Here is a 57671-nt window from a genome sequence, read left to right as displayed (position 1 = left end):
GGGGCCTTCTGGGAGGTCTTCCGGGAATGTGACTTACGCCCCCCTCGCCGTCCCTCGTGCCGTGGCGCTCCGGAACTGTCCTAGACTCGGTGGCGTGCCACGTGGTGACGGACGACTCAGCCACGACCTGCTCCCCGGAGAGAAGGGCCCCCAGGACGCGTGTGGCGTCTTCGGTGTCTGGGCTCCGGGCGAAGAGGTCGCCAAACTCACCTATTTCGGGCTGTACGCACTGCAGCACCGTGGACAGGAGTCCGCGGGCATCGCGGTGAGCAACGGCTCCCAGATTCTGGTCTTCAAGGACATGGGCCTGGTTTCCCAGGTCTTCGACGAGACATCCCTCGGCTCCCTGCGGGGCCATATCGCGGTCGGTCACGCCCGTTACTCCACCACCGGAGCCTCGGTGTGGGAGAACGCGCAGCCGACCTTCCGCGCGACCGCGCACGGCTCGATCGCGCTGGGCCACAACGGAAACCTGGTCAACACGGCCCAGCTCGCCGAGATGGTCGCGGCGCTGCCGCGGGACAACGGCCGGGCCACCCAGGTCGCCGCGACCAATGACACCGACCTGGTCACCGCCCTGCTCGCGGGGCAGGTCGACGAGGACGGCAAGGCGCTGACCGTCGAGCAGGCGGCCCCGATCGTGCTGCCCGAGGTCAAGGGCGCTTTCAGCCTCGTCTTCATGGACGAGCAGACGCTGTACGCGGCCCGTGACCCGCAGGGCATCCGCCCGCTGGTCCTCGGCCGTCTGGAGCGCGGCTGGGTGGTGGCCTCCGAGACCGCCGCCCTGGACATCGTGGGCGCCTCGTTCATCCGGGAGATCGAGCCCGGCGAGATGGTCGCGATCGACGAGAACGGGCTGCGCTCGACGACCTTCGCGGAGGCGCGCCCCAAGGGCTGTGTCTTCGAGTACGTCTATCTGGCCCGCCCGGACACCGACATCGCCGGCCGGAGCGTGTATCTGTCCCGGGTGGAGATGGGCCGCCGGCTGGCCGCCGAGGCCCCGGCCGAGGCCGACCTGGTGATAGCCACGCCGGAGTCCGGCACCCCGGCCGCCGTCGGTTACGCGGAGGCCAGCGGGATCCCTTACGGCTCGGGGCTGGTCAAGAACTCGTATGTGGGCCGGACATTCATCCAGCCCTCGCAGACCATCCGCCAGCTGGGCATCCGGCTCAAGCTGAACCCGCTGAAGGAGGTCATCCGGGGCAAGCGCCTGGTGGTCGTCGACGACTCGATCGTCCGCGGCAACACCCAGCGCGCGCTTGTCCGGATGCTGCGCGAGGCCGGGGCGGCGGAGGTGCACATCCGCATCAGCAGCCCGCCCATCAAGTGGCCGTGCTTCTTCGGTATCGACTTCGCCACCCGGGCCGAGCTGATCGCCAACGGTCTGTCGGTCGAGGAGATCGGCAAGTCGCTGGGCGCCGACTCGCTGGCGTACATCTCGATCGACGGCATGATCGAGGCGACCACGATCGCCAAGCCGAACCTGTGCCGGGCCTGCTTCGACGGTGAGTACCCGATGGAGCTCCCGGACCCCGAGCTGCTCGGCAAGCACCTCCTGGAGGCCGAGACGCAGGCGCCGATCCGCAGCGACGCGGACGGTGTGGCGACGCTGACGGCCGGCGTCGGCGGCGGGGACGCGCTGCGGCGCCCGTAGCGGACCGAAGGGCTCTACGGGCCACAGCGCCCGTGGAGCCCCGTCGGGACCGGGCCCGGTACGGCCCCGGCCCCCACGGCTCGGTCCTCGGCCATCCCCCTCACGAATCCCGACGCCTTTTCATCACGACACGAAAGATCTCAACGTCATGTCTGAGCCTTCCCCGGGCGCGGCCGGGTCCACGTACGCGAGCGCGGGCGTCGACATCGAGGCGGGCGACCGCGCGGTCGAGCTGATGAAGGAGTGGGTGAAGAAGGCGACGCGGCCCGAGGTCGTGGGCGGCCTCGGCGGCTTCGCCGGGCTCTTCGACGCCTCCGCCCTCAAGCGCTACGAGCGGCCGCTGCTGGCCTCGGCCACCGACGGGGTCGGCACCAAGGTGGACCTCGCGCGCCGGATGGGGGTCTACGACACCATCGGCCGCGACCTGGTCGGCATGGTCGTGGACGACCTGGTGGTGTGCGGCGCCGAGCCGCTGTTCATGACCGACTACATCTGCGTCGGCAAGGTGTATCCGGAGCGGGTCGCCGCCATCGTCAAGGGCATCGCCGAGGGCTGTGCGCTGGCGGGCTGTGCGCTGGTGGGCGGCGAGACCGCCGAACACCCGGGGCTGCTGGGCGCCGACGACTTCGATGTGGCCGGGGCCGGCACGGGCGTGGTCGAGGCCGACCGGGTGCTGGGCGCGGATCGTATCCGGACGGGGGACGCCGTGATCTCCTTGGCGTCGTCCGGACTTCACTCGAACGGGTACTCACTCGTCCGCCATGTGCTCTTCGAGCGGGCCGGCTGGTCCCTGGACCGGGAGGTCCCGGAGCTGGGCCGGACGCTGGGGGAGGAGCTGCTGGAGCCCACCCGGATCTACTCGCTGGACTGCCTGGCCCTCACCCGGACCACCGAGGTGCACGCCTTCTCGCACATCACCGGCGGTGGGCTGGCGAACAACCTCGCGCGGGTCATCCCGGACGGGCTGCACGCGGTGGTCGACCGCTCCACCTGGACCCCGGGCCCGGTCTTCGGCCTGGTCGGGGAGGCCGGCTCGGTCGAGCGGGAGGAGCTGGAGAAGACCCTGAACATGGGCGTCGGCATGATCGCCGTCGTGCCCGGGGAGTCGGTCGATGTGGCGCTGGCCACTCTCGCGGACCGCGGCGTGGACGCCTGGGTCAGCGGCGAGATCGTCGAGCGGACCGCCGGGCACGCCGCGGGAGTGTCCGTGATCGGCGACTACGCGAGCTGATCGAGCGGACGACCGTGACGACCCCAACCGAGGCGCCGCGTACGGCCGCGTGGCGCCCTGTCGGCCCCCTGGGCCATCCGGCGGGGTGCCGGGTGGCCTCCAGGGGCGCGAGGACAGCACAGAAGCCGGTCCGAGGCGGTTGCCCCGGACCGGCGGAGGTGCGGCTCGCAGCCGAGCGCCTGAAACGACCTGAAGTTAACGGTCAGGCGCGACGACGTTGCGCGGACGGACCCGACTGCTCGTCGGCGTCGTCATCGTCTTCGTCGTCGTTGTACAAATCCGCGTACTGTGCGTACGGGTCGTTGTCCAGCTCATCGTCCTCGAACCGCTCGCCGTTCGGCGGCGGGTTCGCTGTCGATGCGCCCAGCTCCTCAGCCAGGCGTGAGAGGTCAGTCCCACCGCTGTTGTACTTCAGCTGGCGGGCGACCTTCGTCTGCTTGGCCTTGGCCCGGCCGCGCCCCATGGCTCGACCCCCTCAACGACGGGGCTCGACGGCCCCAGAGTCTTGACACGCGTTCACGTTCATAATTCGGAGCGGACTCTCGAAAGAGAACCCGGCCCGTAGGGCTTCAACGGTACCTGCTTCTGTGGCCATACGGTACGTCGCCCGCATGACGTGCCACGCCGCATAACCGGCGGGCAGCCCTGTACCCGCTGGTCAGCTGCGATTTTAACGCGTCTGCGACGCCGACCCGCCGAGAGGCCGTGAGGGATCTCTCCCCGATGGCTCCCTACGGCCCCGTACGGGACCCGGTACGGCACTTGTCCGGCACTTGTCCAGATGACGTCCATAGGGTCCCGCACGGCCTGCCGAAGCGCTTCTCGGGCGTTTTCCCAGGGGTTCCCCGGGTGTTTTCTCCGGCGACTTCGAACGCCTTTAGGAGTGGCGGTCGAAGGCCGCGGCCAGAGGCTGCGGTCTGGCGGTCAGGAGTGGCGGCCCTCCGCCATGCGCTGCTCGGCCAGCCGGTCGGCGGCCGCGGCCGGCGGGATGCCATCGGTCTGTGCCCGATCGAATATGGCCAACGTGGTGTCGAAAATCTTTGCCGCCTTGGCCTTGGCCCGGTCGAAGTCGAAACCGTGCAGTTCGTCCGCGACCTGGATGACCCCGCCGGCGTTCACGACGTAGTCCGGCGCGTAGAGGATGCCGCGGTCGGCGAGGTCCTTCTCGATCCCGGGGTGGGCCAGCTGGTTGTTGGCGGCTCCGCACACCACGCGCGCGGTGAGCGCGGCGACCGTGGTGTCGTCGAGCGCGCCGCCCAGGGCGCACGGGGCGTAGACGTCGAGCTCGGTGCGGATCAGCGCGTCGGTGTCGGCGACGGCCGCCACCTCGGGGTGGCGGGCGCGGACCCGCTCGACGGACTCGGCCCGCACATCCGTGACCACGACCTCGGCGCCGTCCTCCAGCAGGTGCTCGACGAGGTGGTGGCCGACCTTGCCGACGCCCGCGATGCCGACCCGGCGGCCGCGCAGCGTGGGCTCCCCCCAGGACGCCTGGGCGCTGGCCCGCATGCCCTGGAAGACGCCGTAGGCGGTGAGGACCGAGGAGTCGCCCGCGCCGCCCGCGGAGGGGGAGCGGCCAGTGGTCCAGGGGCACTCGCGGGCGACGACGTCCATGTCGGCGACATAGGTGCCGACGTCGCAGGCGGTGACGTAGCGGCCGCCGAGGGAGGCCACGAAGCGGCCGTAGGCCAGCAGCAGCTCCTCGGTCTTGATCTGCTCGGGGTCCCCGATGATGACGGCCTTGCCGCCGCCGTGGTCGAGCCCGGCCAGCGCGTTCTTGTAGGACATGCCGCGGGCGAGGTTGAGCGCGTCCATGACGGCCGCTTCTTCGGGGCGCGTCTCGGAGGTGTAGGCGTGGAAGCGGGTGCCGCCGAGGGCCGGGCCCAGGGCGGTGGAGTGGATGGCGATGACGGCCTTCAGGCCGCTCGCCCGGTCCTGGCAGAGCAGGACCTGCTCATGGCCGCCCTGGTCGGAGGCGAAGAGCGTGGTGAGCGGGGACGAGGACCCGGATACTGCGCTGCCCGTCGGACCGTCGACGCTGACGGTATGACGTACGTCGGTCACTGTGGTGACTCCCATATGCCGCGTTGTGGCGCCCTCCTTGCTGGTGGGGAGGGCCGGTGGGCAAGAGCGTAAGCCCTGAGGGGCGGCTCGGAACGGCACCGTCCGTACTGAGTCCGGACAGTGGGCGGCGAGTGGCCGTGCGGGCCGTGGGACGATGCGGTCAGCCCGGGACGAGCAGCGCCCCGGCGACCGTTTCGGACCTTTGTCTCGGACCTTGGTCTCGGACCCAGAGGGAGCGCGCGTGACCGTGGCGTCTTCGGTGGTTGTCCCCTACGCGGCGTACCTCCGGGTCTACGAGCCGCTGGCGGCCTTTCCCGAGCCCGAGCGCTCCCACTGGGCGCGTTACGCCAAGCGCGACGACCTGCCGGGCGCCCAGGACGAGCTGCGGCGCTCGCTGGCCGATCTGCTGCCGGTGCCCCCGGTGGCGGTGCCCGTGCACGAGAGCAGCGACGCGTTCGTGGCGGTCGTGGACGGGGTCACCTGCGTCTGTCCGTGGCGTACCCGGCTGCGCGGCTGGCTGGCCCTGGAGGAGGTCGCCGAGCGGCTCCCGGCGCCGCTGCTGGACGCCGCGCTGCCCCCGGTGGTGCGCCGGCAGGCGGCCGCGGACTACGAGCGGTGGCTGGAGCGCAACCCGGACGCCCGGCCGTGGATCAGGTCGGCGACCTGGCATGTGCCGGTGCGCTGGTTCGTGCTCTTCGCGGACGACGAGCGCGAGTACACCAAGGGGGAGGACGGGCCGCTGCTGCGCTACCGGACCCCCATGGTTCAGGCCAGGCGCCGAGTGGCGCGTGGCCTTAAGGTGCTCAAAGATGGTCTCGGCGAGGGTCCGCTGATCGACGGGCTGGTAGATGTTGGTCGGTGGCTCGAGGAATTCCACCCGCGTTCGCTGGTCGAGCTCGACTATGGCGGCCTGGTGCATGCGGTGCCCTCAGGGCAGCTGGACGACGACCGCTCCGCCGCCGATGTGGCGGAGGGGCTCGCGGCGCTGCGTGACGGGGACGGAGAGCGGGCGGGAAGCGCGTACCAGCGGCTGACGGAGCGCTGGACCGCGGTTCGCGGCCGCCAGAACGCGAGCTGAGACCACTGACACGGGGATGACACGGGGATGACACGGGGATGTACGGGGACATGCGGGGATGTAGAGAGACGGTGCGGGACGTAGGTCCCGATCCGGGCCATTGCCTCAATCGTGATCTAAAGCACTGACTTCGGGCCTTGCGGCAATCCCCCACCCTCGTGTCAAAATAGGACAAGGAGTCCGGGAAGGCCTCCTTCCGCCCAAGTATGGGCGGATTCATTGGTATTGCACTCCTTGACGGGGTCTGGTGACTCTGATCCTGTTGTGACTGATCGTCACGGCCGTGTGACTGTCCGCTATGGCATGGTCCATCGGCTTCCGTCGAGGTTGAACACCTGAGAGGGCAATTCCATCGGTTTGGCCGACGGGGCTGGACAGATGGTGTAGTTGTAGTGCCGAGGACAAGCCGTTCGTCCTATAACCGACTCGGCCCGCGTCCGCCATTTCGGGCAACGTGGGTCAAGGTGCAGAATTTAGAGGAAAGAACCGTGATGGTTCGGTTCTCCCGAGGAGGCCGCTCATGACCGCTCGCACCCCTGATGCCGAGCCGCTGCTGACCCCGGCTGAGGTTGCCACGATGTTCCGCGTGGACCCGAAGACGGTCACGCGGTGGGCCAAGGCCGGCAAGCTCACGTCCATCCGCACGCTCGGAGGGCATCGGCGCTACCGCGAAGCGGAGGTCCGTGCGCTTCTCGCGGGCATCCCGCAGCAGCGCAGCGAGGCCTGAACAACCGCATAACCGGGCATTTTCCGGCCCCCCAGCCTTGGAAAGAGCCCGCTCAGCTCCACTAGCTCCACAACGACTGGTGCCTGCCCCAACAGGCCCACGCCCGCTCGACATGGGTGCGTCGTCGATCGCGCTGGACTCCGCCGGGTCCAGCGCGATCTTTTTGTGTCCGCGCGCGTTCGCGGGGCCCTGGTGACTCACCGGTAGCAAGCCGTGGCGCGATGTCGCGGGAGGGTTGGAGCGGGTGGTCGGGTCGGTCTGGAATGACCCCTTCCGGAGCCCTTCCCGAGGTCTTCCAGGGGCTTGGATGGGCGGTGCAATTGCACATATTAAATTGACTTGTTGGAGGAGAGGCGTAAGTTCCCCCACTCCGCAAGCCCATTCGGTGACTCCCGTCACACCGCACAATGCTTGTCGTTCGCTCGGCAACTGCGGTAAGGGCTTACCGAGTTGCCGCCGTTGTCGCCGAACCGCCCTCTGGTTCGCTGGACCGCGATTCCGCCGCCGCGTCCCTCATCGGCTCCATGGCGAGCCGCAGCAGCCGATGGCAGATGGGACAGTGTCGGGTGAAGTGGCGATAGCCCGTGGCGGCCGCCAGATGCGCGCGGAGCAGCGCCCTGGTCTCATGCCTCGCGGATGTCGTCATAAGCCGTACCTCCCGCGCGCGCCCCCTTAGCGCCTTCTAGCTTGGGTACCTCTGGTACGTGCCGCCGTCAAGACACCGAAAGGCCCGGACCTCTGTACGGGTCCGGGCCTTTCGCGCTGCGGTCCTGACGGGATTTGAACCCGCGGCCTCCACCTTGACAGGGTGGCGAGCACTCCAAACTGCTCCACAGGACCATACGGCTCTCGCCGTTTGGCTGCCGCGCTCTTTCGTGCGCTGCGGAGACAGACTCTACAGCAGGTCAGGGGGTGCGGTCGAACTCGCGCCCGGCGGCCGTCCGGCGGCCATGTGCGGGCCCTCCGACGGCGGTACGCCGGCCCGCACACCCGACCGCGGCCTGCCTCCCGGGCGGCCCCGGGAGGCCCGTGAGGGCGCCTCAGGGCCCGTCTCGGGGCCTCAGGGCCCGGCCGGGGCTCCCGGGGGCCACACCCGCCCGGAGCCCCGCCTGAGCGCGGCCGTCAGGGCGCCGCCGCGTCGATGGCCTTCACGATGCGCTTGTCGGACACCGGATAGGCCGTGCCGAGGGCGTGCGCGAAGTAGCTCACCCGCAGCTCCTCGATCATCCAGCGGATCTCGAGCGCCTCTTGGGGCACCGGCCGGCCCTTGGGGAACTGCTCCAGCAGCCAGGCGTACTCGTCCCGCATCTCCTTGACCTTCGCCATCCGCGCCCGGTCCCGCTCGGCGTTGGCCGGGAGCTGCTGGAGCCGCCGGTCGACGGCCACCAGATAGCGCATGAGGTCCGGGAGGCGGCGCACCCCGTGCTCGGTCACGAAACCGGGCCTGATGAGCTCCGCCAGCTGCTCCTTGATGTCCGCGAGGGACGCCAGCAGCACGGGGCTCGTGGTGGCCTTCAGCCGCCGCTCGCAGGACTGCCAGGCGGCCAGCACCTCCTGGACCTTCCGCACGGTGTCGAGCGTGGCGTCCATGATGTCGGCCCGGACGCCGTCGAAGAGCTTGTGGAAGCTCTCCTCGTCCCACGCCGGGCCGCCGCGCGCCGCGATCAGCCGGTCGGCGGAGGCGGCGACACAGTCCTCGAACAGCGCCTGGACGTTGCCGTGCGGGCTGCGCGACAGCGCCAGCTTGGCCTGGTTGGACAGCTGGCCCTGGGCGAACTTGGCCGGGCTGGCGGGCAGTCCCAGCAGGACCAGCCGGCGGGTGCCGCGCCACATCGCCTGGCGCTGCTCGGCCTCGGTGTCGAAGAGGCGTAGGGCCACGGAGGCGCCCTCGTCCACGAGCGCCGGGTACGCCTTGACGGGCTGGCCCGCGCGGCGCGTCTCGAAGGTGCGCGGCAGCGTGCCGACCGCCCACCGGGTCAGCCCGGTGCGCTGCTCGATGCCCCCGCCCTCCTTGGAGGTCTCGAAGGCCTTGGAGATGGCGGCCCGGGTCTTCGGCTTCAGCTGTTGCTTCAGCGCCTCCAGGTCCTTGTCCTCGGCGAGTTTGCGGCGCCGCTCGTCGACCACCCGGAAGGTGATCTTGAGATGGCCCGGCACCTTGTCCGGGTCCCAGTCCTCGGGGTCGATCCGCACCCCGCCCATCCGCTGGAGCTCGCGGGAGAGCGCGGCCGTCAGCGGCTCCTGGAGCGGGACCACGCCGTCCAGAAAGCGCTTGGCGTAGTTCGGCGCCGGGACGTAGTTGCGGCGGACGGGCTTGGGCAGCGACCGGATCAGCTCGGTCACCAGGTCCTCGCGCAGCCCGGGGATCTGCCAGTCGAAGCCGTCCGGGGTGACCTGGTTGAGCACCTGGAGCGGGATGTGGACGGTGACGCCGTCCGCGTCCGCGCCGGGCTCGAACTGGTACGTCACCCTGAACTTGAGCTTCCCCTGGCGCCAGGAGTCCGGATAGGCGTCCTTGGTGACGCCCGCCGCCTGCTCGTTGATGAGCATCGACTTCTCGAAGTTGAGAAGCTCCGGCTCCTCCCGGCGCTTGTGCTTCCACCAGGAGTCGAAATGCGCCCCGGACACGATGTGTTCGGGCAGCCGCTGGTCGTAGAAGTCGAACAGCGTCTCGTCGTCGACGAGGATGTCGCGCCGCCGGGCGCGGTGTTCCAGCTCCTCCACCTCGCCGAGCAGTTTGCGGTTGTCCTGGAAGAACTGGTGGTGGGTGCGCCAGTCGCCCTCCACCAGGGCATTGCGGATGAACAGATCCCGACAGGTCTCCGGGTCGATCCGGCCGTAGTTCACCTTCCGCTGGGCGACGATCGGCACGCCGTACAGCGTGACCCTCTCGTACGCCATCACGGCCGCCTGCTTCTGCTCCCAGTGCGGCTCGCTGTAGGTGCGCTTGACCAGGTGCTCGGCGAGCGGCTCGATCCACTCCGGCTCGATCTTCGCGTTGACCCGCGCCCACAGCCGCGAGGTCTCCACGAGCTCGGCCGACATGACCCAGCGCGGCGGCTTCTTGAAGAGCGCGGAACCGGGGAAGACGGCGAACTTGGCGCTGCGCGCGCCCAGATACTCGTTCTTCTCGGTGTCTTTCAGACCGAGGTGGGACAAGAGCCCCGCGAGCAGCGACGTGTGGATGTGGTCCGGCGCCGCGTCCTGGTCGGACATCTCGATGGCGATGTCCATGGTTTTGGCGACCGTGCGCAGCTGGCTGTAGATGTCCTGCCATTCGCGTATACGCAGATAGTTCAGGAACTCCTGGCGGCACATCCGGCGGAACGCGGACGAGGACAGCTCTTTCTGCCGCTCCCGGATGTACTTCCACAGGTTGAGGAAGGCCAGGAAGTCGCTCGTCTCGTCCTTGAAGCGCGCGTGCTGCTGGTCGGCCTGCTGCTGCTTGTCGGAGGGCCGCTCGCGCGGGTCCTGGATGGACAGCCCGGCCGCGATCACCATGACCTCGCGGACACAGCCGTTGCGGTCGGCCTCCAGGACCATCCGGGCCAGCCGGGGGTCCACGGGCAGCTGGGCGAGCTTGCGCCCGACCGGGGTGAGCCGCTTGCGCGGGTCCTTCTGGGCGCCGTCCAGCGCGTGCAGCTCCTCCAGCAGCTGCACGCCGTCCTTGATGTTGCGCCGGTCCGGCGGGTCGATGAACGGGAACTTCTCGATGTCCCCGAGCCCGGCCGCGGTCATCTGGAGGATGACGGAGGCCAGGTTGGTCCGCAGGATCTCCGCGTCGGTGAACTCCGGGCGGGTCAGGAAGTCGTCCTCGGAGTACAGCCGGACGCAGATGCCGTCGCTGGTGCGGCCGCAGCGGCCCTTGCGCTGGTTGGCGCTGGCCTGGGAGACGGGCTCGATGGGCAGCCGCTGCACCTTGGTGCGATGGCTGTAGCGGGAGATCCGGGCGGTGCCCGGGTCGATCACGTACCGGATGCCGGGGACGGTCAGTGAGGTCTCCGCCACATTGGTCGCGAGAACGATCCGGCGGCCGGTGTGGCGCTGGAAGACCCGGTGCTGCTCGGCGTGCGACAGGCGCGCGTACAGCGGCAGCACCTCGGTGGCGCGCAGCTGCTTCTTGGTGAGCGCGTCGGCGGTGTCCCGGATCTCCCGCTCGCCGGAGAGGAAGACCAGGATGTCGCCCGGGCCCTCGGCCTGGAGCTCGTCCACCGCGTCGCAGATCGCGGTGATCTGGTCCCGGTCGCTGTCCTCCCCGCCCTCCTCCAGCAGCGGGCGATAGCGCACCTCGACCGGGTACGTACGCCCGCTGACCTCGACGATCGGCGCGTCGCCGAAATGGCGGGAGAAGCGCTCGGGGTCGATGGTGGCGGAGGTGATCACGATCTTGAGGTCGGGGCGGCGGGGCAGCAGCTGGGCCAGATAGCCGAGCAGGAAGTCGATGTTGAGGCTGCGCTCATGGGCCTCGTCGATGATGATCGTGTCGTACTGGCGCAGCTCGCGGTCGGTCTGGATCTCGGCCAGCAGGATGCCGTCCGTCATCAGCTTGACGTGGGTGTCCTGGCTCACCTGGTCGGTGAAGCGGACCTTCCAGCCGACCGACTCGCCCAGCGGCGACCGCAGCTCCTCGGCGATGCGCTCGGCGACCGTACGGGCCGCGATGCGGCGCGGCTGGGTATGGCCGATCAGGCCCTTGACGCCGCGCCCCAGCTCCAGGCAGATCTTGGGGATCTGGGTCGTCTTGCCGGAGCCGGTCTCGCCCGCGACGATCACGACCTGGTGGTCCCGGACCGCGGCGAGGATGTCGTCCTTCTTCTGGCTGACCGGCAGCTCTTCGGGGTAGGTGACGGCGGGCACGGCGGCGCGGCGGTCGGCGACCCGCAGCTCGGCCCGTTCGATGTCATCGGCGATCTCGCCCAGCACGGCCGCGCGGGCCTCGGGCTTACGGATCCGGCGCGCGCCGTCGAGCCGGCGCCCCAGCCGCTGCTGGTCGCGCAGCATCAGCTCGGGCAGCCGCTCCAGCAGGGCGGGCAGGGCGGGGGCAGGCGTGGTGGACATACGGGCTCCAGGATCTCACCTCCCGAAAACGCCTGGCGAACCTATTTCCGTCCTGGTTGTCCAGACCGCGCCGAGAGGTATGTCCGTGATGTCCGTTCTAGCGTGACCTCATGGGCAACGAGGCGAGCGACGGTACGGCCGATGGCGGTAATCCCCGAGCGGAGCACGCGCGGCGCGGCCCCGGCCGGCGATCGGCATGGTCGATCTTCAGACACTCTCCGTACTACCCCGCGACGGTCGTGGTGCTGATCATCTCGGCGGGCGCGGGGCTCTTCGCCGGCTCCTACACCTACGCCTTCGCGAACCCCACCCCGCACCGCATCCCCACCGCCGTCGTGGTCCGCGACCACGGCACCCCCAAGCAGCAGGCCTTCGTCGCCGGCATGGAGAAGGCCCTGGGCGCCTCGCTCAGGCTGCACCACTACCCCACGTACCCGCGGGCCCTGCGGGCCGTCGACGAGCAGTCGGTCTTCGCGATCCTGCGGCCCCACGGCCGCGCGGTGGAGCTGGACGTCTCCGGCGCCTCCGGGGCCTCGGTGGCCCAGCTGCTCAGCGAGGCCGGGCCGAAGGTGGGGCGGGCGATCGGGGTGCCGGTCCTGGTCAGGGACGTGAACCCGCTACAGCGCGGCGATCCGCGCGGACTCGCGATCTTCTACATCTCGCTCGCCGCCGTGATCATCGGCTTCATCGGCGCCATCCAGCTGAGCGTGAACGCGCGGGCCCTGGTGCCCGCCGAGCGGATCGCCTTCACCCTCGCGTACGCGCTGCTCGGCGGCTTCGCGATCGCCGCGATCGTGGACTGGGGGCTCGGCGCCCTCGACCTGCCCTTCGCCGAGTCCTGGGCGATCCTGGCCCTGACGATGTTCACCTCGGGGATGGTCTTCTCCATGTTCAACGTCCTCTTCGGACGGTGGGCGCTCATCCCGACCTGGGGCCTGATGGTGCTCCTCGGCAACCCCTCCTCGGGCGGCGCGGTCTCCTGGCCCCTGCTGCCCTCCCTGCTCGGCCTCATCGGCCGCTGGCTGCCCCCGGGCGCCTCCGTCAACGCGCAGCACACCGCGGTCTACTTCAGCGAGTACCAGCACGCCTTCCCGTTCCTGGTGCTGGCCGGGTGGGCCCTGCTGGGCTGCGCGGTCTTCTGGACCTGGCGCCACCGCCACCCCGGCGGCCGGGAGACATCGGTGCGGCTGCCCGAACGCTGAGCGCAGGGCGGGGGTCCGCCGGTCGGAGCAGTTCCGGTTGTCGGCCAGGCCAAGATCAATTGTCCTGGGACCAAGGCGCGCGTTGAAGCGCCCCGGAGGACCGGACCCCGACAAGGAGCGTCATGCTCAAGGGCTTCAAGAACTTCCTGATGCGTGGTGACGTCATCATGGCGGCGGTGGGGCTGATCATCGCCCTGGCGTTCTCCACCCTGATCCTGGCGTTCACCGACAACGTCATCAACCCGATCATCGCCCGCGCCCAAGGCGGCAAGTCGGCCGGACTCGGCTGGCAGCTGGGCCAGGCCGGGAACAAGTCCACCTACCTCAATGTCGGCTCGTTCATCTCCGCCCTGATCTACTTCGTCATCTTCATGGCGGTGGTCTACTTCGTGATCGTCCTCCCGTACAAGGCGATCCAGGCGCGCCGCGGAGCCACCGTCTTCGGCGACCCCGCGCCCGTCAAGACCTGCCCGGCCTGCCTCTCCGCCGACATCCCGGAGGCCGCCTCCAAGTGCCGGTACTGCGGGACCGACCAGCCCGCCGCGCCCGAGCGGGCGGCGGGCTGACAGGCGGCGAGTGTTGGGGCGCGCACGAAAACACCCCCTCCGGGAGACCCGGAGGGGGTGTACGCCCAAATGGGCTGCGGTGGCTGGGGCCGGGGTCGAACCGGCGACCTTCCGCTTTTCAGGCGGACGCTCGTACCAACTGAGCTACCCAGCCGCAGCGGTCCTGACGGGATTTGAACCCGCGGCCTCCACCTTGACAGGGTGGCGAGCACTCCAAACTGCTCCACAGGACCAAGCTCGTGCGAGAACTAGTCTCGCACATGGTGTTGCGTGCCCCCAACGGGATTCGAACCCGTGCTACCGCCTTGAAAGGGCGGCGTCCTGGGCCACTAGACGATGAGGGCTGATGGCCCACCTGGGCGCCTTCCGGCGCCGTCGGGGACGTGAGAAGCATATGGGATGCCGGTGAGGTTCGCCAAAACGGTTTACGGGGAGGTGGGCGCCGGGCGCGCCGCCGGGTCGTGTCCGGCCGTCCGAAGGCCGTGCCCGGTCGTCCTGGGATCCGTGCCGCGGTCGTCCCTTTCCGGGCCCGGCTGCCGGACAATGGCCACGTGTTGGAGATGACGCGCGAGGAGTTCGAGGAAGTCGTCGCAGAGGCCCTGGACCGGATCCCGCCGGAGCTGACGCGGCTGATGGACAACGTGGCGGTGTTCGTGGAGGACGAGCCGCCGGCGGACGATCCACAGCTGCTCGGGCTCTACGAGGGCACGCCGCTGACCGACCGGGGCGAGTGGTACGCGGGCGTGCTGCCGGACCGGATCACGGTCTACCGGGGGCCGACGCTGCGGATGTGCGAGTCGCGCGATGCCGTGGTCGAGGAGACGGAGATCACGGTGGTGCACGAGATCGCGCACCACTTCGGGATCGACGACGAGCGGCTGCACGCCCTCGGCTACGGCTGACGCGTGTCCTGGGCGGGGCGGGGCCAGTTGGGCAGTGCGTCCCTGACTCCCGCCCTGGAGGCATTCCCCACATGCCCGGATCGCCCGCTCCCCGCCCTGCCCGCCCCGACCGTCCCCGCGGGACCTCGCGGACCGCTCGCGTCCTGCGGGGCCCCTGCGCGATGGCGGCGGCCCTCGTCGCCGCGGCGGTGGCCCTGACGGGCTGTACGAGCGTCTCGGACGGCCCGAAGCGGCCGGGCCCCCACCACGGCCCCCACGACCGGGACGGGGCGGCCCCGGACGGCGGCGCGGCCCCGTCGGGCGCCAGGGCGCGTACGTACCCGGACGCCGAGCCGGACGGCGACCGGGGGAGGGACGGCGAGGACGGGAAGCGGGCGAAGGACGAGAGCGGCGAGAAGGAGAAGGAGGGCGAGCCGGGGGACGAGGGCACGGAGTCGGCCCGGACCTCCGCGCCGGGCGCGGCCGAGCCCTCCTCCGCCAGGCCCCCGACGAGCGGACCGGGCCCGCACCGGCCGGGTCCGTCCGCGCCCTCGTCGCCGACATCGCCGCCCGGGGGTGGCCCCTCCACCGCGACCCCCTCGCATTCCGCGCCGAGCAATCCGGAGCCGTCGCGGCCGGCCACCTCGGGGCCCGCCTCCCCGCAGGCGTCCCCCGCGCCCGTGGAAGTGGAGACGGACTGACGGGCGCCGGCGCGGCGGATTTGCTCTTGGGGGGTGGAAGTGCGTATGGTGGTAGATCGTTTGATCCCATTTGCCCGGCGCCATGCAGAGAGCGCCGCGTGGCGCGTTCCTTTCCTTCCCGTGGCTGACCGCACTGAGGCGGTTTTTTGCGACATCACACGGAGCTTGGGCGCGTGCCGAGACTCCGGAAGGTTTCGCATTTCGCATGTCCGTTTCCACTGATCACGCCGTCATGCCCGCCGCCGACGAACAGGGCGAGCGACCCGAGCTGACCGAGCAGGCCCAGGCCGACGAAGCCGCCCAGACCGCCGAATCCGCCCAGGCCGACGAATCCGCCCAGCCCGCGGAAGCCGCCCAGACGCCCGAGGAGCCCCAGGTCACCTTCGGCGACCTCGGCCTCCCCGAGCAGATCGTCCGCAAGCTGGCGCAGAACGGCGTGACCACGCCCTTCCCGATCCAGGCCGCGACGATCCCCGACGCCCTGGCCGGCAGCGACATCCTCGGCCGTGGCCGTACGGGCTCCGGCAAGACCCTGTCCTTCGGCCTTCCGCTGCTGACCACGCTGTCCGGCGGCCACACCGAGAAGAAGCGCCCCCGCGGCCTCATCCTCACCCCGACCCGCGAGCTCGCCATGCAGGTGAGCGACGCGCTCCAGCCGTACGGCGATGTGCTGGGCCTCAAGCTCAAGGTGGTCTGCGGCGGCACCTCGATGGGCAATCAGATCTACGCGCTGGAGCGCGGGGTCGACATCCTGGTCGCCACCCCGGGCCGGCTGCGCGACATCATCGACCGCGGCGCCGCGTCGCTGGACAAGGTCCAGGTCGCCGTCCTGGACGAGGCCGACCAGATGGCCGACATGGGCTTCCTGCCCGAGGTCACCGAGATCCTCGACCTGGTGCCGCAGGGTGGTCAGCGGCTGCTGTTCTCCGCGACCCTCGAGAACGAGATCGACACCCTCGTCAAGCGCTACCTGGTCGACCCGATCACCCACGAGGTGGACCCCTCCGCGGGCGCGGTCTCGACCATGACCCACCACGTGCTCGTGGTGAAGCCGAAGGACAAGGCGCCGGTCACCGCCGCCATCGCCGCGCGCAAGGGCCGCACCATCATCTTCGTGCGGACCCAGCTCGGCGCCGACCGCGTGGCCGAGCAGCTGCGCGACGCCGGGGTGCGGTCCGAGGCGCTGCACGGCGGCATGACGCAGGGGGCCAGGACCCGCACGCTGGCCGACTTCAAGGACGGCTATGTGAACGTCCTGGTCGCCACGGACGTCGCCGCGCGCGGCATCCACGTCGACGGCATCGACCTCGTGCTGAACGTCGACCCGGCCGGCGACCACAAGGACTATCTGCACCGGTCCGGCCGCACGGCCCGGGCGGGGCAGAGCGGCACCGTCGTGTCGCTGGCGCTGCCGCACCAGCGCCGCCAGATCTTCCGGCTGATGGAGGACGCGGGCGTGGACGCCTCGCGCCACATCGTCGGTGGCGCCGGGGCCTTCGACGAGGACGTGGCGCGGATCACAGGCGCGCGCTCGCTCACCGAGGTGCAGGCCGAGTCGGCGGCGAACGCGGCCAAGCAGGCCGAGCGCGACGTCCAGGAGCTCACCCGGGACCTGGAGAAGGCGCAGCGGCGGGCGACCGAGCTGCGCGAGGAGGCCGACCGGCTGACCGCGCGGGCGGCGCGGGAGCGCGGCGAGTACGTGGCGCCGGCCGAGGCCGCGACCGAGGCCGCCGCCCCGGATGGCGCCGCCGACGCCCCCGCGGACGTCGTGGTGCCCGCCCAGCGCTCGGCGGAGCCCGCGGTGGCCGAGGCCGCCTCCGCGCCCGCCGTCGCCGCCTCCGAGGCCGACGAGGCGCCGCGGCGCTCCTCCTACGAGCGCCGTGACGAGCGGGGCAACTTCGACCGCCGGGACCGCCGGGACGGCGACCGTGGTGACCGTAACGACCGCTCGTTCGGCCGTGACCGCCGCGAGGACCGCCCGCGCGGCTCGTACGACCGGCGTGACGACCGGCGTGACGACCGGCGCGACGACCGGGGCGGGCGTCCCTTCGAGCGCCGTGAGGACCGTGACCGTGGCGGCTACCGCCGCGACGACCGCCGTGACGACCGGGGCGGCCGTTCCTACGAGCGCCGTGACGACCGTGGTGGCTATGAGCGCCGGGACCGCCGGGACGGCGACCGTAACGACCGCTCGTTCGGCCGTGACCGCCGTGACGACCGCCCGAGCGGCTCGTACGAGCGCCGTGACGACCGCGGTGGCCGTCCCTTCGAGCGCCGTGAGGACCGCGACCGTGGCGGCTACCGCCGCGACGACCGCCGTGACGACCGTCCGGGCCGTCCGTTCGAGCGCCGCGACCACAACCACCGCGGCGGCGACCGTCCGTTCAACCGTGACCGCCGTGACGACCGTCCGGCCCGCCGCGACGACCACCGGTCCGGCAACACCGGCGGCCGGTCGTACGACCGCTCGCACGACCGGTCCTTCGACCGCCGCGCCGACAAGCCGCGCTGGAAGCGCAACGGCTGACGGCTGCCGTCCGGTCGGCTGAGAGGCCGGCCGGACGGCCTGCCGGGGGGCCGTGCAACGCCCTGTTGTTGCACGGCCTTTCGACCCCGTGGGGTATTGGCTCGGGTCTTCGCCCCCGGCCGAGCTATGCTGCGGGGGTGCGGGTCATTAGCTCAATTGGCAGAGCAGTGGACTTTTAATCCATTGGTTCAGGGTTCGAGCCCCTGATGACCCACGTGGCGAACCGCAGGTGTGCACCGCTGACCTGCGGTTTTCGTCGTTCTAGGCACATGGTGCCGCCCGCCTGCGCCCGAACGGATGCCGCCCCGCGGCGCTCCGCTCAGGCTGATCGGCGCGCTCGGCGACGGCCGGCGCACGGGTCGGGAGGGAGCCGGCTCGCGCCGAGCCGTGTCCACACCCTCACCGGTCCCGCGGTGTCCCGGCACGAACGGGCCCGTCGGGCCCGACGGGCTCCACTGACTGCCGGTGAGCACGGGGATCGACGTTGGCGGCATTCTCGACGCGAATACCGTGAGCAATGTCAGGCCAAGTGACCAACAACACTGTCGTCGGCGGAAGTCGCCGGTAATCGCGCCGTTAACTTCGAGGGCGGCGGCGGGATCACCGTCAATGGCGCGAATATCGCAATGAATTCCGGTTCCATCAGCGGAAATGCATCCGGAAGCCAGGGCGGCGGTATCGCCGACTTCGCCGGCCGGCCGTTTGTGCAATCCGTCACCGTAGTCGACCAGATGACCGCGAATAGGTCAACGGCGGCCAGGGCGGCGGTATTTTCGTGGTCGGCGGAACTGCGACGCCGCAGGGGAGCACCGTGACCGGCAATACCCCGGACACCGAACGGGCGCTGCCCCGGAAGGAATTCCTTCCGGGGCAGCGCCCGTTCGACCGGGAGGACGGTGCCGCGGGTCCCGCCTGGGCGGATCCCGCGGCACCCGCTACCGCATCAGTAGCCGTGGCCGCGGTGGTTCTTCTTGTTCTTCTTGTGCTTGCGGTTCTCGTGCTCGCGCTCCTCCTGCTGGACCGCGATGTTGGCGCACTTGCTGCCGATCTCCTGGTCGCCCGTCGGGGCCACGCCGGCGACGTTGGCGGTGATACCGGTGCGGGTGTCGCAGTCGTTGGCCTGGATCGCGGCACCGTTGTTGCTGGCGTTGACGCAGTCGGAGCCGATCTCCTGGTCACCGGTCGGCGCAAGGATTCCGACGTTGGCGGTGATACCGGTGCTGGTGTCACACGAGTTGCTCTGAATGCCGCCGTGCGAGCCGAGCAGGGATCCGAAGCCGTGAGCGCTCGCGGCCCCCGTGGTGCCGATGACCATCGCGCCGGCCGCAGCGGCCATGAGAGCGGCCTTCTTGCCAATCTGCATTGGTTGGTGCCTCCATTTAGGTTCTCCGCGAATTCCGCAGACGCCTTAACAACGAAGGCATTTGGCGAAGGATCCGGGGCCGGTCGCAGCTTCACCCGTCCGCCGCAGTAAGGATATCTTCGCAGCTTCTCCCGCATGGCCCGCCCATATAAACGCGGCCCCCGGCGGGAGTTGTCCGCCGGGGGCCGTTGCGCGAGGCCGTCAGGAACTCTTCATCCGGAACGGCTCCCGTTCTTACGCTTGCCGTTCCCGTCTCCGTCTCCGGAGATGTTGGCGCAGTGGGTCTCGTCCGAGACCTTCGGCCCGGGAGCCAGCGGCGAGATCGTGATGGGCCCGATGGCGGAGTTGGTGTCGCACTTGTTGCTCTGCTTCAGCACTCCGCCGTTCTTGCTGATGTTGATGCAGTTGGTCCGCCTGGTGATATCGGACGACCCCGCGAGACCCAGGTTGATGGTGATGGGTCCGATGGCGGAGTTGGTCCGGCACCGGTTGCTCTGCTCCAGCACCCCCGACTCGCTGCGGTTGACGCAGTTGGTCTCGGTCGAGAGGTCTCCCGTCGGAGCCAGACCGACGATCGAGATGGGCCCGAGTACGGAATTGGTGTCGCAGCGGTTTTTCTGGCTGCCGCCCCCGCCGGACGAGGGATGGGCGCCCGAGCCGTTTTCGGTGGCGTCGGCGGTGCCCGCGCCGCCGACGGCCAGCGCACCGACCGCGGCCAGAAGCAGCGCGGTCCTCTTGCGCCTGTGCATAGAGCCTCCAAATGGGTTCTCGACGGTTATCCGCGAACATGTGACCAACGAGGAGCGGTCGGCGATGGGTCTCCGGGCCGCCGCACCTATACCCGTCCGGCGCATTAGAGACATCGTCAGTCTGCGCTGGCCGATTTCCTCTCGCAACGCCAAGGCGGCCCCGGACGAAGTGGTGTCCGGGGCCGCGATGTAAGCCAGAGGTGTGTTCACCCTGTTTTCCTCATCGGGGAGAACACAGTGAGCGGGGCATGGAATCAGCCGCCGTAGCCACCACGGCGCTCGTGGCCGGACTTCTCGTCGCGGCGCTCCTCGCGGCGCTCCTCACCACGCTCCTCGCCGCGCTCCTCACCACGCTCCTTGACAACGACGGCCCTGGGCTCGGAGATGTTGGTGCAGCTGCTGCCGATCTTGTTGTCGCCGGTGGCGCCGAGACCGGCGACGCCCGCGATCACGCCGCTGCTGGCGTCACAGTCGTTCTCCTGGAAGGCGACGCCGCCCTTGTTGATGTTGGTGCAGGCGCTGCCGATCTCGTTGTCGCCCGTCGGCGAGGCGATGGCGAGGTCGAGGATGAGGCCGCTGGAGGCGTCACAGTCATTGACCTGGACGCCGCCAATACCGCCACCGCCGCCGCCGTAAGCGGACGCGCCGCCGGCGCCGACGAGCACGATCGTGCCTGCGGCCGCAGCCAGGAGAGCTGCCTTCTTTACGATGTTCACTTAATTCCTCCCGGTGGGTGTCTGCCGCGGAATCGCGGACATCGACGTCAACGAAGTAAATCTGCAAAAGCTTCGGGCTGGCTTTCACCTTCACTCGTCCGGCATAATTAGTCCCTCCTTTGCCTCGCTCGCCTTGCGGCTTCAGTGAAAGAAATGGGCCGGTCGGAGCACAGGTGAGAGGTGGGGGTGAAGTCCTTTATGCGAAATGCGAAAAAGGCCTCGTCAACCCCGTCCGGTAGCGGAATCCCCCCGTCCGGGTTGTTCGACGGGCCGAACGAGTGATATATCCGAGCATCCCGACGCAGGACTGAGTGAGGTACGGCCCACAGACGGCTTCGCCCGAACCGCACGCGCGTCCTGTGTTCGCGCCGCTACGGTAAGTGCGCGAGGAAGTCGCCGGGGGGACGGCGAGCGGACGGCCGGGAGGCGGGAGGAGACAGACATGGGGCACTCACGAGCGGGCGCGGGTGGCGGCGGGCCCGCCGAGCATCTGGACGGGCTGCTCGCCCGCGCGCAGAACGGCTTCGAGATCGACGAGGCGGTGCTGGGCCGGGCCCGCGACGCCCTGATGCACCAGTCCGAGCTGCGTTCCTGCCGGCAGTGCAACGAGCCCTCCGGCCCGCTCGGCTACAGCACCTACCGCCATATCTTCCTGCTCCCCGACGGCAGCAGCCTGCTGCTGTGGGAGCTGGAGCACAACACCGGCCAGGACCACCGTCCCCTCTTCGAGCTCTACGCCGACGAGGACGCCCTGGCCCTGGCCGAGCGCCGGGTGCACGAGCGGATCGGCGGCGCCCGCTGGGACGAGCTGGAGGGGTTACCGCTTTGGCTGCCCGAGCAACTGCTGCACGCGGTCGCGCCGGTGGAGACCCCGCGCGCGTACGTGGCCGACAACTCGGCCGACCACGCCCGCCGCGTCCTGCGCCGCGCGGAGAACCCCGACCGCCCCGGAGCGGCCACCGAGCAACTGCTCTCCACGGCGTTCGCCCATGACATCGCTCTGGCCCCGAAGCCGCGCCGCCGCTCCGGCGGCCCCGACGCCACCTGGTGCCGCTTCTACGAGCACGCGTTCCTCCTGGCCGGCGGGGACGAGATCGTGCTGTGGGAGCTGGAGCACAACCTGACCGCCGACGGGCGGCTGGTGTGCGAGGTGTATCTCGACGAGGTCTCCGCCGAGCTGGCGGCGGACCGCCACGCCCGGGCGCTCGGCGTTGACCTCTGACTTCTCCCGCGCGCACCCACCTGGCCGACACCGACTCGCACGCCGCCCCGCCGACCCGGAGCCTGGTGGGGTGGCGTAAGAGGAGCAGAGGACCAGGGGAAAGCGAGAGCGACCGGTGCGGGTGCGAGGGAGCAGGGCTCGTACGGGCGCCCGTACGAGCCCGCTCAAGGGACCGCGTACAAGGCGGCGTACGAGACCGCGTACGCGACCGCGCGCACCCGGGCGCGGGGAACCGCGCGCGGACGGGCCCCGCGCGGGCGACGAGGCGCCCGGGGGCGCCGCAGGCCGCCGCTTCGCGCCCTGGCTCCCCGGCATCCTGATCGCGGGCGGGATCGCCTTCGACCTCGGCACCCCGCCCCAGTACACGGCCGCCCCCTTCCTCGCCGCCGCCCCGCTCGTCGCCGCTCCGTTCTACTCGCCGCGGCTGACGGCCGTCACCGCGGCCGTAGCGGTCGCCGCCGCCTGCCTGCTGGCCGAGTTCCACGGCGTCGGGGACTGGGCCCAGGCGGCCACCGAGGTCGCCACCGTCGTGACGGTCGCCCTGCTGGCCCTCCTCACCAACCACGTCATCCACCGCGGCGGCCGGCGGCTGGCCTCGGCGCGCGGCATCGCGGAGGCGGCCCAGCGCGCCGTCCTGCCCGCGCCGCCCGCCCGCCTCGCCGGCCTGGACGTCGCGGCCCGCTACGTGGCCGCGGAGCGCGATGCCGCGATCGGCGGCGACCTCTACGCCGTGCAGGACACCCCGCACGGCGTACGGATGCTCATCGGCGACGTACGGGGCAAGGGGCTGGGGGCGGTCGAGGTGGTCGCGATCACCATCGGCGCCTTCCGGGAGGCCGCCGAGCAGGAGGCGACGCTGGAGGGGCTCGCGCTGCGCCTGGAGCGGGCGTTGCAGCGGGAGCGGGCCCGGCGGGGCGACATCGAACAGTCCGAGGGGTTCATCACGGCGGTGCTCGCCGAGATCCCCCGCGGCGACTCCCTCCTCCGCCTCATCAACCGCGGCCACCCGGCGCCTCTCCTGCTGCACGCCGACGGCTCGGTGTGCAGCCCCGAGCCCGAAGTACCGGCGCTGCCGCTGGGGATGGGCGACCTGGGGGCGTGGCCGGACCGGGTGGAGGAGCTGCCGTTCGCCGAAGGGGTGACCCTGCTGCTGTTCACCGACGGCGTGAGCGAGGCGCGCGACGAGCGGGGCGTGTTCTACGACCCGGCGGTCCGGCTGCGCGGCCTCGGCTTCACCGGACCGGTGGAGTTGCTCGACGCGTTGGTCGCGGACGTGGAGCGGCACACGGGCGGCGGGACCGCGGACGACATGGCGCTGCTGGCGCTGCGCCGCTCCCCGGTGACGCCCGGCACCGCGCCTTAACACGCTCCGTAGCGGACCATGATCATTACGGATAACGATTGACGCACGATCAGGTCGAGGGCGTTTCCGGGTGCGCTTGGACAGCCGCCGACTCGCCCTCATCTGTCCCATGTTCGGCGTTAAGTTCACCTCAAAGGTTCCTCTGATTCCCGGGAACGGCTTGGAATCAGGTCACGCCTTCTATTAACGTTCGATAACGCAGCGCGGTCGTCACAACCGCCGCAAGAGGCGGCACCGCGCGCCGTCGCCGAATCCCGCACGCACGGCAGCACCCAGCAGCAGAGCGACAACAGCAACACCAAGGGAACCGGGGAACCACCAACCTTGGGGTGAATCGGGTCGAACCTGACCCGTAGGAGACCTTCCTGCTCCGAACCCGTCAGCTAACCCGGTAGGCGAGAGGGAAGGAAAGGAGTGCGCCCGCGTGGCGTCCAACAGGTCTGCCCTTGAAGAAGCTCCGACCCGCCGGTCCGGTGTCGACACCGGTACCGGGACCGCGGTCCGCTACGGCTCCTGGTTCGAACCGGCCGCCAAGGCGGGGGCCGACCAGGACACCGAGACCTGGGAGGAGTGGAATCCCACCGAGGAGTCCATAGCCCCCGTACGCGGCAAGCACCGCGTCCCCAAGCAGCGCGGCGGCACCATGGCCCGCAGCGGCGCCGTCCTCGGCGTCGGCGTGATCGCGGCGGTCGGCGCCGGCGGGATGGCGACCGCCAAGGACCGCCCCAAGGCCCCCATATCCATGCCGGACCTGGCGCACGTCGCCGGTCAGGTGCAGGACGCCCTCCCCGACGCCAAGGACCTGCCCGGCATCGGCGCGCTGTTCTCCGACTCCGGTTCCGACTCCGACGGCTCCACCACCGCCACCCCCCTCTCCACGGCCGGCCTGACCTCCGAGGACGAGGAGAACGGCGCCACCGACGCGGGCGAGGCACTGCGCGCCCGCATCCTCCAGCAGGCCGAGAACCAGCAGAACGCCGCCGACGAGTCGCAGCGCGACGCCGCGGCCGACGCCGCCGCCAAGCAGGCCGCCGAGAAGGCCGCCACCGCTGCCAAGAAGGCCTCCGACGCGGAGGCGAAGCGCAAGGCCGAGGCCGAGGCCAAGAAGAAGGCCGCCGAGGCGGAGGCCAAGCGGAAGGCGGAGGAGGCGGCCAGGAAGAAGGCCGAGGCCGAGCGCCTGGCCAAGCTCGCCGCCCAGTACACCCTGCCCGTCGCCTCGTACACCCTGACCGCGTCGTTCGGCCAGGCCGGCGACATGTGGTCGGCCGACCACACCGGCCAGGATTTCGCCGCCCCGACCGGCACCCCGGTCAAGGCGGTCCACGGCGGCACCATCACCTCGGCCGGGTGGGCCGGTTCGTACGGCTACCGCATCGTGCTCAAGCTGAACGACGGCACCGAGATCTGGTACTGCCACCTGTCGTCGATGGTCCGTACGTCGGGCTCGGTGACGACGGGCGAGGTCATCGGCCGCGTCGGCGCCACGGGCAACGTGACCGGCCCGCACCTCCACCTGGAGGTCCGCCCGGGCGGCGGCAGCCCGATCAACCCGATGCCCTGGCTCCGCGACCACGGCCTGACCCCGTGACCGCCGCGCTCCCGTCCCCGCAGGCCCTATAGACCGGTCCGACCGGTCCGGCCCCCGCACCCCGGCGGCCTTGGCGCTCTCTCCCCCCTTGACGCCAAGGTCGCCGGTTTTTTTCGCGAGGGTGAACCCGCTCAGGGATGGGAATACGCCCTTCCGCCACCGCGCTGAAATAACGCATGGCTGACAACAAGCAGACCGACAACCGCAAGCAGCTCGGGGACCTGTCCGTGTTCCCTCTGTCACTCGGCGGGAACGTCTTCGGCTGGACGGCGGACGAGGCCGAGTCCTTCGCCGTGCTCGACGCCTACGTGGCGGCGGGCGGCAACTTCATCGACACCGCGGACGTCTACTCCGCGTGGGTGCCGGGCAACTCGGGCGGGGAGTCCGAGACCATCCTCGGCAACTGGTTCGCCTCCCGCGGCAACCGCGCCGACATCGTCCTCGCGACCAAGGTCGGGGCCGGTGTCCCGACCCCCCGCGGCCTGTCCGCCGCGGCGATCAAGACGGGCGTCGACGAGTCCCTGAAGCGTCTGCGCACCGACTACATCGACCTTTACTACACGCACTACGACGACACCTCGGTGCCGGTGGAGGAGATCATCTCCACGCTGGACGAGCTGGTGAAGGCGGGCAAGGTCCGCCAGATCGCGGCCTCCAACATCTCCGCCGAGCGACTCGAGGCGTCCCTGGACTTCTCGGCGAAGGAGGGCCTGGCCCGCTACGTGGCCCTCCAGCCGCACTACAACCTGGTCTCCCGCGACACCTTCGAGGGCCCGCTCGCCGATGTCGCCGCCCGCCACGGCGTGGCGACCGTCCCGTACTACGCCCTCGCGTCCGGCTTCCTCACCGGCAAGTACCGCCCCGGCGCCAGGGTCGACAGCGCCCGGGCCGAGGGCGCGGCCAAGTACCTGGACACCGAGCGCGGCCAGAAGGTCCTCGCCGCCCTCGACGACGTGGCGGCCAACCACGGCGCCCAGCACGCGACGGTCGCCCTGGCCTGGCTCGCGGCCCAGCCGACGGTCGTGGCCCCGATCGCGAGCGCGCGTACGGTGGACCAGCTGCCGGCGCTGCTGGCGGTGGCGGAGCTGAAGCTGACGGCGGAGGAGCTGGCGCTGCTGACGTCGGCGTCGGAGTAAGGCCGCGGCTTCCGCAGAGCACAAACGGCGGGGAGGCCCTGACGCCTCCCCGCCGCACAGAAGCTCATCACGCCCCTCAGGCCGGGGCGGCCGCCCCGGCACTCCGCCGATCGGCGGCGGCCCAGGACGCGGCGGCGACCCCGCCGGCCACGGTGAGGACGGACGGCCAGGCACCCAGCTTCTTGGCCAGCGGATGCGACCCGGCGAAGGCCGCCACGTACAGCCCGCTCAGCGCCGCGGCCGTCCCGGTCCCCGCCTTCTGCCGCCACCCACGCGCGGCCACCACCCCGGCCGCCGCCAGGGCCACCCCACCCAGCTGCCGCTTCTTGGTCCAGCGCGCGACCCCGTACCCGCCGACGAGCCCGCCCGCGGCCACCACACCTGCCGGAATTCCGGCCATGACCTCTTACCTCCACTGTGAGGGTCCAGTGCCTCGACCCTATGCCCGGCGCGGCGGCCGTACGCGCCGACGAGGTCATGATCAAGCACCGACTCCGCAACAGCTCCGGGCCACTACCTCCCCACGCGCCAACTGAGCACGGCGCGCGGCCCGCTCCCCCCGGACAGCCTGGTGCCGAACGCCCCGCCGCCGTCCGTGCTGAAGCTGTTCATCCCGCTGTACGGAACGCCGAAGGTCAGCCGGGTCGCGTGCCCATTGCGCCAGCTCGCGTCGCAGTTCTTCGCCGTGTACTCGACACTGCCCGCGACCCCCCGGAGCGACCCCGCCCGGGACCGCGCCCTGAACCCGCCGTCCTGCCCCTTGCCCAGGGTCGCCGAGGGCCGCTTGACGAATTTCCCCGCCGTCAGCCCGTAGTCGGTGCGCACCAGCCGACACCCCGAAGCGTTGTGCATACGCACCTCGAACCGGCGGCCCCGCGCCTCCTCCCGCCCCCCTTCACCGACCGCCACCGCGGACCCGCAGACGGCGGCCGACACCGCGACCACCGCCCCGGTCACCACAGCTGCGGCCCAACGCGTCAGTGTCCTCATGGCGGCCTCCTCCTCATCTCCCAGGTGCCACCACGATGCCGACCCCCGCCGAAACCCCACCGGACCGACACGACCCCCTGCCCCGCATGGCGGTCAACGGGCGGCGGCCCGCACCCCGGCGTCAAGCGCCCCCCACCCAATCCACGTAACCCTCGTGCTGGATGAACATCTCGACGATGTTCCCCTCGTCATCCCAAGCCCGCCGCTCATTCCCGAACTCCTGCAGCCGCTGAGTCCACGAGAGCGGAATCCCCGGAACTCGAAGGTGACCATCCCGCCCGCCTCCACATCCACCTCCCGCTCCACCAGCCCCTCGACGAAGGCCACAGCGGCGGTGGCGCCGTGAATCTCCTACCTGAAGTCTTCGGTGTCCTCGCCGTCCTCATCGACGAGCGTCATGTCGATCAGGTCCTTCACCTGCCACATCGCGCGGCCCTCCCCCTCGTGTGGTTCTCATGAGGCCACACGACACTGACATCGTGACCGACAACGCCTTCGTGATCATCTCCGGCCTGCCGGCCAGCGGGAAGAGCACCCTGTCCCACGGCCTCGGCGACCACCTGGGATGGCCAGTCATCGACAAGGACGCCATCCTGGAGACCCTCTTCGATTCTCTCGGCACCGGTGGCCGCACATGGCGCCACCAACTCAGCCGCGCAAGCGACGACATCCTCTTCACCATCGCCGCCCGGGCCCAACACGCCGTCCTCGACAACTGGTGGCACCACGACACCGCACCCGAACGGCTGCGTCGGCTCAATGCCCGCCTGATCGAGATCTTCTGCGACTGCGACCCGGCACTCGCCGCCGAACGTTTCCAGCGACGGACTCGCCACCCTGGCCACCTCGACCCGCAGCTCACCCCCGAGCAAGTCGCCGAACGCGTCGCGACGATCCGCGCCACCTACCCGGGCCCCCTCCGACTGGGCGGCCCCCTGCTGACCATCGACACCGGCCGACCCCTCGACATCACCGCCGTCGCCAAGGAGGTCACCGCCCTCCTTCATGCCTGACCTGCTCAAGGCAGGTGATCGCGGACGGCGGCGTGGGAGTACGCCTCGTCCGCCCCTACGCTCGGCACATGGGTGTATCCCTTTATTACCAGGCGTGCCGAGCGACGCCGCTGACCGAAGCCGAGGGAGCCGAGGTGGCGCGCATCACCGCCATCCGCCAGGCGACCTTCCCGTACGAGGACGAGGAGAGCCTGTACCTCTACGAGAACGACGGCTGCGAGCCGGGCGAGATCCTGGCCGGATCCACCAAGATGCCCCTCGACCCCGACCGGCTCATGCCGGTGCTCGCCCATGTGCTCGACTCCGTCACCGAACTGCGCCGGGCTCTGCCCGATGCCGAGTGGCGGCTACAGATGGACGACGTGGAGATCCCATGGGGCGAGGACGAGGGCTACGCGTCTTCTCTGCTGCACGAGCCGCCACCCTCAAAGCCCAGTTAGACCCCCACCCGCCGCCTGCCCGCGACGCACGGCCGCGACGAAGTCCACCCAGGCGCGAGCCGAGAACGCGAGCGCGGCCCTCTCCGGATCCTTGGAGTCCCGTACGGCAGTTCCACCGCTCGCCAGACCGGCGATCTCGACGCAGTTTCCTCCGCTCCCGTTGCTGTAGCTGCTCTTCTGCCACTGGAGGGGCGATATATCGGTCATCAATAGAGTCCTTGTGCCGCTTGTCTGATCAGGTCACTCGACCGCTGAGGACTCAAGGACAGAGCACGTAGATTGTCAAACGACTTGCCGTAGAGAGCGATTTCTTCCGGACTCTCCAGGTACACCGCGTCTGTCAGGCCGTCGCGGTACACCATGTCGGGGTCCTCCTGATCTGGGAACCCCAGGATCGTAAACGCGCCGACGGCGGGGTAGCTGCCAGCGTCGAACGGCAGCACCTGGATCGTGACGTTCTTCAACTGGCCCATGTCCAGGAGGTGCTCGAGCTGCGCGCGCATGATCTTGGCAGTGCCGATGGTGTGCCGCATCACGCTTTCGTGCACGATCGCCCACAGGTCGAGTGGCGTCGCGCTGGTGAGGAGGGCCTGCCGCTCCATCCGCACGGTGATCATGCGCTCTACATCGTCGGGGCCCTGGGCAGGTGTGGTGAGGTGGAGTTCCCGTGCGTAGTCGGCCGTCTGAAGCAGGCCAGGCACGAACTCGCACTCGTACGCCCGCAGCCCAGCGGCGGCCTGCTCCAGCCCGACATAGACCGAAAACCATGAGGGCACGGCGTTGCCGTAGGCATGCCACCACCCGCGCGTCTTGGACTGCTTGGCGAGTTCCTTGAGCAGTTCGCGGAGCTCGTTGGACGTTCCGTAAAAACGGCAGAGGGCATCGATGTCGGACGGTTGTACGCGGCCCTGTCCGGTCTCCAGGCGGTTGACTTTAGAGCCGCTCCAGTCCAGCTCCTTGCCCACCTGGTTGCAGGTGAGCTGGTGTTCTTCGCGAAGCTTCTTGAGCTCGATGGCCAAGCGGCGGCGTCGGGCAGTAGGCGATCCAGGCACATGAACTCCTCGTGTGGCAACGAATGTTCAGTCTTGTCGGACGGGCAGGAGCCCGTCAGTCACCCATTCGAGCGAATCCCTTCGTGCACATTGCACAGCGGGATGCGCGGTGCCATGCTCTCACACGGAGTAACCAAGAGCCACTAGCCGATCGCAACACGTGATCGCTGCAAGGCGGCGAGACCGTGAGGAGTTGAGAGATGGCCATCGAGGACTGCATGCCGAGGAAGGCCTGGCACTTTCCCTTCCTGGCGGAACCCGGTGAAGTCCCCGCCCTGCGTCGCAGCATGCGGATGCACCTGACGCGCTGGGGGCTGCCCGACCTCATCGACGCGGCGCTGATCTGTGTCAGCGAGCTCGTCACGAACGTCATCGTCCACGTCGGTGCCGGCACCCCCACGACGATGGCCGTCTCCATGAATGGCACCTACCTGCGCATTGAGATCCACGACCCGGACCGCCGCGCCCTGCCCACACTCCTGGGTGCGACGGCCACGTCCGAGTCGGGCCGAGGGCTGGCGCTGGTCACAGCGGTGACGGACCGATGGGGCGTGATGCCGACCGACGCCGGCAAGACCACCTGGTGCGAGATCGCCACGGCGCTACGCCGGGATGACGCTCACCTGGATGGGCCTCAAGTCGATCGCGCGGAAGCTCTGCTCACCCTCTATGGCCGGTCGGCGTCCCACGGAGGAACCTCGCCTCAACTCGGACGCGCGATCGCGGAAGAAGCGGCCATCGCCTTGATCGCGGACCTCCTCCACTGGTTCCGAGCACACGGCCAGGACCCGGACACGGCCCTGGACCGCGCTCAGCTGCACTTCGAAGCAGAGGTAGGGGTGGTGAGGTAGCCATCCCAACCCATGCTGAATCCCCTCTTATGCAGTGCGAACGTCCCATGCATGTGAAAGGGAAGGCGGCCCCTGCCGGCACCTCAGACTGCGGCTGCACGCAGCATCGCGCCGGCGTCATCGACCATCCCGTACTCGTGAAGCTCCAAGGCGGCGCGGATGACGTCCTTCTCAGGGTGGTCGCGCCCGTACATCGTGATCAGGGTGTCGGCCAAGTCGTCACGGTGCTCTCCCCGGAGAAGGGCGACTGAAGCAGCGCTCTCCAGGGGGGTCAGAACCTCCGCAGACTGACGCAGTACGGCCAGCGTCGCGTCCGGCGAGGTCGTTGCATCGAGATTCGCAGTCATGGCGGCAAGTTGTCGCGCAGCGGCCACATCGCGCGCTGTACGCTGCCGGTCCCCTCGTTGAGGGGGGACCGGCAGCGGTGTCATGTTCTTGCGGAAGTCAGCCAGCTCCTCCTCTAAGCCGGCCTTCGCCCCGAAGAGGTGCCGGTTGTCGCGCAGCAAGCGGCGGTTTCTGTTCCGGATACGGCGGATCCTGCGGTAGAGCGTGGGGCAGACGTTGCAGGGTTTCGTCTCGGCGGCAGCGCGTACCTCAAGCACGTCGTACACGGAGAAGCCGACGGCGCCTTCACCGCCTGCGCGCTCGACAGCAACTGCGTACAGCGCAACAAGGAATTCTTCCGGCGGGCGGTTCTTCCCGCTTCGATAGCGGGACAATCTGGTCTTATCTGTCGGGTATCCGTGCGAAGTAATGAGCTTGGCCGCTTCCTTGAGCGTTGCGGCTCCCAGATGCTGGAGCAGCTGGTTCACCATCTGGGCGAGCGCGCGTCTGCCCGGGGGTGTCTCATCGCTGAGCTTCGCTCTGGCTCGCATGCGACCCCCACCTGCCTGCTGTCGTTGTAGCCGGTCGTGTGCCGGTCATGTCAACCAAGTCTCCCTCAGGGCTAGTTGCGTATTCGCGTGCAACATGCGTTTTCGCTCGACCTTTTCCGGCTGCCGGTGCTCAATGGAGGTACCGCCGGAGTTCGGGGGCGGAACGCCGTGACCGCGTATGCATGTCGTGGTCATGACGTTTCTTAGGCGTGCCTGTACGGCTGAAAGGGAGACTCAGGATGGCGACGCTGCCGTCGTGGCAGGACAAGGAAAAGTTCGGGGGCAAGATTCGGGCGGCCTTGTGGCTGGAGACCGAGGTCGGAGAAGGCAACATCTTCACCAAGGCGCAGCTGCGTGAGGCATTCCCGGGCGAATCGCAGATCGATCGGCGGCTGCGGGACCTTCGCAAGCACGGATGGCGCATCGACACGAACCGCGATGATCCCGCCTTGAAGCTGGAGGAGCAGAGGTACGTCAGCAAGGGCGCTGAGGTATGGATTCCTGGCCAGGCAAAGGTCGCAAAGCACGAGAACAGCCTGAGTCCGGCTCAGCGCAACAAGGTGTGGCAGGCGGACAACTTTCTCTGTCGCAACTGTGGGGTCGGTGTAGGTGAGCTCTACGAGGACGGCATCGAGCAGTCGAAGCTGAACGTCGCCCGTCGCAGCGTCCGGCTGGAGGACGGCACCGTCGACGTGCAGTACGTCACCGAGTGCAAGCGGTGTGGTTCGGGCGGAGCGGATCGCGAGGTGGATCTGGGGGCGGTGTTCGACGGTGTGAAGAGCCTGACGCCGCTGGAGCGGAAGGTCTTCGCCGGCTGGATTGAGGCCGATCGTCGGACGGTGAGCCCGCTTGAGAAGCTGTGGGGGACTTACCGGACGCTGCCTGAGGAGTCGCGCGCGGCCGTCAAGAAGGCCGTACACGGCGGCGAAGAAAGCTAAGAGGGGGGACGAGGAAGTCATGCTGCGGGAGTTCGCACCGCCGCCGCGCGCGGCGGAGTTCAGTGAGTTGATCAAGAAGAGGCTGGAGGAGGTGAAGACCTCGGGCGGCACCCGGGAAACGGTCACCGTCGAATGGAACGAACAGCGGGTGCCTGTGGAAGTGATCGATCTGCCGCTCGCCGGACTGTACTTCAACCCCAGCACCCACCGCATCCGTGCCCAGCGCAGCCACAACGCTGAGCGTGACGAGGCGCTTGACAAGGACCCCTGGAGCGTTGAGAGCCAGGATTACCTGAGGCATCTGCTTCAGGCCGAGCCGAAGGACCCGAGCCGGAGGGACCCCGACTTCGACAAGCTGAAGGACAGTCTGGAGCAGTTCGGCCAGAACGACCCCGGACTGATCACCCACCAGGGCATCCTCGTGAACGGCAACACCCGTGCCGCCGCGCTTCGGGAGATCGGTGCACAGTCGATGCGCGTAGGGGTGTTGCCGGAGTCGTTCACCTGGGCAGACATCAACGCGGTCGAGCTGTCGCTGCAGCTGCGCAAGGACCACCGTCGCGAATACTCGTACATCAACCGTCTGCTCGCCATGGAGGAGCAGGCTGCGCTGGGCCGGACTCCGGATGCCATTGCGAAGGAGTTCCGGATCAGGCCCGCTACGTACCACCAGGAGCGCTGGATCCTCAGCACCATCCAGGACATGATCGAGCGCAGCCGGAGCGGTGGTGGTGTGGTGCTGCGTCTGGTGGACTTCGAGGACGACCAGGAGAAGCTCAAGGAGCTTCACCGCGCCTACGAGAAGCTGGCCGCAGCCGATCCTGACCAGGCCGAAGTCCTCAAGGAAGTCCGGATGGCAGCGATCACGCTTGGCTTCGCCAAGACCGACGTGCGCCACATCGAGGAGGGCTTCCAGGACAGGTACCTGGGCCGTACGCTCCCGGAGAGTCTGAACACCCTGGCCACTGAGGAAGAGGCAGTGGCTGTGCCGGGGCTGGGGGTCTCGGTTCCGGGGGCGTCGGCGCCTGTCTCCGCGGCCCGGGCGCTCAATGACCAGATTTTGCGGGCGAAGGCCACCGCTCTCAGCACTGATCCGGCGATCCCGGACAGTGACAAGAGCAGCGCTCAGTCTCTCTTCTACGATGCTAAAAATGCGTTTGATGCCGCGATCGACGCCGCTGGCCGTGACGCTCGCGTCCGCAAGCGGAAGCAGATGGCGCCGGCCCGTCTGGCTGATGCTTGTGCCGACATCGACCAGTGCGTGGTCGATCTCGTGCAGGCGCGCGCCACCCGTTCTCTGGACGAGGAGGCGTTCGACGAGGCTGTGCTGAAGCTGCGGGACAGTCTTCGCAAGCTTGCTCAGCAGGCAGGTCGCGGTATGCCACATCCCGGTGACGGCGTCTCGTGGCTCATTGACGCCGTGGCTATGGAGATCTCCTGATGACCGACGCCGCGGTCGAGACGTCCTTGCACCTCGGCTTCGATGAGACGCGCACAAAGGTCGTTCTGAGAACCACCGAGAAGCATCGAGACGATCTCGTCCAGCTGGCCGCCCGTTTCCGTACGGGCGGCCAGCTCGGCCCCCTCATGGCGTCGGTGGAGCTCGATGACCTGCTGGGAAGACTGAACGCGATAAGCACATGGCCACACCCATCCGGCGTGGCGTGGGCTCCGGAGTTGCAAGGCCTGGTCGTTGGGGTTCTCCAGGATGCCGAAGTTGTCAAGAAGCGGCTCGCGGCCCCCGAGCACTCGGGCGAAGCCCGTGCTGAGGACGTCAACAGCCTTCTCGGCGCTGAGTGGCAGGCTGAGTTGAGTGAGTTCCAGCGGCGCGACATCGCGAAACTGCTGTCCCTCCAGCATGGGGCGAATTTCAGTGTTCCCGGTGCCGGCAAGACCCGTGTGGCGCTGGCCGTGTACGCCGCACAGAAGGCACAGGGCAAGGTCAGCCGGGTGTTGGTCGTGTGCCCCAAATCGGCATACGAGTCCTGGCAGTACGAGACCGCTGTGTGCTTCCGCTATCCGCTGCGGACACACATCTTCGACCGGTCTCTCGACCAGTGGGCCGAGGTTCTCATCGTCAACTACGAGCGCCTGGACCGCTCTCTCTCGACACTGGCGGGATGGCTGAAGTCCGCTCCGTCAATGATCATCCTCGACGAGGCGCACCGGATGAAGCTTGGCGTACGGGGTACCTATGGTGCGGCCTGCATGGCACTCGGCCCTCTCGCTCAGCGGCGGCTGATTCTCACTGGTACTCCAGCCCCCAACGGCTCCAAGGATCTGGAGAACCTCCTGGGCTTCGTCTGGCCGGGGCACGGGCAGCGTTCCGTGGCGCAGGCAGTGGCCGGCGGGGACCTCGCCCACGCCAGTACGGTCTTGCGACCGCTCTTCACCCGGACGACCAAGCATGAGCTCGGTCTGCCGCCGATGGAGCTGCGCATGCGGTATGTAGACATGCCGGATCTGCACAGCGAGATCTACAGCTCACTGGTGGGAGGGATGAGTGCCGGGGCTGCACGCGATGATCTCAGCTCGCTAGGGAAGACGGCCTTGCGATTGCTGATGGCCGCGACGAGCCCGGCTCTTCTCATCGAAGGGGCGAGCCGCTACGAGCCGCTGGCCTATCAGCTGCCGCCCCTGGAGATCCCTGAGAGTGACTCGCTGTTCACGCTCACACAGAACCTTCCCGACTACGAACTGTCGCCCAAGTACAAGGAGGCCGCGGCGATCATCGCCGAGAACGCCGAGCGTGGGCGGAAGACGCTGGTCTGGACTACGTTCGTGCGGAGCCTCACTACGCTGGCTCAGCTGATGGAAAAGTACGGTCCGGCGGTTGTCCATGGCGGGACCCCTGACCGTGATGAGCAGCTTCGCCGCTTCCGCGAGGATCCCGGGTGCATGGTGCTGATCTCGAACCCGGCGACTCTGGGGGAGGGCATCAGTCTTCATCATGTCTGCCATGACGCGGTGTACGTGGACCGCGATTTCGTGGCAGGACGCTTCCTGCAGAGTCTCGACCGCATCCATCGCCTGGGGCTGGCTCCCGGCACGGACACCCGGGTCACGGTGCTCGCTGCCCGGAACACGATCGACGAGGTGGTCGAGGCACGGCTGAACCAGAAGCTGGAGTTCATGGGGAAGATTCTCGACGACCCGACCGTGCAGCAGCTCTCCGATCTGCAGGAGGAGCCCTCGGTGGCGGCCGGCCTCGCTCCCAGCGACATCGAGGCCCTTCTAGGGCACATGAGCCAGAACCGACCCCGCTCCTAGTGGGGTTGCCCCCGGCTGACCAGGCTGGTCCAAGTCTGGTCAGCTTGGCTGCGCAACTCATGGTCACCGGGGTGCCGACGCATGCGAGACTGGGCAAGATATTTTGCGTCGCATCAGGAGGATCTTGCCCATGGGCGGCAGTGGCGGTAGTGGCCCGCAAAGTGACCTGCAGCTCACGTCGGTTGAGATCTGTGCGGGAGCGGGTGGCCAAGCCGTCGGCCTCCATGAGGCCGGCTTCCGGCACCTAGCCCTCGTTGAGTGGGATCCTCACGCCGTCGAGACCCTCAAGGCCAATGTAGGCCGCTGGCACGGCTGGGACGAAGAAAAGGTCGAGAATCTTAAGTCTCAAGATGTTAAAGAATTTCTTGGGTCGGATCAGCGCAAAAATCTCGACCTTGGCGATGACCGTCTTGATCTCCTCGCAGGCGGAGTGCCTTGCCCGCCGTTCTCACTAGCGGGTAAACGGCTTGGTGAGGATGATGAGCGCGATTTGTTTCCAGACATGCTCGGAATCGTTGAGGAGCTTCGCCCTAAAGCGGTAATGATCGAGAATGTGCGTGGCATCTTGCAGCCGCCACACGTTTTCATCGAGTACCGCAGGCGCATTCTGGAGACCTTGGGCAGCTTGGGGTATGTCGTCCCTGACATTGACAAGGATTGGCCCGTCGAGCGACAGGACAAGGAGATGCGCCGCGTTTGGCGGCTACTGGAGGCCCGTGATTTTGGTGTGCCTCAACTCCGGCCCAGGGCAATCTTGGTTGTCATTCACAAGGACTTCATGGGTGACAGGTCCTTCGTGTGGCCGAAGCGTCTTATCGAAGATGTTGTTTCCGTTAAAGATGTACTGGAAGACAGCATGCGTGAGCGCTGCGAACAATTCTGGGACAAGAACAAGAGGGGCAGGCGGGCCAAGTCGGGCGAGCGCACAGGGCAGCAAGTCTTTGAGACATGGCTGGAGGCTGCCGGGAAGGCTGAGGCGAACTCTTCCGACGGTGTCGCGCCGACGCTGGTGGGAGGGTCCAAGAAGCATGGCGGTGCCGACCTGGGGCCGACCCGGGCCAAGCGAGCCTGGGCGGCGATGGGGGTCGACGCGACGGGAGTCGCGAACGACCCGGATGCGTGCGACCCGGAGCGCGATCTGTTTCGTCCTGCTGGCCCGATGCTGACCGTCGGGCAAGCCGCCCGCATTCAGGGATTTCCTCGCGACTGGAAGTTCCAGGGGGGGAAGACGGCGCGTTACCGGCAGGTGGGTAATGCTTTCCCGCCGCCGGTCGCGGAAGCGGTTGGCCGGGCCATTGCAGCCGTGCTGCGGCCGGATGACCGTGAAAGCCTGCTCAAGCGGTATGAGATGGAAGAGGATCAGGCTGTGCTGACAGCCGAGGAAACCGCCCATCAGATGGCCGCATTCCCGGCATCAGCGCTTGCCGAGCCCCGTCCGGCGAGCGAGGACCGTAGCGGTGATCTTGTCGGCGCAAAGCGCTGACGGCTCATGTTCCCAGAACCGGAGCACCAGCCAACCAGCTTCGGTGAGGCACTTGTCTGTGTCGCGGTCGCGTGCAATGTTGCCCGCGACCTTGCCTGACCAGTATCCAGGGTTGGTTTTTGGGGAGACGTAATGCTCCGGGCAGCCGTGCCAGTAGCAGCCATCGATGAAAACGGCGACTTGCGTCGGGCGGAAGACGATATCCGCCGTGCGGCGCAAGTCGGATAGTGGGCGCGCGGCCACGCGATATCTGAGGCCCCGAGCGTGGAGAAGCTGACGGATCACACGCTCAGGCTTGGTGTCGCGTGATCTGATCGCCTGCATGTTCCGGCGCCGTGCAGCGGATGATGCCCACGAACCTGGCGGCGGCGACCATTGCTCGGAGTCCGACATGGGACCAGCTTCGCAGACCCCCTGTCGCCAACGCGAACCTAGGTGTGGTGCCTCCCGCACCCCGACGGGAGCCCGCCTCAGGTCCTGCTTACGGCTGCCCCTGCGGGTACGGCGGCTGCTGGGCCGGGGGCCACGCGGGGTAGCCGTGGGGGCCCGGTGGGGCGTAGGTGGCCTGGGGGGAGTGCCAGTACGGCGGGGGCATCATGCCCGGGTGCGGGCCGGGGAGCGGGCGGCGGGGGAGGGGGACCGAGAGGGCCGCGTGGGCGAGGGCCGGTTGGGCGGTTTCGCGGTGTTGCCAGAGGCGGTCCAGGAGCTCGCGCTCGCGGGTGGTGAAGTCGGGGCCCGCCGTGCCGAGGTAGGCGCGGTGGCGGAGGAAGGCGAGTGAGGTGGCGGTCGCGGTGTAGTCGGCGACGACGCGGGCGGCGGCCGGGCCCTGGGCGCGGCGGGCGAGGTCGCGGGCGATGCCTCGGGCGCGCATGGAGGAGAGGGCTATGGGCTCGGGCGGGGTGAGCCAGCCGGCGGCCTGGTAGGCGGGGAGCTGGGCTCGTATGGTGCGCAGCTGGTTGTTGCGGGACCAGATGACCAGCCAGATCAGCAGGCCGAAGACGGGAACCATGAAGAGGGCGTAGACGGCGAGGAAGCCGTAGCCGCCGAAGGTGGCGGAGCCGTTCCAGAGGCCGTGCAGGACCATGGCGCCCAGCAGTGCGGCGATGGGGACCAGGATGCGGCGCGCCCGCTGGTGCTGGGCGGCCGCGGCGGCTATGCCGAAGCCGATGCCGGTGGCGGCGGTGAAGAGGGGGTGGGCGAAGGGGGACATCACCGCGCGGATGAAGAAGGTCGCGGCGGTGGTGGAGCGGATGCCCGAGTAGCCGAACTCCTGGTCGCTGACGAAGGCCGTGCCGAGGTACAGGATGTTCTCGGTGAAGGCGAAGCCGGTGGCGGTGATTCCGGCGATGACGACGCCGTCGACTATCCCGTTGAAGTCGCGGCGCCGGAAGAGGAAGAGGAGGAGGACGGCAGCGGCCTTGGCGCTCTCCTCGACGACGGGGGCGACGAAGGTGGCGCCCCAGGTGTCGGCGTCGGCCTGGCCGGAGGGGGTGGAGTCGGCGACGGTGGTCATGAGCCACTCGGTGGCGAAGCCGTTCGCGATGAGGGCGACGAGGGTCGCGGCGCAGGCGCCCCAGGCGAAGGCGAAGATCAGGTTCCGTACGGGCTCGGGTTCGACGCGGTCCATCCAGCGGAACGCGGCGATGAGTAGCGGTACGGGCAGGGTGGCCAGGCCCAGGCCCACCAAGAAGCCCTCGGTGCCGGTCTGCTCACGGACCAGCGCGAGGATGACCAGCCCGGAGAGGGAGAGCAGAACGACCAGTGCCGTGGCGCGCAGGGACTTGTTGTCCCACAGCGCGCTCAGCCGGTCGCCCCAGGAGTGGCGGCGCGGTGGGTACGGCCAGTCTCCGGCCGGCGGCGCGGACGCGGGGTCGGTCCACGGCTGCTGTCCGTATGTCGTGGCCGGTGGGCCGGGCTGCTGGTGCGGGGGCGGGGGCTGGTGCACCTGACGACCCTAACGAACGACGGAAAGGCGGACCGGAGGATTATGCCCAGGCGCTAAAGGGCGCTATGTGTCCTTGTGGCGGAAGATCAGGTCGTGGACGACATGGCCCTTCTCCAGGCCCTGGCCCTCGAACTTGGTCAGCGGGCGGAAGTCCGGGCGCGGGCTGTAGCCGCCGTCGGGCTGGGTGTTCTCGAAGTGCGGGTCGGCGGTGAGGACCTCGAGCATCTGCTCGGCGTACGGCTCCCAGTCGGTCGCGCAGTGCAGCAGCGCGCCGGGGCGCAGCCGGGTGGCGACGAGGGCGATGAACTCGGGCTGGATGAGGCGGCGCTTGTGGTGCCGCTTCTTGGGCCAGGGGTCCGGGAAGTAGACGCGGAGCCCGGAGAGGGAGGCGGGCTCCAGCATCTCGCGCAGCAGGATGATCGCGTCGCCGTTGGCCACCCGGATGTTGGAAAGGTTCTTCCGCTCCGCGAGAGCGAGCAGATTGCCCTGGCCGGGGGTGTGGACATCGGCGGCCAGTATGCCGGTGCCCGGGTCGGCGGCCGCCATCTGGGCGGTGGCCTCGCCCATGCCGAAGCCGATCTCCAGGACGACCGGCAGGTCCGGGTCGCCGAACAGCTCGCCGAGGTCGAGGCGGGAGAGGCCGTCGATGTCCAGGCCCCACTGCCCCCACAGGCGGCGCAGCGCATCGCCCTGGCCGAGGGTCACCCGGCCGCGGCGGGGGCGGAAGGAGCGGATGCGGCGCTCGTGGTGCGAGCCGGCGGGGTCGGCCACGGGGCCGCCGGGGAACATCGGCTCGGAGCGACGGTCGCGCGGGGGCGGCAGCGTGCGCTCGGCTCGGGGCTCGGGGGCGGTGTGGCGCCCGGCGGTGTGGTTCTCGGCGACGTGGCTCTGGGCGGCGTTGTTCTCGGACACAGTGCTTCGATTCTACGGGCCGGGGCGGTACGGCCCCGGGGCGCGGGGGCGCCGGGGATCGGGGGCTCGGGACGGACCGGGGGCCCGGGCCCCAGGGCTCGCGGCCCAGTGTCCGGTGTCAGAGGTGGTCCAGCACGCGCCGCGCGACCTCCCGGCCGATCGGCAGGGACGCCGTCGCCGCGGGCGAGGGCGCGTTGAGCACATGGACGAGGCGGGGGGACTCCTTGATCAGGAAGTCGTCCACCAGCGTGCCGTCGGGCAGCACCGCCTGGGCGCGCACGCCCGCCGGGGCCGGTATCAGGTCGTCGGCCGTGACATCCGGGAGCAGCCGGCGGACGGCGTCGGTGAAGGCGCGCTTGGACAGCGAGCGGCGCAGCTCCCCCGCCCCGTAACGCCAGTGGCGGCGGGCTATCTGCCAGGAGCCGGGGTACGCCAGCGTCCCGGCCAGCTCGCGCGGGTGGACCGTGTGCCAGGCGTAGCCCTCCCGGGCGAGGGCGGGCACCGCGTTGGGCCCGATGTGGACGGTGCCGTCGACGCCGCGGGTCAGATGGACGCCGAGGAAGGGGAACGCCGGGTCGGGGACGGGGTAGACCAGGCCGCGCACCAGGGAGGCGCGCGAGGGGACCAGCTCGTAGTACTCGCCGCGGAAGGGGACGATCCGCATGCCCGGGTCGTCGCCCGCCAGCCGGGCGACGCGGTCGCAGTGCAGACCCGCGCAGTTGACCAGGGCCCGGGCCCGCAGCACCGACCCGTCGGCCAGACGGACCGCGACCGCCGAGGGGCGCCGCCCGATGGCGCGCACCGCCGCTCCGTAACGCACCGACGCCCCGGCGTCGCGCGCGAGGCGGGCCAGCCGGGCCGCCACGGCCTTGAAGTCGCAGATGCCCGTCGTGCCCACATGGATGGCGGCCAGGCCGCGCACCCATGGTTCGTACTCCGCGAGCTGGGCGGGGCCGAGCTCGCGCACCGGGATCCCGTTCTCCCGGCCGCGCTGGACGAGGGCGTGCAGCCGGGGCAGCTCCGCCCGCTCCGTCGCCACGATGAGCTTGCCGGTCACCTCATGGGCGATGCCGTGCTCGGCGCAGAACTTGACCATCTCCGCCGCGCCCTGGGCGGCGAACCGCGCCTTCAGCGATCCCGGGCGGTAGTAGATGCCGCTGTGGATCACGCCGCTGTTCCGCCCGGTCTGGTGGCGGGCGGGACCGGCCTCCTTCTCCAGGACGGTTACGCGGGTGCCGGGCGCGGCGCGCGTGATCGCATACGCCGTCGACAGGCCGACGATCCCGCCCCCGACTACCAGCACATCGCAGTCCAGCGCTTTCACGTCACATCACCTCCCCGCACCACGCACAGTCCACTCACTCGACCGTCGAGTAACTATCATGACCCGCGCCACTGACAACCATCCGAAACCCCGGTCTTCGGCGACAGGGCACCCGGACGCCCGGCCGGGGTCAGGTGATCATGCCACCAGAGCCGGAGCCGGGCCCGGGCCGGTCCCAGAGCGGCCCCCAGAGCGGCCCCCAGGGCGGCTCCCAGGGACCGGACTCCGAACCGGAGCCGAGGCCGCCGGCCGTCACGCCGGCGCCATCAGCAGCGGACGCGCCCGCTCCCGCAGTTCGGCCACGCGCGGCTCGTCCCGGTACGCCTCCAGACGGTGCATCAGGTCCCGTACGTACTCGGTGGTGCGCGCCGACGAGATGCGGTTGGCGACCTCGACGGCACGGGCGCCCGCCGCGCACGCCGCGTCCAGATTGCCGGACTCCAGTTCGGCCACGGCGGACACGACGAGCCGCAGCCCGTGGGAGCGGACGAACTCCTCGGTCGGTCTGGCCAGCGCCTGCTCGGTGAACCGCCGCACCTGGCGCGGCAGTCTGAGGTCGCGGTAGCACTCGGCGGCGTCGGCGGCGAACCGCTCGTGCGAGTAGAAGTCCAGCCAGGACGGGTCGGGGTCGCCCGACCGGGACCGCTCGAGCCAGCCCTCGGCGGACTTCAGCGCCGCGCCGCAGGCCGGCCCGTCCCCGGCCTTGGCCTGGGCGCGGGCCTCGACGAGACGGAAGAAGCTCATGGTGCGGGCGGTGGCCAGGCCGCGGTTGCGCTCCACGGCGGCCTGGGCCAGGTCCACGCCATCGTCGGCGAAACCTCTGTAGGTGGCCTGAAGGCTCATGGAGGCCAGCACATAGCCGCCCAGGGGGACGTCGGCCGCGGCGCGCGCGAGCCGCAGCGCCTGGATGTAGTAGCGCTGGGCGGCCTCCTGCTGGCCGGTGTCGAAGGCCATCCACCCGGCGAGCCGGGTCAGTTCGGCGGTGGCGCCGAACAGGGAGCGGCCGACCTCGTCGCTGTACGAGCCGAGCAGCAGCGGCGCCGCGTCGACCCGCAGACACTCGGGCACCATCGACGAACGCCAGTCGCCGCCGCCGTACTTGGAGTCCCAGCGGCGCGCGTCCTCGGCGGCCTCGCGCAGCTTGGTGACGTCGCTATGGCCGACGCGCTGCGCTAAACCGTCCAGACCGGCGCTGCTCTCGGCGTCCTTGGGCTCGCGCGCGACCGACGGGTCGGCCGGGGTTATGAGCCAGCGTGACGCCGGGGTGGCATATGCGCTGACCGCGAAGGATCCGGCCAGACTCTGCCAAATCCCTCCGCCTCCGCGCCGACCCGCCAGATCCAGCCGGTAGAGCTCGGTCGCCGAGCGCACGGCCTGAGCGATGTCGCGCGGGAAGGCGAGACCGACCTCGGGCGCCGGATCGGCGTCGGCGAGCCCGATCTCATGGAGTGGTACGGGCCGCCCGAGTTTGCTCCCGATCGCGGCCGCAATCAGATGGGGCGCGGCGCCTTGGGGCACCATGCCCTTCGAGACCCATCGGGCCACGGATGTCTTGTCGTAGCGAAGCGTCAGGCCACGCTGGGCTCCGAGGTCGTTGACTCTGCGCGCCAGCCCAGCATTGCTGATCCCCGCGAGGGCGAGAACGGTGCCGAGCTTCTCGTTCGGCCCGCGTGGCTCTCTGGTCATGCGTACCCCTCGACAGCGCGGACGGCCGCCCCGGCATAGGCACGGGGCATTCGTAAACCCAGCGTAGTTCGCCGCATCCCGACCGTTAAGAGGTGGTGTCCCGGATGGCGAGATTCTTGTACGAACGGGCGTGCGGAGCGTGGTACGTGCTCCTGTTGTGTGTGGCTGTGCGCCCGTCCGTGCGCTCTGTCTCAGGGTTCGCGAGGACGTTTCGATGGGTCCTGCGTGGGTCGGCCCGCTGGACGGAATCCAGTGGGCTGGGGGACGCCGCCGCCTCATTCCCCGCGGGCGGCGGAGCGGTCCGGGAGGCGGATGCCGCCTCCCGGACTGTCGTGCCGTCAGGAGCGGTGCGGCGGCGTGTGAGTACTTCAGGGCATCCGCACGCCCATCAAGAGCGCCACGGAAGTTTGGCCGAATAACGCCCATCGGGAGTGAGCGCCCGACGGGTTCCCCCGTGGCTTCGTGTGGCGCTGATCGCGGCCGGGCTCCCGTGCCGGGCCGGGGAGGGGGAGGTCCGGCGCGGCGGCCCCCGTCAAGGGTCAGGGCCTCCCGCCGTGATCCGGGTGCCCGTGCCGTGATCCGGGTGCCCGTGCCGTGGTCCGGCGGTGCGTCATGGTCCCGTAGGCCGCACGGTGTTCGGTGGTTCCGGAAGCCCCGCGTGGTGAAACGGAAGCTGCTGTTCGCGCCCTCGTACGCCCCTTTGCGCCCCACTCATGGCAGCATGGGCCACGGCGGAGCGGTCCGTCGCGCCGACGGCGGTTTCCCGTACGCGCGTCCGCGCCTGGCGGGAATACGTCTTGTGATCAACCATGTTGTTTCTGTGGTCGAATGCGGTCAAAGGACATCGGGGAGATCCATGTAGTTGTCCGGTTCGATGCCGAAACCGTCGACGTGCTGTGCATGATGGCCCCTACTTCTTGGTTGCCTTGTTTGCCCACACCCTGTGGAGGCGCGATGCGGTGGTTGGTGGGGTGGAGCAGTACCGCATCGGGGCCGGACCCCTCGCAGGGTCGCGGGATCCAGCCGGTCGGCGCCCAACTCCTGTGGGCGGACCCCGATCCGCTGTGGGCCGTGGGCGACTGGCGCCCCGACGAGGTACGCGTCGTCCAGGCCGACCCCTTCTCCCGCCTCGCCGTCTTCGGCTGCTGCGGCGCCTCCGACGAGGAGCTGCGCGTCGGCCTGTTCGCCGCCCGCGGCGGCGCCCTGCGCCACCTCACCGCCTGGCCCGGCAGCTACACGGCCGTCGCGCAGGTCGGCCGCCGCACCACCATCGTCGGCGACCTGGCCGGCGCCCGGCCCGTCTTCCACACGGACTGGGGCGGCGGCACCGCGTACGCCACGGCCGCCCTGCCGCTCGCCGACCTCATCGAGGCGCAGCTCGACGTCAGCCACCTCGGCGCGCTCCTGGCCTGCCCCGACTCCCCGGAGGCGATGGGCGACGGCACCCCGTACCTGGGCGTCAGACGGGTGCCCCCGGGACACGCCCTGATCCTGCGCGACGGTGCCCGCGACATCATCGGCTACGAGCCCACCGCCTCGCTCGCCGTCGCCGCGCCCCAAGTGGAGCAGGAGAAGGCCGTGGACGGCATCCGGGACGCCCTCGTGGAGGCCGTACGGGCCAGGCTCGCCGCGCCGCGCCACGCTCCCGAGACCGACGGCCTCGACCCCGGACCGGTCCCCGGTATGGGCCCCGCCGAGCGGCGCGCGGCCCGCGGCGCGCCGGCGCCCGGCATCGGCGCCGACCTCTCCGGCGGCAGCGCCTCCGCCACCCTCGCCCTGCTGGCCGCGGGCCTGCCCGGGATGCCCGGCACCCTGCTCGGCCACGGCACCGAGGCGGGCGAACGCCTCCTCGCCGTCACCTTCAACGACCTGGCCACCCAGGGCGGCGTCCGCGCCCGCGAGGCCGAGCTGGAGCGGGCCGGCGCCATCGCCGCCAACCCGCGGCTGCACCACGTCGTGGTCGCCGGGGGCGAGGAGGCGCTTCCGTACGCCGCCCTGGACAGCGGCCCGCTCACCGACGAGCCCGGCCCCTCCATCGTCGTCGCCGAGCGCCACCGGCGCCGGCTCGCCGCGGGCAGCGCCGACCACTTCGTCGGCCATGGAGCCCGGCAGGCGCTCGACGCCCACCCGGCGCGCCTCGCCGACCTCCTGCTCGACCGGCAGCGCCGCCATCTGCTGCGCCCCGCCACCGCGCTCGCCAAGGCCGACGGCCCCTTCGGCCACTCCTTCTTCGTGCCCTTCACGGTCTACCGGGCGGCGCGCAAGCTGGCCCGTACGTCCTACCGGGACGGCGTCGAGGACGCCGCGAGCCGCCTCCTGGAGCGGCGCTTCACCGACGACGGCGGTGGCGGCGGTGGCGGCGGTGGCGGCGGAGCGGACGGGGGCGCGGGCGGCAGGGGCGGGCGCGGGGTCGTCTCCGCCTCCCTCGCCGCGCTCGCCTGGTGCCGCCCCGGCCCCGCCGCGCGCTGGCTCACCGGCGAGGCGCTGGCCGAGGTGTCGCTGCGCCTGGAAGCCGCCGCGGCCCGCCCCGTGACCCTCCGCCGCCCCGGGGAACGGCGCGCCGACGCGGCCCTGGCCCGGCACGCGGCCGACCACCGGGTGTTCGAGCAGGCGGCCGAGGTGCGCAGCCAGCGGCTCCACGCGCCCTTCCTCGACAACCAGGTTGTACGCGCCTGCCGCATGCTCCCCGAAGCGCTCCGAGTGCAACCCGGGGCGCGCGCGTCCGTGCTGCGCGCGGTCCTCGCGGGAGCGGGCATCCGCGACCTGCCGCCCGGCTGGGGAGCCCCCTCGCACGCCGCCCACGCCGCCTCCGTACGGGCCGGGCTGCGCGCCTGGGTCGGCGAGGTCGTCACCCTCTTCGACGCGCCGCTGCTGGCCGACGCGGGCCTGGTCGAGGCCCGCGTCGTACGCAAGGCGCTGCGCGCGGCGGCGGAGGGGGAGCGGCTGCCCCTGGACGGCCTGGCCGAACTCGTCTCCACGGAGGTGTGGCTGCGGCGGCTGCTGGCCCGGCGCGGCACGTGTTGGACGGGGACGGCGGCGCCGCGGCAGCGGGCGGTGGCGGGCGGGGTGGTTCCGCGGAGTCTGTAGGGCCGGAGCCGCGGTCTGTGGGCTCAGGTGTTTTGGGCTTTGTGTTCGGCGTATGGGCGGCGCGGCGCGCCGACTGCGTCGCTTATTCGTACGATCCGACCGCCGACCCGAGGACAATGACGCCGTGCGGTATCTGATCCTCGGCTCGGCCGAAGCGCGCGACGACGACGGGAACCCCCTGCCACTGGGCGGGCCCCGCCTCCGCGCGCTGCTCACCGCGCTCGCCATGCGCGCCGCACGCCCGGCACCCGCGCCCGTGGACGTCCTCATCGACGAGGTGTGGGCGGAAGACCCACCCCAGGACGCGCCCGCCGCCCTCCAGGCGCTCGTGGGCCGCCTGCGCCGGGCCGTCGGCCGGGACGCGGTGGTCTCCTCGCCCGGGGGCTACCGCCTCTCCACCGGCGGGCCCCAGGACGTCGACCTCCTCCACTTCGAGGCGCTGACGAAGAGCGGCACGACGGCCCTCGACGCCGGTGACCCGGAGACGGCCGCCGAGGTACTGCGGCAGGCGCTCGCGCTGTGGCGCGGCCCCGCGCTGGCCGACCTGCCGGACCGCGACGCGGCCGCCGCCCGCCCCGAAGCCCTCCGGCTGACCGCGCTGCACCGCCGTATCGACGCCGACCTCGCGCTCGGCCGCCCCGCGGACGCCATACCGGAGCTGCGCGAACTCGTCGCGGACCACCCGCTCGACGAGACCTTCCACGCGCAGCTGATCCGCGCACTGCACGCGGCGGGCCGCCCGGCCGACGCGCTCGCCGCGTACGAGGCGGTCCGGCACACCCTCGCCGACCGGCTCGGCACAGACCCGGGCCCGGACCTCAGGGCCCTCCACGGCCACCTGCTGTCCGGCACCCCCGCACCCCTCCCGGCGGGCGCGCGGGCGGCGGCCGTACGGGGGCCTGGTGGCTCTGGTGGCTCTGGGCGCTCTGGGCGCTCTGGGGGTGACGGCGCTGCCGGCGGCCGTGGTCCCGGCGGGGACGCCGGGGCGTCCTCCGGCGACGAGGCGGCGGGACGCGGGCCGTACGGGCCGCCCGTGGCACCTCGCCGCGTACCGGAGCGGACCCACACGCCGTACGCCGCCCAGGACTCTTCCGGTGCGGCTTGGGGCGGCGGGCACGCGAGGCGTGGCCCTGAGGCGGCCCACGGTGCGGAGACGGCCTTTGGGGCCGAGACGGTCGGTGGCGGCGCCGCCCGCGCCGCGTACGCCGACCCCGCCCCTGGGGCGACTCAAGGCCCCGGGGCGGCCTACGAACCGGTGGCGCCCCGTGCTCCGGAGACGGCCGGTGGACCAGGGGCGACGCGTGGGGGTGCCGCCGTCGGCGTGCCGGACCCCGGCCATGACCCCCGGGCGGCCTGTGGTCCGGAGGCGGACCACGGTCCGGAGCGGGCTCGTGGAGGAGCCGCCGGTGGCGCGCCGGGCTCCCGCCGGGGAGGTGAAGCGGTACCAGAGACGGCGTACGTGGACCGTGGCCCCGGAGCGGCTCACGGTCCGGAGCGGGCTCGTGGAGGAGCCGCTCCTGGCACGCTGGGCTCCCCCCACGGCGGTGAAGCGGCCCCGGGAGCGGCGTACGTGGACCGTGGCTACGGGAGGGCCGACGGTCCGGCTGCGCCTCACGCTCCGGAACCAGCCCAGGGGCCGGGGCCGACTGGCGGGATCGCAGCCGCCGGCGTGCCGGACTTCGGCCACGGCGCTGAGACAGCCCAAGGGCTGGCGTATGGGAACCATGACCCCGGGGCGGCTTACGGTCCGGAGGAGGCTCGTGGAGGAGCCGCCCGGGCGCCGTACCCCGGACACGGCGGCGAAGCGGCCGAGGCCGGGTACGCCGCCCACGTCCCCCAAGCCCCCTCGGAAGCCGCGCCCGACGCCGCCCGCCGAGCAGCCGGGGCCGCCCACAGCACCGGCCCCGCCCCGGCCGACACCCCGCCCGCGCCGCCGAACGGCGGCCACGCGCAGGGCGGCGCCCCGCGCCCGCGCGGCAACCTCCGCGCGCGGCTCACCAGCTTCGTCGGTCGGCAGACCGAGATCGCCGACCTCCGCCGGGATCTGCGCGGCGCCCGCCTGGTCACGCTCACCGGCCCCGGCGGCTCCGGCAAGACCCGGCTGTCCGAGGAGGTCGCCGCGGCCGTCACGGCCGCCTACCCGGACGGCGTTTGGGTGGTCGAGCTTGCCAAGCTCGACCATGCGGCGGCCGTCCCAGGGGCCGTCCTGAGCGCGGTCGGCGACCGTGAGACGAGCTTGCTCGCCACCAAGCTCGAAACGCGGCTCGGCGGGGCGGACGGCGCCGACCCGGCCGCGCGCCTCGTCGAGCTCTGCGCCCACCGCCGCCTGCTGCTCCTGCTCGACAACTGCGAGCACGTCATAGACGCCGCGGCGGCGCTCGCCGAGACGCTCCTGGCGCACTGCCCGGGGCTGAGCGTGCTGGCCACCAGCCGGGAGCCGCTGGGCGTGCCCGGCGAGACCGTACGGCCCGTGGAGCCGCTCCGGCCCGCGCCCGCCCACCAGCTGTTCGCCGAGCGGGCCGCGGCCACCCTGCCGGGATTCGACCCTGCGCGGGACCCGGACACGCAGGCGGCTGTCGCGGAGATCTGCCGCCGGCTCGACGGCCTGCCGCTGGCGATCGAGCTGGCTGCCGCGCGGCTGCGGCTGCTCACCCCCAGGCAGATCGCCGACCGGCTCGACGACCGCTTTCGCCTGCTGACCAGCGGCAGCCGAACCCTGCTGCCGCGCCAGCAGACGCTGCGGGCCGTCGTCGACTGGTCCTGGGAGCTGCTCGACGAGCGCGAGCGCACGGTGCTGCGCCGGGCGTCGGGGTTCGCCGGCGGGTGGGGGCTGAGCGCGGCGGAGGCCGTGTGCGCGGAAGCGCCGCCCGCCGCGGCCCCGTCGGCCGCATCCCCGGCCGACGGCATGGCGCAGAACGGCATGGCGCAGAACGGCATGGCGCAGAACGGCATGGCACAGGACGGCATGGCGCAGGACGGCACGGCGCAGGACGGCACGAGCGCCATGAGCGCCATAAACGCGTCCGTGCAACCCGATGCGCACCCCGAGCTCCGCCCCCGCACCCACATAGCCCGCGGCGAGGTGCTCGATCTGCTCGGGGCGCTGGTCGACAAGTCACTGCTGGTCGTCGACCACCCGACGGCCGACCAGGCCCCGGCCGAGGCCCGCTACCGGATGCTGGAGACCATCCACGAGTACGTCGGCGAGCGCGCCACCGAGGACTCCGTCGCCCGGGCCGACCACACCGCCGCCCTCGCCCGCCACACCGCCTACTTCCGCGACTACGCGCGCACCGCCGAGCCACGGCTGCGCTCCGCGGAACAGCTTCCCTGGCTGCACCGTGTCGAGTCGGAACTCGACAACATCCGGGCCGCCCTGAAGCGCTCCCTGGAGGCGCGCGACGAGCAGACCGTGATCGAGTTCGTCATGGCCATGGGCTGGTTCTGGTGGCTGCGCAACTACCGCGACGAGGGCGTCGCCTGGACCCGCGAGGCACTGATCCTCGGCGGTGCCATGGGGCCCGGGGACTGGCAGAGCGTGCTCGGCTCCATACCCGGGGATGTCCCGCCCGGGGAGGACGGCGTCGACGAGACCGCCACGCACTACTGGGACCAGATGGACCTGCGGCTCCTGTTGTTCTTCCTGAACGCGGACAACGCCGATGGGCCCACGTTGACCAGTCCCGATTCCGTGACCGCGGCCCATCGCATCCGCGATGCCTACACCGCCCACCCCGGCCCGCGCGGCGCCCGCTTCCCCGGGATGCTGTGGCCGTTCTCCGGGTTCCTCCTCGACGGTCACGCCGGGGTGATCCCGCTGATGGACGAGGCGGTGGCCAACTCCAGGGCGCACGGCGACGACTGGGCGGTCGGCGTGGCGCTGATGTTCCGCACGCATGCGGTCATCGACTCGCCGGGCGGCATGAAGAACGTCGAGGCGGACTGGGCGGAACTCCGCGAGCTCAGCAGACGGGTCGGCGACCGCTGGATGCTCGCCCAGGTCGAGACCGCCGCGGGCGAGATGGCCGCGAGCCACGCCCGGCTCGACGAGGCGCGGGCGGCGTACGAGTTGGCGCGGCGGCTCGCCCGGGAGATCGGCGCGCACGCCGAGGCACCGTTCATCATCACCCGGCTCGCGGATGTGGCGATCAACGCCGGGGAGCTGGACCGCGCGGAGAAGCTGCTGGACCACTCGGACGAGGAGGCGGAGCGCCGCGGCTCCCAGGACCGGGACGTGCGGTCGTTCAACGGCTTGCTGCGCTCCCTGGTCGAGCTGCACCGCGGAAACCTGGCCCGGGCGCGGGCGCTGTGCGAAGGGGCGCGGCGTATGGCGGAGCAGGCGACTCCACCCTCGCAGTTCTGGGTGCTCGCAGACGGCTTGGACGCCCGTATCACCGCCGACGAGGGCGATGCGCCCGGCGCGCTGCGCAAACTGCGCGACACCCTGAGCAGGGGCGCCGAGACCGGCTGCGTCGAGATCCTGCTGGCCCAGCAGGCGGAGACCGCCGCCCATGTCCTGGTGGGCTGCGAGAAGGAGGGCCTCGCCGCCCGGATGCTGGGCGCGGCCGACGCCTGGCGCGGTGAGCTGGGGCGCACCCCGCTGCCGCTGCGCGAGACGGAGAAGGCCACGGCGGCCGCGCACCGCGCCCTGGGCCGCGAGACCGTCGACGCGCTGCGCGCGGAAGGCGCGGGGCTGTCCGTCGAGCAGGTCATCGCCCTGCTCGACGAACTGGTGACGACCCCCTGGCCGGGCTCCTAGCCGGGCCAGCCCGGCCCAGGGGGTGTCCGACGGATCTTGGTGCCCGCGATGGCCACGCGGCGGAGCCGCATATCGACGACGCGGCTCACCACCCCGGGGCCCGGCGCGCCGAGCCCACCATGCTCACCGCTCACCCGGCACGCCGCACCCGCGCGGCCGGTGTCACACCGCCGGGCGCGACCGCAGCCCGTCCAGGAGAATGTCCAGCAGCCGCGCCGACGCCGCCGCCTGCTGCGCCGCGTCAGGCAGCGAGGGCGCCGCCGTGGCGATCACCAGCAGCACATCGGCCACCGTCACATCCGGCCGCAGCTCACCCGCTTCCCGCGCCCGGTCCACCAGCTGCCCGACGACCTCCAGCAGCGCCGCCGCGCCCGCGTCGTCAGGGCCGCCCGGGACCGGGCTGTGCTGCTCCACCAGGCGCAGTTCCGGCTGGGGAGGAGGGTCGGCTAACCCCACGTGCCGCTGCTGCGGCACCCGGACCTCCGCCTCCACCTCGACCCCGACCCGCAGCACCTGGGGCGGCAGCAGCCGGCCCGCGCCGGACGCCACCGAGGTGCGCAGGAACCGGGCCAGCGCGGACCACGGCTCGTTCTCCTGGCCGAGGGCGGCCCGCGCCTGGTCGGTCAGCCGGGCCGTCTCCTCCTCGGCTATGCGGCGCACCAGGACGTCCTTGCTGGGGAAGCGCCGATAGACGGTGCCCACCCCGACTCGCGCGCGCCGGGCGACGTCCTCCATGGGAGCGCCGTACCCCAGCTCCCCGAAGACCTCGCGCGCCGCGCGTAGCACGTGCTCAAGATTCCGCTGCGCGTCTACGCGAAGCGGAGCGTTCCGGCCGCCGGCTCCGTCTACCGATGCGACGGCTGACGACCAATGAGAACCCTGAAGCTGCATAGTGATCCCCCGGTAATGACGTCTCCCCCCGGAGACTCCCCGCCCAGAATGCCGGGGCAGTCTCGACCCCGGCGTGGAATACGAACATAGTTGAGCGCCGGTCAAGAAAGAAGGGGGTAGGTCCGGACAGATCGACCCCCTTTCGGAGTACCGCACCGCCCGTCTCCGCTTCCCCTGCCGCCCACTGCCCCGCACCCCCTTACTGACCTGCGCACCTTCCGCACGCCAGACCGAATGAGGGCCGCCGGGCGTGCCGAGATCGCCGGTCACACAATTCGTCGGGCCTGTGGACAAACCGCGGCTCTGCGTGCGTCATGGGAGGGTGAAGGAACCTGCGCGCATTCTCGTTGTCGGCGGTGGCTACGTCGGGATGTACACCGCGCTGCGCCTCCAGCGGAAGCTGAAGAAGGAGCTGGGGCAAGGCGACGTACAGGTCATCGTGGTCGACCCCGAGCCGTATATGACCTATCAGCCGTTCCTCCCCGAGGCGGCGGCCGGGTCCATCTCGCCACGCCATGTCGTCGTGCCGCTGCGCCGCGTCCTGCCCAAGTGCCAGGTCGTGATCGGCGAGGCCACGGCGATCAACCACGGCAAGCGCACCGCGACGGTCAGAACCCTCGCGACCGAGGAGGAGGGCACCGGCTCGATCGAGATCCAGTACGACGAGCTGGTGATGGCGCCGGGCTCCGTCTCCCGCACCCTCCCGGTCCCCGGCCTGGTCGACCACGGCATCGGCTTCAAGACCGTCGAGGAGGCCATCGGCCTGCGCAACCACGTCCTGGAGCAGCTGGACATCGCGTCCTCCACCCGGGACCCCGACGTGCGGGACGCCGCGCTCACCTTCGTCTTCGTCGGCGGCGGCTACGCGGGCGTCGAGGCGCTCGCCGAGCTGGAGGACATGGCCCGCTACGCCGTCCGCTACTACCACAACATCTCGCCCGAGGACCTGAAGTGGATCCTGGTGGAGGCCACCGGCCGCATCCTCCCGGAGGTCGGCGAGGAGATGGGCAGATACGCGGTGCGCGAGCTGCGCGGCCGCAACATCGACGTACGGCTGGACACCCGGCTCGACTCCTGCGTGGACCGGATCGCCGCGCTGAGCGACGGCTCGCGCTTCCCCACCCGCACCCTGGTGTGGACCGCGGGGGTCAAGCCGCACCCCATCCTGGCCTCGACCGACCTCCCGGTGAACGAGCACGGCCGCCTCAAGTGCACCGCGGCCCTCCATGTGGACGGGGTGGAGCACGCCTGGGCCGCCGGGGACGCCGCGGCGGTCCCGGACCTGACGGCGGAGAAGCCCGGCACGTACTGCGCCCCCAACGCGCAGCACGCCCTGCGCCAGTCGAAGGTGCTCGCCGAGAACCTGATCGCCTCAATGCACAGCCGGCCGCTGAAGGACTACGCGCACAAATACGCCGGCTCGGTGGCCTCCCTCGGCCTGCACAAGGGGGTCGCCCATGTGTACGGGCGGAAGCTGAGGGGCTACCCGGCCTGGTTCATGCACCGCGCCTACCATCTCAGCCGGGTGCCGACCTTCAACCGGAAGGCGCGGGTCCTGGCCGAGTGGACCCTGTCGGGACTCTTCAAACGAGAGATCGTCTCGCTCGGGTCGCTGGAGAACCCGCGGGCCGAGTTCAAGCTCGCCGCCGACACCGGCCGCCATCCCGAGGCCAGTTGACGCCGTTCGACGCCAGTCCATGCCCGTTCGGCGCTCCTCTGGGCGGAGGCGGGAACTCCCCCTGACCGACCGGCGTCTCACGGATGTCAGTCCGGTCGGCCACACTGGACGTGTGACCATGGGTGGGCTCGTATCTGCAAAGAGTGACAATCGCGAGGATTCGGAAGTTTGCTGCATTCCCCTGGGGGCCGTCCCCCGCACCCACACCCGCACCCCTCTCCGTACCCCCGCGCCGGCGCGCCGCTCAGCCACAACCTCGCGAGGTAACCCCCGGTGAACTTCACGCGCTGGAGCGCCCGGCTTCCCCGAACACAGCGACGCACCGCCGCCCGCACCGACCGCGGCGCGCGGCGGCCACAGCCCGCGGCCGCGGGCGGCGGCAGCGGCTCCGTCCCCGCCGCCCGGGGCGAGCGCTCCGACCCCTCGGACCGCGGCGAGCCGCCGCCGTCGGGCGCGGCGGGCCCCTTCCCAGAGGACGGGATCCCCGCCGCCGTCCCCACCCTCGACGGGCTGTCTGTCCATGACGTGCTCGGCCAGGTCCCGGCCCTGGTCGCCGTCGTCTACGGCCCCGATCACCGCATCGCCTACGTCAACGAGTCCTATACGGCCATCTTCGGCGCCCGGACCCCGGGCGCCTCCGCCCGCCAGGCCCTGCCCGAGCTCCAGGAGCTGGGGCTGCTGCCGCTCATGGACCAGGTCCTGCGCAGCGGTCGGCCGCGTACGGTCAAGTCCCGGCGCGTCCTCGGCGCGCGGGCCGGGACCGCGCCGGTGGCCGTGGCGGAGACGGAGGCGGCGGGCTCCGTGGCCGAGGGCTCCGTGGCCCACGGCTCCGTGGCCCAGGGCTCCGGCTCCCACGGCCCGGCGAGCGTGGCCGGCCGGGGGCGGCCCGGCTACTACACCTTCACGTGCTCCCCGATCGAGATGGCCCCGCCGGCCCCCGCCCCCGCTCCGGCCGCCGCGGTCACCTCCGGGGCCGCCGATGCCCCGGCGGTCGCGACCGCGCTCGGAGCGGCCCCGGAGCAGCCGTCGATCCCCGACCCCGGGGCGTCCGGGCCCGGCGCTCCGGACGGGGCCCCGCTGCGCGGTGTGCTGGTCTTCGGCGCCGACGTCACCGACCAGGTGGAGGCCGCGGAGCGGCTGCGCGCCAGCGAGCGCCTTCAGCGCCAGGCCGCCGTCACCCTCCAGCGCAGCCTCCTCCCACAGGAGCTCGAGCAGCCCGATGACCTGAGGGTCGCCGCCACATACCAACCGGGCGGCACGGACGCGGCCGTGGGCGGCGACTGGTACGACGTCATCACGCTGGGCGCCGGCCGCACCGCCCTGGTCATCGGCGACGTCATGGGGCGCGGCGTCCGAGCGGCCGCCGTGATGGGCCAGCTGCGCACCGCCGTCCGCGCCTACGCCCGCCTCGACCTCCCCCCGCACGAGGTCCTCCAGCTCCTGGACGGCCTGGCCGCCGAGATCGACCCCAACCAGATCGCGACCTGCGTCTACGCCGTCCACGACCCGAACGAGAACCGCCTGGTCTACGCCTCGGCGGGCCATCTGCCGATCCTCGTCCGCGACCCTGACGGCACCGTCCGCCGCGCCGCCGAGCCCACCGGACCGCCCCTGGGCACGGGCAGCTGGCTGCACACCTCCGCCTCGATCCCCTTCGGCCCGGGCTCCAGCGCGGTGCTGTACACCGACGGCCTGGTGGAGCGGCGCGACAAGGACATCTACGAGGGCGTGGCCGCGCTGGAGCGCGTCTTCGCGGGCGCCACGGGAGCGCCCCAGGTGATGTGCGACCGCCTGATCCGGGCGCTGGGCATCACCGCCGACCACGACGACGACGTGGCCGTGCTGGTCCTCCAGCACCCCGCCCGCACCGGCCATGACGCCGAGCTGTTCCACAACGCCGCCCTGGAGCTCCTCGGCGGCGTCGAGGCGGCGCCCCGGGCGCGGGCGTTCGCCTCCGGCGTCCTCGCCAGCTGGCGCTTCCCCATGGAACTGCATGACCTGGGCGTACTGGCCGCGAGCGAGCTGGTCGCCAACTCGCTCCAGCACGGTGTGCCGCCGATGCGCCTGCGGCTGCGCCGTACGGACCGCCGCCTGATCATCGAGGTGACGGACGGCGACGAGCACCTGCCGCGCCGCCGCCGCGCCGAGCCGGCCGACGAGGCCGGGCGCGGCATCTCCATCGTCGCGACCATCGCCTCGTCCTGGGGATCGCGCCGCACGCCGGGCGGCGGCAAGGCGGTCTGGTGCGAGTTCGCCCTCCCGGCGGGTTAGGAGCCGCGCGCGCCGAAAGGCCCCAGGCCCAGTCGACACGCGGCGGAGCCGCGATTCGACTGGGCCTGGGAAGAGGCGGGTAGGGGAAGCGAGCCCAAGGCGCGGCTCCGCCGCGCGGCCGCCGCAGACGCCGCGCTCCGGCGTTACGCCGCCGTGGTCACCGGCTCCGTCGACTCAGCCTGCGATCCCCGCTCCGCCGGCTCCCGCCGCTGCGCGGGCACCGCCGCACCCGGGGCGGTGCGCAGCGGGTTGTCCTGGCGGGCCGTGAGCCGCCTGCCCAGCCGCAGCGCGAGCACCGAGATACCGAGCGAGCAGCCGACGAGCATCGCGATGTACGCCACGTACATCCCCGACGCCGCCATCAGGCCGCCCACCGCCGGGCCGACGGCCAGCGCCAACTGCTTGACCAGCGCGAAGCCGGAGTTGTACTGCCCGACCTGGGTCGGCGGCGCAAGATCGGCGACCAGCGGGGCGACGGTCGGCGACAGCATCGCCTCACCGAGCCCGAAGAGCGCGTACGCCGAGATGATCGCGCCGGTCGCGACGGCCTGGCTGCCCGGCACCAGGCCGGAGGCGCCCGCCACCAGCCAGGCCACCGTCCAGACCAGACCGGTCAGCGCGATGACACGGCTGCGCCGCCGCCCCTCCACCAGCCTGAGCACGACGAACTGCGCCAGCACGATGGCCGCCGTGTTCGCCGCCAGCGCCGCGCCCAGCATCGCGGGCGAGATACGAGTGACCTCCACCGCGAACGCCGCCAGCCCCGACTCGAACTGTCCGTAGCAGGCGAAGAACATCACGAAGCCCAGCACACACAGCTGCACCATGGCCCGGTTCCGCAGCATGGCCCGCCAGCCGCCTCCGGCCTGCCTTCCCACGGCTGAGGCGGGGTCGAGCTTCGAAACCTTCGGGAGTCGTACGGTCGCCACGGCCGCGCCCAGCACCAGGAACATCACCGACTCGATCGCGAACAGCCGGACGAAGCTCGACGGGTCCGAGGCGTCGACCAGCAGTCCGCCGAGCAGCCCGCCGACGCCGAGGCCCAGGTTGTTGAGGAAGAACTGCGTCGCGAAGGCGCGTGAGCGGGTGGCCGTGGTCGAGCACCACACGATCATGGTGGCGAGGGCGGGCTGGATCACCGCGATGCCCGCGCCGAGCAGGGCCACGGCCGCGATGACGGACGCCTCGTCGGAGGCCAGACCCAGCCCCATCGACCCGAAGGCAGAGGCCACGGCGCCCACCAGGGCCACCGGTAGCGGGCCACGCCGGTCGATCACCCGACCGGTGAAGGGCAGCACGGCCAGCGCCGCGACAGCGAACACCGCGAGCACCATGCCCGCCGTGCTCGCGCCGAGATCCCGCACCTGCGCCACATAGACGAACAAGAACGGAACGGTGAAGCCGTTGCCGAACGCGCTCAGCGCGTTCCCCAGCTGGATCCGGCGCAACGCTGCGCCCATCGCGGTGGTCACACTCACCTGCCTAGGTCGAGAAGAAGGACTGAAGGGGACTGAAGCCGAATAGTGGAAGCCTCAAGACTTCAACACTAAAGTTCGAAGCTAAAGAGTACACCTCGAAGGACTTCGAGGCGAATGAGGACGTGCCATACTGCCCGGCATGCCTGAGACCCCCGGCCCGGCAGAGCCGAGCCTCGAGGAGCAGATCGCGGCCTACCAACGTGAGTTCCAGGACCTGGATCCGCAGGTGGAGCAGGTCGTCAGCGCCCTCAGCCGCCTCAACCGGCGGATGAACGTCGCCTACAGCCGCCAGACCGCGACCCTGGGCATCAGCAACACCGAGTGGGAGGTGCTCAAGGCCCTCGTCCTCTCCGGAGCCCCGTATCGACTGGGCCCCGGCGACCTGGCCAAGCGGCTCGGCCTCACCCCGGCCGCGATGACCCACCGCCTCGACCGCATGGCGAGCGAGGGCCTGGTCACGCGCGAGCGCGACGAGGCCAACCGCGTACGCGTCATCGTCGAGCTCACGGCGGAGGGTCGGGAGAAGTGGCTGGAGGCCATGCGGATGGCGTCCGTCTTCGAGGAGGATCTTCTCCAGGACCTCTCCAGCGACGAGCGCGGGGCGCTGGGCGAAATGCTGACGCGGGTCCTTCGCAGGGTGGAGGAGACCCAGCCGGACGCCGGCGGACGGCTGAGCGACCTGGAGTGAGAAGACGCGCCGGGAATGAAGTTGACACGCCCCGGGGCGATGCGTAATGTACTCCGAGCTGCCACGGAGCCTTAACGGTTCTTCGACAGCCACTCGCGCCGCACCGGCGGCAAACCACTACTGCACGGCCCCTCATCGGGATGGATTTCGGCGTGCCCGGAATTCTGTCCCCGGAGCTCGATTATGAGCCCCGGAGGAAATCCGCTAAAGTAGTGAA

Annotated in this window: 43 protein-coding genes, 5 tRNA genes, 2 pseudogenes and 1 riboswitch; of the genes and pseudogenes, 26 read left to right on the top strand and 24 right to left on the bottom strand. The window is 70.8% G+C overall.

Annotated features, from left to right (window positions below):
• Positions 1-94 precede the first annotated feature (94 nt).
• Entirely contained in the window at positions 95-1654 is a 1560-nt protein-coding gene (purF, locus tag ACZ4WQ_RS25545) for an amidophosphoribosyltransferase (protein WP_311729107.1), read from the top strand.
• Between the two features lie 148 nt (positions 1655-1802).
• Positions 1803-2885, top strand: a complete 1083-nt coding sequence (purM, locus tag ACZ4WQ_RS25540) for a phosphoribosylformylglycinamidine cyclo-ligase (protein ID WP_468022449.1) — start codon at positions 1803-1805, stop codon at positions 2883-2885.
• A 202-nt stretch (positions 2886-3087) separates the two neighbouring features.
• Here purM and ACZ4WQ_RS25535 read toward each other — a convergent pair whose 3' ends face one another.
• Together ACZ4WQ_RS25535 and ACZ4WQ_RS25530 are read right to left on the bottom strand one after the other, a co-directional pair.
• Positions 3088-3348 carry a DUF3073 domain-containing protein gene (locus tag ACZ4WQ_RS25535; protein WP_385346081.1) on the bottom strand — a complete coding sequence of 87 codons (261 nt, stop codon included), beginning with the start codon at positions 3346-3348 and terminating at the stop codon, positions 3088-3090.
• 461 nt (positions 3349-3809) lie between these two features.
• Positions 3810-4964: a Leu/Phe/Val dehydrogenase gene (locus ACZ4WQ_RS25530; protein WP_468022448.1), complete on the bottom strand. Its 1155-nt coding sequence runs from the start codon at positions 4962-4964 to the stop codon at positions 3810-3812.
• Positions 4965-5190: 226 nt separating this feature from the next.
• Between ACZ4WQ_RS25530 and ACZ4WQ_RS25525 the strand changes: the two genes are divergently transcribed.
• Together ACZ4WQ_RS25525 and bldC are read left to right on the top strand one after the other, a co-directional pair.
• Entirely contained in the window at positions 5191-6027 is an 837-nt protein-coding gene (locus ACZ4WQ_RS25525) for a DUF8083 family protein (protein ID WP_311729103.1), read from the top strand.
• Between the two features lie 520 nt (positions 6028-6547).
• The gene (gene bldC / locus ACZ4WQ_RS25520) at positions 6548-6754 is read left to right on the top strand and encodes a developmental transcriptional regulator BldC (protein WP_003949541.1); all 207 of its coding nucleotides are present in this window, start codon (positions 6548-6550) and stop codon (positions 6752-6754) included.
• 442 nt (positions 6755-7196) lie between these two features.
• Here the strand turns inward: bldC and ACZ4WQ_RS25515 are convergent, their stop codons facing one another.
• The 3 genes from ACZ4WQ_RS25515 to hrpA form a co-directional block, all read right to left on the bottom strand.
• Positions 7197-7400 carry a DUF6274 family protein gene (locus ACZ4WQ_RS25515; RefSeq protein WP_468022447.1) on the bottom strand — a complete coding sequence of 68 codons (204 nt, stop codon included), beginning with the start codon at positions 7398-7400 and terminating at the stop codon, positions 7197-7199.
• Positions 7401-7519: 119 nt separating this feature from the next.
• A tRNA-Asp gene (locus tag ACZ4WQ_RS25510) sits at positions 7520-7594 on the bottom strand.
• A gap of 282 nt (positions 7595-7876) precedes the next feature.
• Positions 7877-11809, bottom strand: a complete 3933-nt coding sequence (gene hrpA, locus ACZ4WQ_RS25505) for an ATP-dependent RNA helicase HrpA (protein ID WP_358846864.1) — start codon at positions 11807-11809, stop codon at positions 7877-7879.
• Positions 11810-11919: 110 nt separating this feature from the next.
• On the opposite strand from hrpA, the gene ACZ4WQ_RS25500 reads away from it, so the two are divergent.
• Together ACZ4WQ_RS25500 and ACZ4WQ_RS25495 are read left to right on the top strand one after the other, a co-directional pair.
• Complete coding sequence (locus ACZ4WQ_RS25500) at positions 11920-13011, top strand: ABC-2 transporter permease (protein ID WP_468022446.1); 1092 nt, start codon at positions 11920-11922, stop codon at positions 13009-13011.
• 122 nt (positions 13012-13133) lie between these two features.
• Entirely contained in the window at positions 13134-13577 is a 444-nt protein-coding gene (locus tag ACZ4WQ_RS25495; RefSeq protein ID WP_311729098.1) for a large conductance mechanosensitive channel protein MscL, read from the top strand.
• An 80-nt stretch (positions 13578-13657) separates the two neighbouring features.
• Here the strand turns inward: ACZ4WQ_RS25495 and ACZ4WQ_RS25490 are convergent.
• The 3 genes from ACZ4WQ_RS25490 to ACZ4WQ_RS25480 form a co-directional block, all read right to left on the bottom strand.
• Positions 13658-13731, bottom strand: a tRNA-Phe gene (locus tag ACZ4WQ_RS25490).
• Between the two features lie 4 nt (positions 13732-13735).
• Positions 13736-13810: transfer RNA gene (locus tag ACZ4WQ_RS25485), tRNA-Asp, on the bottom strand.
• A 38-nt stretch (positions 13811-13848) separates the two neighbouring features.
• Positions 13849-13921, bottom strand: a tRNA-Glu gene (locus tag ACZ4WQ_RS25480).
• A 207-nt stretch (positions 13922-14128) separates the two neighbouring features.
• Here ACZ4WQ_RS25480 and ACZ4WQ_RS25475 point away from each other — a divergent pair.
• The 4 genes from ACZ4WQ_RS25475 to ACZ4WQ_RS25460 all read left to right on the top strand — a co-directional run bounded on the left by ACZ4WQ_RS25475 (position 14129) and on the right by ACZ4WQ_RS25460 (position 17900).
• Positions 14129-14479: a metallopeptidase family protein gene (locus tag ACZ4WQ_RS25475; protein ID WP_311729097.1), complete on the top strand. Its 351-nt coding sequence runs from the start codon at positions 14129-14131 to the stop codon at positions 14477-14479.
• A 161-nt stretch (positions 14480-14640) separates the two neighbouring features.
• Positions 14641-15159, top strand: coding sequence for a hypothetical protein (locus ACZ4WQ_RS25470; RefSeq protein WP_468022445.1), 519 nt, complete (start codon positions 14641-14643; stop codon positions 15157-15159).
• A gap of 205 nt (positions 15160-15364) precedes the next feature.
• The gene (locus tag ACZ4WQ_RS25465) at positions 15365-17686 is read left to right on the top strand and encodes a DEAD/DEAH box helicase (RefSeq protein WP_468022444.1); all 2322 of its coding nucleotides are present in this window, start codon (positions 15365-15367) and stop codon (positions 17684-17686) included.
• A gap of 141 nt (positions 17687-17827) precedes the next feature.
• Positions 17828-17900, top strand: a tRNA-Lys gene (locus tag ACZ4WQ_RS25460).
• A gap of 729 nt (positions 17901-18629) precedes the next feature.
• Here the strand turns inward: ACZ4WQ_RS25460 and ACZ4WQ_RS25455 are convergent.
• From ACZ4WQ_RS25455 to ACZ4WQ_RS25445, 3 genes are all read right to left on the bottom strand, one after another.
• A complete protein-coding gene (locus ACZ4WQ_RS25455; protein ID WP_398377357.1) occupies positions 18630-19049 on the bottom strand; it encodes a hypothetical protein in 420 nt (139 codons plus the stop codon).
• Positions 19050-19261: 212 nt separating this feature from the next.
• A complete protein-coding gene (locus ACZ4WQ_RS25450) occupies positions 19262-19798 on the bottom strand; it encodes a hypothetical protein (protein ID WP_398377356.1) in 537 nt (178 codons plus the stop codon).
• 254 nt (positions 19799-20052) lie between these two features.
• The gene (locus ACZ4WQ_RS25445) at positions 20053-20514 is read right to left on the bottom strand and encodes a hypothetical protein (RefSeq protein ID WP_358848586.1); all 462 of its coding nucleotides are present in this window, start codon (positions 20512-20514) and stop codon (positions 20053-20055) included.
• 442 nt (positions 20515-20956) lie between these two features.
• Here ACZ4WQ_RS25445 and ACZ4WQ_RS25440 point away from each other — a divergent pair, with 442 nt between their 5' ends.
• From ACZ4WQ_RS25440 to ACZ4WQ_RS25425, 4 genes are all read left to right on the top strand, one after another.
• Entirely contained in the window at positions 20957-21736 is a 780-nt protein-coding gene (locus ACZ4WQ_RS25440) for a DUF6227 family protein (protein WP_311729091.1), read from the top strand.
• Positions 21737-21851: 115 nt separating this feature from the next.
• On the top strand, positions 21852-23099 hold the full coding sequence (locus tag ACZ4WQ_RS25435) for a PP2C family protein-serine/threonine phosphatase (RefSeq protein ID WP_468022443.1): 1248 nt from the start codon (positions 21852-21854) through the stop codon (positions 23097-23099).
• A 286-nt stretch (positions 23100-23385) separates the two neighbouring features.
• Positions 23386-23512: riboswitch (cyclic di-AMP (ydaO/yuaA leader) on the top strand.
• Positions 23513-23523: 11 nt separating this feature from the next.
• Complete coding sequence (locus tag ACZ4WQ_RS25430) at positions 23524-24687, top strand: M23 family metallopeptidase (protein ID WP_398377349.1); 1164 nt, start codon at positions 23524-23526, stop codon at positions 24685-24687.
• Positions 24688-24863: 176 nt separating this feature from the next.
• Complete coding sequence (locus ACZ4WQ_RS25425; protein ID WP_468022442.1) at positions 24864-25823, top strand: aldo/keto reductase; 960 nt, start codon at positions 24864-24866, stop codon at positions 25821-25823.
• A 76-nt stretch (positions 25824-25899) separates the two neighbouring features.
• On the opposite strand, the gene ACZ4WQ_RS25420 is transcribed toward ACZ4WQ_RS25425, so the two are convergent.
• Both ACZ4WQ_RS25420 and ACZ4WQ_RS25415 read right to left on the bottom strand, forming a co-directional pair.
• Positions 25900-26223, bottom strand: coding sequence for a hypothetical protein (locus tag ACZ4WQ_RS25420; protein WP_468022441.1), 324 nt, complete (start codon positions 26221-26223; stop codon positions 25900-25902).
• A gap of 113 nt (positions 26224-26336) precedes the next feature.
• Positions 26337-26813, bottom strand: coding sequence for a hypothetical protein (locus ACZ4WQ_RS25415; protein WP_468022440.1), 477 nt, complete (start codon positions 26811-26813; stop codon positions 26337-26339).
• A 479-nt stretch (positions 26814-27292) separates the two neighbouring features.
• On the opposite strand from ACZ4WQ_RS25415, the gene ACZ4WQ_RS25410 reads away from it, so the two are divergent.
• The gene (locus tag ACZ4WQ_RS25410) at positions 27293-27826 is read left to right on the top strand and encodes a P-loop nucleotide/nucleoside kinase family protein (RefSeq protein ID WP_468022439.1); all 534 of its coding nucleotides are present in this window, start codon (positions 27293-27295) and stop codon (positions 27824-27826) included.
• Positions 27827-27894: 68 nt separating this feature from the next.
• A complete protein-coding gene (locus ACZ4WQ_RS25405) occupies positions 27895-28266 on the top strand; it encodes a hypothetical protein (protein WP_468022438.1) in 372 nt (123 codons plus the stop codon).
• Here ACZ4WQ_RS25405 and ACZ4WQ_RS25400 read toward each other — a convergent pair.
• Both ACZ4WQ_RS25400 and ACZ4WQ_RS25395 read right to left on the bottom strand, forming a co-directional pair.
• Positions 28252-28473, bottom strand: a complete 222-nt coding sequence (locus ACZ4WQ_RS25400) for a DUF397 domain-containing protein (protein ID WP_398898357.1) — start codon at positions 28471-28473, stop codon at positions 28252-28254. The genes ACZ4WQ_RS25405 and ACZ4WQ_RS25400 overlap by 15 nt on opposite strands.
• Positions 28473-29285: a helix-turn-helix domain-containing protein gene (locus tag ACZ4WQ_RS25395; RefSeq protein WP_468022437.1), complete on the bottom strand. Its 813-nt coding sequence runs from the start codon at positions 29283-29285 to the stop codon at positions 28473-28475. The genes ACZ4WQ_RS25400 and ACZ4WQ_RS25395 overlap by 1 nt, the downstream gene beginning before the upstream one ends.
• Positions 29286-29518: 233 nt before the next feature.
• Here ACZ4WQ_RS25395 and ACZ4WQ_RS25390 point away from each other — a divergent pair, with 233 nt between their 5' ends.
• On the top strand, positions 29519-30169 hold the full coding sequence (locus ACZ4WQ_RS25390; protein WP_468022436.1) for an ATP-binding protein: 651 nt from the start codon (positions 29519-29521) through the stop codon (positions 30167-30169).
• 83 nt (positions 30170-30252) lie between these two features.
• Here ACZ4WQ_RS25390 and ACZ4WQ_RS25385 read toward each other — a convergent pair whose 3' ends face one another.
• Positions 30253-30984: a hypothetical protein gene (locus tag ACZ4WQ_RS25385; RefSeq protein ID WP_468022435.1), complete on the bottom strand. Its 732-nt coding sequence runs from the start codon at positions 30982-30984 to the stop codon at positions 30253-30255.
• Positions 30985-31283: 299 nt separating this feature from the next.
• On the opposite strand from ACZ4WQ_RS25385, the gene ACZ4WQ_RS25380 reads away from it, so the two are divergent.
• From ACZ4WQ_RS25380 to ACZ4WQ_RS25365, 4 genes are all read left to right on the top strand, one after another.
• Complete coding sequence (locus ACZ4WQ_RS25380; RefSeq protein ID WP_468022434.1) at positions 31284-31982, top strand: hypothetical protein; 699 nt, start codon at positions 31284-31286, stop codon at positions 31980-31982.
• 19 nt (positions 31983-32001) lie between these two features.
• The gene (locus ACZ4WQ_RS25375; protein ID WP_468022433.1) at positions 32002-33423 is read left to right on the top strand and encodes a ParB N-terminal domain-containing protein; all 1422 of its coding nucleotides are present in this window, start codon (positions 32002-32004) and stop codon (positions 33421-33423) included.
• Positions 33423-35252 (top strand): DEAD/DEAH box helicase, encoded by a 1830-nt coding sequence (locus tag ACZ4WQ_RS25370; protein WP_468022432.1) that lies wholly within the window; start codon positions 33423-33425, stop codon positions 35250-35252. Before ACZ4WQ_RS25375 ends, ACZ4WQ_RS25370 begins: the two co-directional genes overlap by 1 nt.
• 130 nt (positions 35253-35382) lie before the next feature.
• The gene (locus tag ACZ4WQ_RS25365) at positions 35383-36735 is read left to right on the top strand and encodes a DNA cytosine methyltransferase (RefSeq protein WP_468022431.1); all 1353 of its coding nucleotides are present in this window, start codon (positions 35383-35385) and stop codon (positions 36733-36735) included.
• Here ACZ4WQ_RS25365 and ACZ4WQ_RS25360 read toward each other — a convergent pair.
• The 5 genes from ACZ4WQ_RS25360 to ACZ4WQ_RS25340 form a co-directional block, all read right to left on the bottom strand.
• Positions 36667-37128 carry a very short patch repair endonuclease gene (locus ACZ4WQ_RS25360; protein ID WP_468022430.1) on the bottom strand — a complete coding sequence of 154 codons (462 nt, stop codon included), beginning with the start codon at positions 37126-37128 and terminating at the stop codon, positions 36667-36669. The genes ACZ4WQ_RS25365 and ACZ4WQ_RS25360 overlap by 69 nt on opposite strands.
• A gap of 88 nt (positions 37129-37216) precedes the next feature.
• Positions 37217-38680 carry a PrsW family intramembrane metalloprotease gene (locus ACZ4WQ_RS25355; RefSeq protein ID WP_468022429.1) on the bottom strand — a complete coding sequence of 488 codons (1464 nt, stop codon included), beginning with the start codon at positions 38678-38680 and terminating at the stop codon, positions 37217-37219.
• Positions 38681-38743: 63 nt separating this feature from the next.
• Positions 38744-39592, bottom strand: coding sequence for a tRNA (guanosine(46)-N7)-methyltransferase TrmB (trmB, locus tag ACZ4WQ_RS25350; RefSeq protein WP_468022428.1), 849 nt, complete (start codon positions 39590-39592; stop codon positions 38744-38746).
• A 118-nt stretch (positions 39593-39710) separates the two neighbouring features.
• Positions 39711-40916 carry an L-2-hydroxyglutarate oxidase gene (gene lhgO / locus ACZ4WQ_RS25345; protein ID WP_311729069.1) on the bottom strand — a complete coding sequence of 402 codons (1206 nt, stop codon included), beginning with the start codon at positions 40914-40916 and terminating at the stop codon, positions 39711-39713.
• Between the two features lie 252 nt (positions 40917-41168).
• Positions 41169-42602 carry an MFS transporter gene (locus ACZ4WQ_RS25340; RefSeq protein ID WP_311729068.1) on the bottom strand — a complete coding sequence of 478 codons (1434 nt, stop codon included), beginning with the start codon at positions 42600-42602 and terminating at the stop codon, positions 41169-41171.
• Positions 42603-43556: 954 nt separating this feature from the next.
• Here ACZ4WQ_RS25340 and ACZ4WQ_RS25335 point away from each other — a divergent pair.
• Together ACZ4WQ_RS25335 and ACZ4WQ_RS25330 are read left to right on the top strand one after the other, a co-directional pair.
• Positions 43557-45689, top strand: coding sequence for an asparagine synthase-related protein (locus tag ACZ4WQ_RS25335; protein WP_468022427.1), 2133 nt, complete (start codon positions 43557-43559; stop codon positions 45687-45689).
• Positions 45690-45741: 52 nt separating this feature from the next.
• A pseudogene (locus tag ACZ4WQ_RS25330) lies at positions 45742-48030 on the top strand (AfsR/SARP family transcriptional regulator); the annotation flags it as partial.
• A gap of 603 nt (positions 48031-48633) precedes the next feature.
• Here the strand turns inward: ACZ4WQ_RS25330 and ACZ4WQ_RS25325 are convergent.
• Both ACZ4WQ_RS25325 and ACZ4WQ_RS25320 read right to left on the bottom strand, forming a co-directional pair.
• Positions 48634-48732, bottom strand: a pseudogene (locus tag ACZ4WQ_RS25325) (hypothetical protein); the annotation flags it as partial.
• 1878 nt (positions 48733-50610) lie between these two features.
• The gene (locus ACZ4WQ_RS25320) at positions 50611-51339 is read right to left on the bottom strand and encodes a TetR/AcrR family transcriptional regulator (protein WP_311729065.1); all 729 of its coding nucleotides are present in this window, start codon (positions 51337-51339) and stop codon (positions 50611-50613) included.
• A gap of 322 nt (positions 51340-51661) precedes the next feature.
• On the opposite strand from ACZ4WQ_RS25320, the gene ACZ4WQ_RS25315 reads away from it, so the two are divergent.
• Positions 51662-53017 (top strand): NAD(P)/FAD-dependent oxidoreductase, encoded by a 1356-nt coding sequence (locus ACZ4WQ_RS25315; protein ID WP_385346111.1) that lies wholly within the window; start codon positions 51662-51664, stop codon positions 53015-53017.
• 273 nt (positions 53018-53290) lie between these two features.
• Positions 53291-55288 (top strand): ATP-binding SpoIIE family protein phosphatase, encoded by a 1998-nt coding sequence (locus ACZ4WQ_RS25310; protein ID WP_385346113.1) that lies wholly within the window; start codon positions 53291-53293, stop codon positions 55286-55288.
• Between the two features lie 143 nt (positions 55289-55431).
• On the opposite strand, the gene ACZ4WQ_RS25305 is transcribed toward ACZ4WQ_RS25310, so the two are convergent.
• On the bottom strand, positions 55432-56760 hold the full coding sequence (locus ACZ4WQ_RS25305) for an MFS transporter (RefSeq protein ID WP_398377328.1): 1329 nt from the start codon (positions 56758-56760) through the stop codon (positions 55432-55434).
• Positions 56761-56905: 145 nt separating this feature from the next.
• Here ACZ4WQ_RS25305 and ACZ4WQ_RS25300 point away from each other — a divergent pair, with 145 nt between their 5' ends.
• Positions 56906-57454 carry a MarR family winged helix-turn-helix transcriptional regulator gene (locus ACZ4WQ_RS25300; protein ID WP_311729062.1) on the top strand — a complete coding sequence of 183 codons (549 nt, stop codon included), beginning with the start codon at positions 56906-56908 and terminating at the stop codon, positions 57452-57454.
• The last annotated feature ends 217 nt before the right edge of the window (positions 57455-57671 follow it).

The organism is Streptomyces sp. NPDC028305 (genome assembly GCF_055569495.1).
Note: the sequence above shows the minus strand (reverse complement) of the source record. Positions and strands in the feature narration are given on the sequence as shown.

Coding starts and splice junctions, on each gene's coding strand:
- purM (WP_468022449.1), top strand. CDS start 1,803: ATGTCTGAGCCTTCCCCGGGCGCGGCCGGGTCCACGTACGCGAGCGCG.
- ACZ4WQ_RS25535 (WP_385346081.1), bottom strand. CDS start 3,348: ATGGGGCGCGGCCGGGCCAAGGCCAAGCAGACGAAGGTCGCCCGCCAG.
- ACZ4WQ_RS25530 (WP_468022448.1), bottom strand. CDS start 4,964: ATGGGAGTCACCACAGTGACCGACGTACGTCATACCGTCAGCGTCGAC.
- bldC (WP_003949541.1), top strand. CDS start 6,548: ATGACCGCTCGCACCCCTGATGCCGAGCCGCTGCTGACCCCGGCTGAG.
- ACZ4WQ_RS25515 (WP_468022447.1), bottom strand. CDS start 7,400: ATGACGACATCCGCGAGGCATGAGACCAGGGCGCTGCTCCGCGCGCAT.
- hrpA (WP_358846864.1), bottom strand. CDS start 11,809: ATGTCCACCACGCCTGCCCCCGCCCTGCCCGCCCTGCTGGAGCGGCTG.
- ACZ4WQ_RS25500 (WP_468022446.1), top strand. CDS start 11,920: ATGGGCAACGAGGCGAGCGACGGTACGGCCGATGGCGGTAATCCCCGA.
- ACZ4WQ_RS25495 (WP_311729098.1), top strand. CDS start 13,134: ATGCTCAAGGGCTTCAAGAACTTCCTGATGCGTGGTGACGTCATCATG.
- ACZ4WQ_RS25470 (WP_468022445.1), top strand. CDS start 14,641: ATGGCGGCGGCCCTCGTCGCCGCGGCGGTGGCCCTGACGGGCTGTACG.
- ACZ4WQ_RS25465 (WP_468022444.1), top strand. CDS start 15,365: ATGTCCGTTTCCACTGATCACGCCGTCATGCCCGCCGCCGACGAACAG.
- ACZ4WQ_RS25455 (WP_398377357.1), bottom strand. CDS start 19,049: ATGCAGATTGGCAAGAAGGCCGCTCTCATGGCCGCTGCGGCCGGCGCG.
- ACZ4WQ_RS25450 (WP_398377356.1), bottom strand. CDS start 19,798: ATGCACAGGCGCAAGAGGACCGCGCTGCTTCTGGCCGCGGTCGGTGCG.
- ACZ4WQ_RS25440 (WP_311729091.1), top strand. CDS start 20,957: ATGGGGCACTCACGAGCGGGCGCGGGTGGCGGCGGGCCCGCCGAGCAT.
- ACZ4WQ_RS25425 (WP_468022442.1), top strand. CDS start 24,864: ATGGCTGACAACAAGCAGACCGACAACCGCAAGCAGCTCGGGGACCTG.
- ACZ4WQ_RS25420 (WP_468022441.1), bottom strand. CDS start 26,223: ATGGCCGGAATTCCGGCAGGTGTGGTGGCCGCGGGCGGGCTCGTCGGC.
- ACZ4WQ_RS25415 (WP_468022440.1), bottom strand. CDS start 26,813: ATGAGGACACTGACGCGTTGGGCCGCAGCTGTGGTGACCGGGGCGGTG.
- ACZ4WQ_RS25405 (WP_468022438.1), top strand. CDS start 27,895: ATGGGTGTATCCCTTTATTACCAGGCGTGCCGAGCGACGCCGCTGACC.
- ACZ4WQ_RS25400 (WP_398898357.1), bottom strand. CDS start 28,473: ATGACCGATATATCGCCCCTCCAGTGGCAGAAGAGCAGCTACAGCAAC.
- ACZ4WQ_RS25390 (WP_468022436.1), top strand. CDS start 29,519: ATGGCCATCGAGGACTGCATGCCGAGGAAGGCCTGGCACTTTCCCTTC.
- ACZ4WQ_RS25385 (WP_468022435.1), bottom strand. CDS start 30,984: ATGGTGAACCAGCTGCTCCAGCATCTGGGAGCCGCAACGCTCAAGGAA.
- ACZ4WQ_RS25380 (WP_468022434.1), top strand. CDS start 31,284: ATGGCGACGCTGCCGTCGTGGCAGGACAAGGAAAAGTTCGGGGGCAAG.
- ACZ4WQ_RS25375 (WP_468022433.1), top strand. CDS start 32,002: ATGCTGCGGGAGTTCGCACCGCCGCCGCGCGCGGCGGAGTTCAGTGAG.
- ACZ4WQ_RS25370 (WP_468022432.1), top strand. CDS start 33,423: ATGACCGACGCCGCGGTCGAGACGTCCTTGCACCTCGGCTTCGATGAG.
- ACZ4WQ_RS25365 (WP_468022431.1), top strand. CDS start 35,383: ATGGGCGGCAGTGGCGGTAGTGGCCCGCAAAGTGACCTGCAGCTCACG.
- ACZ4WQ_RS25360 (WP_468022430.1), bottom strand. CDS start 37,128: ATGTCGGACTCCGAGCAATGGTCGCCGCCGCCAGGTTCGTGGGCATCA.
- ACZ4WQ_RS25340 (WP_311729068.1), bottom strand. CDS start 42,602: ATGACCAGAGAGCCACGCGGGCCGAACGAGAAGCTCGGCACCGTTCTC.
- ACZ4WQ_RS25335 (WP_468022427.1), top strand. CDS start 43,557: ATGCGGTGGTTGGTGGGGTGGAGCAGTACCGCATCGGGGCCGGACCCC.
- ACZ4WQ_RS25320 (WP_311729065.1), bottom strand. CDS start 51,339: ATGCAGCTTCAGGGTTCTCATTGGTCGTCAGCCGTCGCATCGGTAGAC.
- ACZ4WQ_RS25300 (WP_311729062.1), top strand. CDS start 56,906: ATGCCTGAGACCCCCGGCCCGGCAGAGCCGAGCCTCGAGGAGCAGATC.